Here is a 55,816-nt window from a genome sequence, read left to right as displayed (position 1 = left end):
GAACGAGCGGTTCTCCGCGGCGATGACCGCGTTCCTGACGTGCTGCGGCACCTGGTCCAGGGACACGCTCTTGCGGTTGACCCCCTGCCTGGCCAGCACGGTCTTGCCGTCACGGTAGTAGATCACCGACCCCTGGGCGGTCGCCCTCGGCTGCGTGCTGTCGGGGATCGGCGTCATGGCCCACGCGACCGCGAGGGCGCCGACCGCGGAGAGTGTGAGGACGCCGAAGACGACGAGCGCGATCCTCAGGAGCCTCCTCCTCGGCCTGGCCTTCTGTCCGCCTCTCAGCCCGCCCTTTAGCACGCGTCCCCCCGTCCCGTCGGCGGCCGACCCCCGTCGGCCGCACGGAACCGTAAGGGTAAACGATGCATAACGGTGTCTGAACCCTGCTTGGGATAGTACGGCTAGCCCCTCCCCTGACGCGGGGCATCGGCCACCAAGGGAAGGACCCGGTATGGCACGGGTGTGTCCAAGGCGATCACGGACGAGGTTCTGACCACCCCGCTGACCTCGACGATCAGGTCGATGACCCGCTGCAGGTCGGCGTTGCTCCGCGCCACGACGCGGCAGTGCATGTCGTCGCCGCCGGTGATCGTGTGGACCTCCAGCACCTCGGGGATGGCGGCGAGCTGGTCGGCGACCGGGACGTGCCCGCTGATCTGGCGGATCTGCAGGGTGACGAACGCCGTCACCACGTAGCCGAGGGCCGAGGGGTCGACGTCGGGCCCGAAGCCGGTGATCACCCCCCTGGCCGCCATCCGGTCGAGACGGGCCTGGACCGTTCCCCTGGCCACGCCGAGCCGTCGCGAGCACTCGAGGACGCCCAGCTTGGGTTCGGCCGCGAGCAGGGCGATGAGCCGGGCGTCGAGGTGATCAATCGTCATGTTGTACAGACACTCCGGTCTCGACGGCGGCTGGATGTACAAGTTGTCCACTGATTAACGTAACTCTTGCACAGTCAGCCCACCAAAACCGACAGTATTCGCATGAGCGACATTTTTCCCGTGAACGGCATGGACGCCGTGGTCTTCGCCGTCGGCAACGCCAAGCAGGCGGCCCACTACTACTCCAGCGCCTTCGGCATGCGGCTGGTGGCCTACCGCGGACCGGAGAACGGCAGCCGTGACGAGGTCGCCTATGTCCTCACCTCGGGCAGCGCCAGGTTCGAGTTCCGCGGCGCGGTACGGCCCGGCACCGGTGTGGCCCGCCACGTCGCCGAGCACGGCGACGGCGTCATCGACCTGGCCATCGAGGTCCCCGACGTCGAGGCGGCCTACCAGGGCGCGGTGGCCAGGGGCGCGAAGGGCCTCGTCGAGCCGCACATCGTCGAGGACGACCACGGCAAGGTCGTGCTCGCGGCGATCGCCACCTACGGCGAGACCCGGCACACCCTGGTCGACAGGTCCAACTACAGCGGTCCCTACCTTCCCGGCTACGTCGCGGCCGAGCCGATGGTCCCCGCGCCCGAGGTGAAGAACGGCCGTGTCTTCCAGGCCGTCGACCACTGCGTCGGCAACGTGGAGCTCGGCAAGATGGACGAGTGGGTGGAGTTCTACGGGCGGATCATGGGCTTCACCAACATGGCGGAGTTCATCGGCGACGACATCGCCACCGAGTACTCGGCGCTGATGTCCAAGGTGGTCGCCGACGGCACCCGCAAGGTGAAGTTCCCGCTCAACGAGCCCGCGATCTCCAAGAAGAAGTCGCAGATCGACGAGTATCTGGAGTTCTACGGCGGCCCCGGCGTGCAGCACATCGCGCTGGCGACCAACGACATCCTGACCGCCGTCGACCACATGCGCGCGGCCGGGGTGCAGTTCCTCAACACGCCCGACTCCTACTACGACGACCCCGAGCTGCGCGCCCGCATCGGCCACGTCAGGGCGCCGATCGAGGAGCTGAAGAAGCGCAAGATCCTCGTCGACCGCGACGAGGACGGCTACCTGCTGCAGATCTTCACCAAGCCGGTGCAGGACCGCCCGACGGTGTTCTTCGAGCTCATCGAGCGGCACGGGTCGCTCGGCTTCGGCAAGGGCAACTTCAAGGCGCTCTTCGAGGCGATCGAGCGCGAGCAGGACCTCAGGGGCAACCTGTAACAGCGCTTGGCTTTGAGCTGGCCGGTATGTGGTGATCTACGACTTATGGGATCACCACCACCGGACAGCTCAGGATCTTTTTCCTGGTCCGCCCAGCCGCCGGGGCCCGAGTACGGCACGGGTCCCGGCCCCGAGTACGGCGGCGGGCCGTTCGGTCCGGGGTACGGCGCAGGCCCGCCCGTCAGGCTCGGCGGGCGCTGGCGCCGTCTGTTCGCCGGAATCCTGGACATCGTCATCGTCGGGATCGTCTCCTCGCCGTTCACCTACGAGACGTTCACCACAGTGTGGGACACGAGCAAGGGCGTCCTCGTCCGGGTTCCCGTCCAGCACACCCTGCTGGCGAGCCTGGTCGGCTTCCTGTACTACTGGCTGCTGACCGCCTTCTGGAACGGGCAGACCCTGGGCAAGAAGCTGTTCCGGCTGCGCGTGGTCGACGTCAGCGGGCGCAGGGTCGGCGTCGGGCAGGCGGCGATCCGGGAGCTGGTCGCCTGGGTGTTCTACGCCACCTGCTGCCTTGGCTGGATCAACCTCGCCTTCATCCTGTTCACCAGGCGTAAACAGGCTATTCACGACATGGCCGCGAGGACACTGGTCGTAGATGCCTGATCATCGCAGGTCTCCCCCTCCGCTCGCGTAGTGTGCGACTAAGGCGGCTCGGCACGACCGGGCTCGGGAAGGGGAAGTGCGATCATGGCGTCCGGTCGGCTGGCCATCGCGGCAACCGCGGTGCTCATCGGGACAATCGGCACCGCCGGGTGTTCGGCGTCGAGGGGGGACAGCGGCCCCAGCTCGGTCGTCGCGGCGGGAGGGACCGTCGGCTCCGCGGCGCCCCAACGGCACGGCGGCAAGATCGGCGCGCCGGGGATCGGCGACCCCGACTTCCCCACCGACGGCAACGGCGGCTACGACGTCGGCCACTACCGCCTCGAACTCGACTACGAGCCCGGCCGCAAGCACCTGTCCGGTGTCGCGGGGATCGACGCGAAGGCCACCCAGGACCTGGCCAGGTTCAACCTGGACCTGTCCGGCTTCAAGGTCAGCCAGGTCACCGTGAACGGCACGGCCGCGAGGTTCGAGCGCTCCGGGGACGAGCTCGTCGTGACCCCGGCGAAGACGATCGCCGACAAGGCGGCCTTCACCGTCGAGGTCACCTACGCCGGAGAGCCGAAGCCGGTCAGAAACTCCTCCAACCTCGGCACGTACGGCTTCATCCCCACCTCGGACGGCGCGTTCGTCACCTGCCAGCCCAACGGCGCGAGGACCTGGTTCCCCGGCAACGACCACCCGGCCGACAAGGCCCGCTACGACTTCGAGATCACCGTCCCCGAGGGCGTGACCGCGCTGGCGAACGGCGAGCTCGTCGGGAGCCCGAGCACCTCGGGCGGCAGGACGACCTACACCTGGCGGGAGACCCACCCGATGGCGAGCTACCTCGCCACCGTGACGATGGGCAGGTTCGAGATGCGCGAGGGCAGGACGCCCGCGGGCATCAGGAACGTGGCGGCGGTCGACCCCCGCTACAGCGACTCGCTCAACGAGCTCTACACCCTTTCGGGGAAGATCACCGACTACTGGAGCACGGTGTTCGGCCCCTACCCGTTCTCCTCGACCGGCGGCGTGATCGACGACTTCCCCGCGGGGTACGCCCTGGAGAACCAGACCAAGCCCATGTACGGCGGGTTCGACCCCGGCGACGACATCATCGCCCACGAGCTGGCCCACCAGTGGTTCGGCGACAGCATGAGCATCAGGCGGTGGAAGGACCTGTGGCTCAACGAGGGGTTCGCGACCTACGCCGAGTGGCTCTGGTCGGAGCACAAGGGCAACGCGAGCGCCGAGCGGATCTTCCGCGCCCGCTACTCGGCCGGCGCCGACGCCGCCATCTGGAAGTACGCCCCCGGCCGCGCGAAGCCGGACGACCTGTTCAACGACGCGGTCTACACCCGGGGCGGCATGACGCTGCACGCCCTCAGGCAGCGGATCGGCGACCCGGCCTTCTTCAAGCTGCTGAAGACCTGGAACGCCGAGCACAAGTACGGATATGTCACGACGGAGGAGTTCGTGGCGCTGGCCGAGAAGATCTCCGGCAAGCAGCTCGACAACCTCTTCGACGCCTGGCTGTTCGGCACCAAGAAGCCGACCACCTGGTAACGGTCAGCCGGGCCCCGGACCGGTGACGGTCAACCTGGCAGCGGCCAGGAGCGGTCAGCCCGGCGACGGTCAGCCGCAGACGATCTTGTATCCCTCCCCGCGGAGGGATTCGAGCACCTCGTCGGAGTGGGCGGGGCCCTTGGTCTCCAGCTGGAGCTGGACCTCGGCCTCGCCCAGGTGCATGCCGAGCCGCTCGTGCACGATGTCGAGCACGTTCACGCCGAGCTCGGCCAGCTTGGCCAGCAGGTGCGCCAGCGCCCCCGGGCGGTCGGGCAGCGGCACCCGCAGGGTCAGATAGCGCCCCGCGGCGGCCAGACCCCGCCTGAGGATCTTGGAAAGCAGCAGCGGGTCGATGTTCCCGCCGGAGAGCACGGCGACCACGGGCGGCTCGAACAGGTGCGGGTGAGCCAGGATCGCGGCGACCCCGGCGGCCCCCGCGGGCTCGACGACCTGCTTGGCGCGTTCGAGGCAGAGCAGCAGCGCCCGCGAGATCTCGCTCTCGGTGACCGTGACGACGCTGTCGACCAGATAGTGGATCAGCTCGAAGGACAGGTCCCCCGGACGTCCGACCGCGATGCCGTCGGCCATGGTCGTGGCGGGCGGGACCGTGACCGGCTCCCCGACCGCCAGCGAGGCCGGGTAGGCGGCGGCCCGCTCGGCCTGCACGCCGATGATCCGCACCCCGGGCCTGAGCGACTTGACCGCGAGCGCGACCCCGGCCGCCAGGCCGCCTCCGCCGAGGGAGAGCACGATCGTGCCGACCTCGGGAAACTGCTCCAGGATCTCGAGCCCGATCGTGCCCTGCCCGGCGATGACGTCGGGGTGGTCGAAGGGGTGGACGAAGACCGCCCCGGTCCGCTCCCCGTGCTCGACGGCCGCGGCCAGCGCCGCGTCCACCGTCTGGCCCGCGAAGACCACGTCGGCCCCGTAGGAACGGGTCGCGGCGACCTTGGGCAGCGGCGCCCCCTGCGGCATGTAGACCGTCGAGGAGATCCCGACCAGCCCGGAGCCCAGCGCCACGCCCTGCGCGTGGTTGCCCGCGCTGGCCGCGACCACGCCCCGCGCCCGCTCGGCCTCGCTCAGCCCGGCGATCCTGACGTAGGCCCCGCGCACCTTGAACGACCCCGAACGCTGGAGGTTCTCGCACTTGAGATGGACGGGACCGCCGATGGAGGCCGACAGCACGTGCGAGTGCAGCAGCGGGGTCCGCAGGGCGACGTCGGCCAGCAGCTCACGGGCGGCGACCACGTCGTCGTAGGTCACCTGACGGTCTGACATGCGGGTCATCCTGCCACCTCCGCGCGACGGGAAACGCCACGACCTCCGGCGCGCCAGTCGACGTGATTCACCCGAAGGCGACGTGATTCACCCGAAGGCGTGGAGGGAGCGGTCGAACGGCGTCCCCGCCGTCAGAGCGTCGGTAACGGGTAGCTCACCCACACGCTATAGCTACACACAGTCACCACTCGCTTATTTTGTGTGAGCATCCGTTCCGGCCGAGAGGCGCGCACATGAGGCTCTCGACCGTTCCTTCCACCACAGGAGACGTCCGCATGCGCGGAAAGATCACCGCCATCGCGCTGGCCACCGCCATCGCCTCGGGCGGCACAGCCGCCGTGGCCGCCCCCGCCCAGGCCGTACGGGCACCCCTGGACTGGGTCGCGCTCGGCGACTCCTACACCGCGGGAGTCATCCTCGCCGCCGGACGGGAATACGAGAGGCCGCGTGACGGCTGCGCGCGCACAACGCTCTCCTACCCCCAGGTGATCGAGGCCGAGCTGAACGACCAGGTCGATCTGCGCAATGTGAGCTGTGGAAACGCCACCATCGCCAACGTCGTCAACGATCCGCAGGAGCCGATCGGCCGCCACCTCCCGCCCTTCTCCAACGACCCCGACTACCCCTTCGCCCCGGTGCCTCCCCAGCTGGAGTCGGTGTCCCCCGACACCGACGTGGTCACCGTCGGCGTCGGCGGCAACAGCCTGGGGTTCGGCCAGATCCTCTTCACCTGCATCGAGCTGGGCCTGAACACCGGCGGCCGGGGCACCCCGTGCAAGGATCACTACGGCGACGAGTTGGACGACCGGTTGTCGCAGGTGAGCGCCGAGTACGACGAGATGCTCACCGCGATCAACGCCAGGGCGCGTCACGCCAAGGTCATCACCGTCGGCTACCCCCACATCATTCCCGACGACACCACCAAGTGCATTCCCGGCAGTCTCGTCGGGTTCGGCTCCATCACGCGGGGCGACCTCGACTGGCTGCGCACCAGCGCCCTGGAGCCGCTCAACGCCGTGATCAGGACCCGCACCGCCGAGCACGGCGACGTCTACGTCGACCAGTACACCTCCAGTCGGGGACACAGCGTCTGCGACAAGGCGGGCGGCAACAACTGGGTGGAGGGCATCCTCGACACCTCGGGCCGCTTCGCCCTGGTCCACCCCAACGCCAGGGGCCACGCCAATGTCGCCACCCTCGTCAAGCAGGCCATCCTCGACCTCTAGTGTCGTGATCGCACGCCTTCACCGGGTTCGCGGTGTTCTCCAGGCGCCGGTACGGCACGTGCCGACACGCGCATGTTCGGCACCCTGGAACGGCGCGCGACCCGGTGAACGTTCCCGTCATGGCGTCGGCTCCGTACCGCCCAGGCAGGTCGGCGACACGTCGCGGGCGACGTCCGGTCGACATGAGGACCTCCGGATGTGGTGACACGTCGCGGGCGACGTCCGGTCGCCACGAAAAACCCCCGGATGTGGTGGAGACTCCGCCTGCCCACAGGCGATGCTGACAGCATGCGTCCCTCCCTCTACACCGTCGACCGGCCGGGCCCCGGCACGCTGAGCGCCATGGCCAAACCTCGTGGCGGTGACTGGCTCGACGACGAGATGAACGCCCTGAGGTCCTGTGGCGTCGACGTCCTGGTCTGCGGCCTCACCAAGGTCGAGCTCGACGAATGCGGCCTCGCGGAGGAGGGCGGGGCCGCGAGCGGGGCGGGGCTCCGGTTCGTCGCCGTTCCCATCGTGGACCGGAGCGTCCCCGACGCCGCAACCGTCCTCCCCGTCCTCAGGGACCTGTCGTCGGAGCTGCGGGCGGGCGCGCATGTCGTGACGCACTGCCGCTTCGGCATCGGGCGCGCCTGCCTACTGGCCGCCGCCCTTCTGGTGTTGAACGGCGTCGACCCGGAAACCGCGTGGCGCGGGCTCGAACGGGCTCGCGGTCTGGCCGTTCCCGACACTGTCGAACAGCGGCGGTGGGTCGATCAGCTGATCGCATTCCGACCCCGCTAAAGCCGCCCTTTCCGGAAAAGGATCAATGGCGGTCCACTAATCATTTGAGGCCATACGAATAACGGGCGGGAAACCGGCGTCTCCGAAGAGACCCCGGCCTTTTCCGTCTCCGTCCGATCAACGCCGCCCTGCCGCCACGAACAACGGAACCGCGGCGAAAAGCCTGCCCGCGTCGGCACGGGCGGCCTGTTCCGCCTTCCAGGTCCGCGCCTGCTCGCCGGTGATCGCCCCGGCGGCGTGAGCGATGTCGGCGAGCCTGGAGACCATGGGCAGCATCGCCGCCTGGACGAGGACACCGGCGTGGACCTCGACGGTGACGCCGCCGAAACCGCCGTCCAGGAGCAGGTTGCGGTAGCCACGGGCGGCACGCGGGCTGGGCATCGTGTCGGCACGGGCGTGCACGATGACGCGGGTCAGCTCCGGATCGTCGGAATCGATCAGGAAGGCGTCCCAGTCCTGGCCGAGCAGCACGATCCGCCCGCCGGGGGCCAGCACCCGCCGCGCCTCGGCCAGCGCGGCGGCGGGGTCGGCGAGCTCGTGACAGACCTTGTCGGCCCGGTAGCCGTGCGCCCGGCCGTCCGCCAGGGGCAGAGCGCAGGCGTCGCCCAGGCGGAAGTCCAGGGCGGGCCGGCGACGCCGGGCCACCTCGATCATGCGCTCGTCGGCGTCGACGCCGATCGGCAGCGCCCCCCGCTCGGCCATCTCCTCGACCGCGCGTCCCGCGCCGCAGCCGACGTCCTGCGGCACTGGGAGAGCGTGGGACTGCTGACCCCCGCCCGCGCTGAAGGCGATCGTCGCCGCTACGGACCCGACGACCTCTTCCGCGTCGCGCTCATCCTGCGCGCCAAGGAAGCGGGCTTCGGCCTGGACGCCATCCACGAGATGGTCACCACTCGGGATCCCGAGGTCCGCCGCGAGGTCATGCGCCGTCAGCGCGCCGACCTGGTACGGCGCATCGCCCGGGCCCAGACGTCGCTGACCCTCATCGACGGCGCCCTGAACTGCGACCACCGGGATTTCACCACCTGCCCGCACTTCCAGCAGATGCTGAGAGAGCAGATCGGAGACGACGCGTTCCACACTCCCGAGTGAATCGATCTCGTACTTGCCCAAATGAAGCGGTCGCCCAATGAGACGAAGATCACCTTTCTGTCGTCGACCGTCGCACCCGATCTTCAAAAAGGTGGAAATATCAGCATTTCGTACCGAACCGTGAACACTCGGTGCCGAGACTATGGACGCTGCATGCCAGATTAGGCAATCATCTTCCGGTGAAATCGCTCCCCCTGGCGTCGGGAATTCTCGGCGGCACACTCGCGCTCGGCATCGCGGGCTGGATGATCTGGCAGTTACAGACACCGGACTCGACAGGCCTGGCGCGCGAGCAGGTCGTCGCCGTCGGTCCGAAAACACGCGCAGCCCTGATGGACGCCGTAGACCAGTACCTGGAGACCACGGACCCCAAACGTGAGAAGCCACAGGTCCTGGCCGCGCTGAAGCCCGAGTTGAAGCCCAGGATGTTCTGCCACGAAGACCTCGTCGAGGTCCGTCAGAAGAGCGAGAACCAGCAACTGGTCGGTCTCGGCGCATCGTGCGAGGAGTACGCGCTCGTCGGCAGGAAGCTCCTGGCGAGCAGCCAGTACAAGAACCTGGCGCTGCTCACCGTCGACTCCACCGGCGGGCGCTACCAGGTGGTGGAGATCCAGGAGGCCCTGGAGGGCGACCTCCTGCGTTCGTCGGTGCGGGAGATGTTCTCCGCCGAGGGAGCACCCCGGGCCCTGGAGATCAGCGGCTCCGACTTCGCCGCCCTGAGCGAGGCGAACCGCGTCGAGGGACGCAAGACGTTCGGTCTGCCGCCGAACGCCGAGATCGAGATCTACAAGCCCGGCTGACGCCGTTCCCGCGAACGCTCACGGCCCAGACGACGCTCATCACCGTCGAGCAGGCCCACGCGCCGCACCCGGCCTCAGGACAACCCCCACGAGCCCTGAACCAGGCAAGGCGCACCACCTCGAAACCCGATCCCAAGGAGCACGCGCCCACAGCCGACGTTCGCCCCGTCTGCACTCAGGACACCCCCCACGAGCCCTGACGCAGGTGAGGACGTACAAACCCCGAACCAGCCCGCACCCTCCGAACCGGCTCCCTCCACAAGCCCGCGACGACCAAGGCGGCCGTCAAGGCGACCGCCTTCAGACCCGGCCCCACCCCACCTGTGCTCAGGGCAACCCCCATGTGCCCTGAAGCAGGTGGGGTGCGGGTTCCGTGGAACCCGGCCCGGCCCACCGCCTCGCCGTACCCGGCACGTCCGTGCCCCACAGTCTGTGGGCGCTCATGACACCGGTACGGCGAGCGGTGGGCCGGGCCGGTGAACGCCTCGGAAAACAGCCGCGCAGCCCCAAAACCCGGAGCAGCCTCGAAAGCCGAAGCAGCGTCCAGAGGCCGGACGACCTCGGAGGGCGGGCACGGCACCGGAGGCGAGAGCGGTGCCGGAAGCGAGGAGTCGCGGCACCGGCGGAGAAGTCCCTCCTCGTTCGCACGATCTTGACAGTCTTCGACGCGAGGGCCTGTAATGGCACACGTCGCGTGTCGCCGACCGGGAGGACGGCGGCGGCATGGAGGCACCGTCGCAGGGGGATGATGTCGTGAGTTCACACTTCACAGGCCGCGCCTGACCGCACCGCGCCCGCGCGCCGTCCCCGCGCCCGGCGGTGCCGAGCGTCGCCGTTCCCCGCGAGCTCTTTGTCGAACCTGACGGACCGACGACCGGCTGACGGTCCACCGTTCCCGTGTGCTCGTCGAATCCCGTGGCTCGTCGGGTTTCCCCCTCCGTGACCGGGGTCGGTGCGCGGTGACTTCGCGCTGTCCGCGTCGCAGTCCGTCCGCGTCGCAGTCGTCCACCACCGTAAGCACGCACCTACGACCTCGCCCGCGCCGTGCCACCACGCCCTTTCCGCCTGCCCGTGTCGTCGGCAGGACGAAGGACGCGTTCGCCGTCCGTGAGAGGCGGTCGCCATAGAAAGGATCATGTTTTGCAGGTCACGCACATCCCCGTCACCCCCGAAGAGGCCGCCGCCGCCATGGCGGAGATGCGGACCCTGTTCTCCGCTCCCCCCGCCCTGCCCGCCGACGCCGAGCTCACGCCCGTCCTGCCGCGCACCGGCGGAGTTCCCGGTGTCTGGGTCACCGCGCCTCACCGCTCGGCGGGCGAGGACGTGGGCGAGACCGGTGTGACGATCTACGTCCACGGAGGCGGTTTCGAGCACAGGAACCCGCCCATGGAACAGATCATGGCCTACCGCCTGTCCCAGGCGACGGGTCGCCCCGCCCTGGCGGTGGACTACCGCCTCGCCCCCGACCATCCGTATCCGGCCGCGCTCGACGACGTGGTGGCCGTCTACCGAAGCCTGCTCGACCAGGGCGTGCCCGCCTCACGGGTCATCCTGGCGGGCGAGTCCGCCGGGGCCACGCTGCTGCTGTCCGCGCTGCTCGTGCTCAAGCAGGCGGGCGATCCCCTGCCCGCCGGGGCGATAGCCGTCTCCGGGCAGACCGACTTCACTCTCTCCAGCCCGTCCATCGACGCCAACGACGGCCAGGACTTCGTGAACCGGGCCGTGCTCGAACACGTCAGCAGCCAGTATCTGGCCGGGGCACGCCCCGATCAGGGGCCCCAGTCCCCTCTCCACGGCGAGCTCGACGGGCTGCCGCCGCTGCTCCTCGTGGCGGGCTCGAAAGAGGTGATGCTCGACGACTCACGTCGCTTCGCCGAAGCCGTGTCCGCCGCCGGAGGAGACGTCCGCCTCGACGTCTACGAGGGCATGCCCCACGCCTTCCACGCGACCACGCTCCTGCCCTCCCCGCCCCCTGTCGCCACCACTCTGCTCCGCCGCCTCGTGGAGTGGTCGGGTCTCCTCCCGTGACCGCCCGTCGCCGAGGCCTGCGGCCGCGCGGCCGCAGGCCTCGGCGACGGACGCGTCCCGGGCGCGGATTCCCGTGCAGGCCGTCGACGACCGCTGACCCGCCTGTCTCCACGTCCCGGTCCCGGCCCGCTCGCCCGACAATGCTTCTCCACGGGTCAGGAGGGGGCTTCCAGCCTGGCCCACACGACCTTTCCGCCAGAGGAGAGCCAGCGGTAGCCCCATGCCGCCGCCAGGTCGTCGACGATTCGCAGACCCCGGCCGCACTCGTCGTCGAGTGAGGCCTCGGCGAGTTTCGGCGGGGTACGGCTTGCGTCCCAGACCTCGATCACCACGGCGTCCCCCATCCGGTGGAGCCCGGCGCGCACGCACTGCGGGATTCCGGATATATCGCCTTCCTTTGAAAAAGCGGAAGTGTCGCCGCCCGTCGCGTTGACGGCATTGGTCACCAGCTCGGTCATGACCAGGTTCGCGACGGTTTCCAGCTCTTCCATGCCCCATTTCGCCAGCACGCGTTCCACGAGCCTGCGGGCGAATGACGGCGCGATCGGATGGGCGGCCAAATCCATGCGGTCGGCCTGGTTCAGCGGTTCCGTCGCTCTCACTGCGCCGCCTCCCAGACGCGCCGGAAGGCGTTGACGTCGAGCGCCCGCACCCGCTGGTCCTGTCTCCTTCCCCAGGTGAAGAACCAGCCGGTGGCGTACTTCGCCACCTCGATCCGGAACGCCCCTTTCGCTCTCCGGACCAGTACGACAGGATTTTCCCCCTTCGGCAGGTCGATCGCCGCGCTCAGTCCCGTGGCGTGCAGATCCCACGCCAGCCGTACCAGATGAATGAACCGCTCCTGCTCGTCGCGCATTGCCATAATCCAGCCCTCCGGGCGCCTTGAGCGAACACGGCCAGGGCGTGAAAAATTGCCGTGCCGGTCGTGTGCGACTCGTCGCGACCCAAGTACGGTAAACACTCGGTGTCGCCATCCTCACTAAGAGTCATGGATGTTTTCTCAGATTGCCCCTAAGCTCGGAGTGCCCGTAAGCGGATTCCCACCTCAGAGCAGGCCAGACAATGACAGCCCCCTGGTTTTTCCGGTCTGAATTCCGAATGGATCCGGTGTGAACGCCTTATTGAATGCCCGGTTCTCCCTAATTCATGGAGGTTGCGATGGGCAGTGAGCCCGCTCCCGACCCCGGGTCTCCCCGCGTGCGTTTCGGCATGGAAATGCGCCGCCTGCGCGAGGCGGCGCAGCTGTCCCAGTCCGCCGTGGCCGCCCGCCTCGGGTGCACCCAGACCCAGATCAGCCGCCTGGAGATGGCCACCCGCACCCCGTCGAGGTCGGACGCGGAGAAGCTGGACCAGATCTTCGGCTCGACCGACAAACAGCACTTCGTCGACCTGCACCGCCGCATCCTGGCCCGCCCCGGCGGACCGAAGTGGTTCATGAGCTGGGTCGAGGAGATCGAGCCCAACGCCCTGGTTCTCCGCTCCTGGGATCCCCTTCTGATCCCAGGCCTTCTCCAGACCGAGGCCTACGCCCGGCAGATCTTCAGCCAGGAACCCAGGATCACTCCAGACGAGGTGGAGGAACGGGTACAGGCTCGCATGCGACGCCAGCAGATCCTCGACCAGGAGAATGCACCGTCTCTCCTGGTCCTCATCGACACGGGTGTACTGCGTCGCCCGGTCGGAGAGTCCAAGGTGATGCGAGAACAACTCGACCACCTGCTTGCGGTCGTGTCACGCCCCTCTGTCTCTCTTCAGCTCGTCGCTCCGGAATGCCTGCCCGGAATGCTCGGCGCTTTCATGATCGCCAAACTTCCAAACGGCGACCCGGATATCATCCATGTGGATTCTTCAGCCGAAGGACAAGTCTCCTCCGACCAGAACCTTGTGACCTCCATCTGGAACCGCTATGAAGCCATACGACTCTGGGCCTATCCTGAGCACGCATCCCTCCGCATGATCGAGGAAGTGAAACAGGAATGGACCTGAGTACCGCCGCATGGCGAAAGTCCTCCCTTTCCGGTGGAAACGGCGGGCAGTGCGTCGAGGTCGCCACGAACCTCCCCGGCACGATCGCGGTCCGCGACAGCAAGAACCCCCACGGCCCCAAACTGCTCTTCACCCCCACCGAATGGAACACCTTCGTCGAAGGCATCAAAACCGGCCGGTTCGACCAGCCTTCTTGATCGGCCGGGCCGCCGGGGGCGGGCTCGCGGAGGTTCTCACCGGGCTCGGAAACGCGACCAGGCCGTCCTCGGGAGGTTCCCGACGGCTCGGAGACGTGACCAGACCCTTCGCAGGAGACTCCCGGAGGGTCTCCGGGAGTCTCGGAGGCGGGCCCGCCAGGTGCCGAGGTGCTTGCGGATGAAGGCGGTGAACTCCTCGTCGGGGTGCCACCGTTCCAGCTCGGCCAGCAGGCGCTCGAACTCGGCGACGGCCCCGGGGATGTCGCCGTCGAGGCCCCGGGCCTCGGCGAGGTTGTTGCGCGCGAAGTGCGTGAGCGGGTCGCCCGGGCCACGGGTGCGCAGCAGGAGGTCGAGATGCTGGGTGAAGCCCGCCACCGCCCCTGCGGTGTCGCCCGCCCCCAGCCGCGCCGCCGCCACCCGCTGCAGCGCGTCCGCCAGGTCTTCGTGGTCGGGGCCGGGGAACAACCGCCGCAGGCGCAGGATCCGCTCCCAGGCGGCGACGACCCCGGCCGCGTCGCCCGTCTCGGTCCGCAGCCCGACCAGCCCGAGCATGTCGGGCAGGAACTCCGGGTGGGGTCCGACCAGCTCCTCGCAGTCGTCCAGCGCCCGCTCCAGCTCAGTTGCGGCCCCGGCCAGGTCACCGGCCCCGGCTCGCCAGTCGGCCACCTGCCGACGCAGTCCGATGATCTCCAGCGGGTCAGGGCGCGGTCGCCGCAGCGCCGTCTCCAGCGCCGTCGTGAAGCTCTCCACGGCGCCCGCGGCGTCGCCGACCTGCCCGCTCCAGTGACCGATGTCGCAGTGCGCGATCAGCACGTCAGGATGGTCCGGCCCGAACACCCGGATCCGATTCTCCAGCACTTCCCGCAGGACGACCAGGGCCTGCCCGGGGTCCCCGGACTCGGCCAGATTGTGGGCGTGACTGTGCCAGGTGGTCAGGGTCAGCGGATGGTCCGGGCCGATCACTCTGGCACGGTGGACGGCCACCGTGCGCAGCTCGGCCGCGGCCCCCACGTGGTCACCGCCCTTGCCCCGCCAGGCGGCGATGTTGTTCAGCGTGGTCAGCGTCAGCGGGTGGTCGTCTCCGAACACCTCTCGCTGCCGGGCCAGCACCGGTTCGAGCGCCGCCACCGCGCCCCACGGATCGCCGTTCTCGCCCCGCCAGACGCCGATGCTGGTGCGGGTGCTCAGCGTGATCTCGTGATCGGCGCTCAGTACCCGCTCGGCATCGGGCAGCAGCGCCTCGAAGCCTGCCAGAGCGCCGGGTTTGTCGCCCGCGGCTCCCCTGGCGCGAGCGTGGACGTTGCGCGCCGTCAGGGTCAGCTCGTCGTCGGCGCCGAGCGCCTCGCTCATCCGGACCACCAGAGCGGCCAGTTCCGTGACGGCCAGCCGGTGGTCTCCCGCGGGGCCGAGCCAGGTCGCCAGCCCGAGCCGGGCGCGCAGGGTGTGCCGGTGGTCCGGACCCAGGTGGGCCTCGCCTGACTCCAGCAGGCGCCGCCAGTGGGTGACCGCGTCGGCGGCGTGGCCTGCCATACCGAGGTCCTGCCCCGCCCGGAACAGCATCTCGGGAACACCGGCCACGGTCCACAGCCTCGCTCCCGTGTGTTCCGCCAGCACGGCGGCGTTGGCGCGCAGGGTGCGTCCCAGGGCGGTGGCCTCCGCCGACGCCGGCCAGACGGCCAGCAGCGCCCCGGCCGCCAGCACCGTGACGCCGTCCGATTCGGTCATGGTCTCCCGCACGGCCCGCCCGGTCAGGGCGTGCATCCGCACCACCTCGCCGTCGCGGGTCACCAGTCCCAGTCGGTGCATCACCGACAGGGCCGACGGCACCGGATCGGCCGCCGGGGGCGACTGGGCCGGGTCGGCCAGCCGTACCTCGTCGAGGAAGTCCCAGACGGCTCTGGGATGCCCGGACGGGTCCAGCAGCGCGACCGCCTGGAGCGTCGGCTCCGCGTACCCTCCCAGCCCGCTCTGCCGCGCGGCGTCCAGGCCCAGCAGCAGGGTGACGTCGACCAGGCGGCCGTAGTCCTCGGTGTCGCCCTCCGGCGGCAGCACCTCGCGCAGGCGCAGGCCGCGGTCGCGGAAGCGCCTCAGGTACGCCGCGCACCCGTTCTCCTCGTCGGACAGGTGACCGGCCGCGTGGATCATGTAACCGGCCGCGTGGCCCAGAGCCAGGGGCAGGCCGCCGAGCGCGTCGGCGAGCTCCGCCGCCGCGGGCTCGGTGTACAGGTTCGGGTGGCCCGCCTCGGTGAGGCGCTCGCGGAGGTAGGCGCGGGCCCGCTCGGCGTCGAACACACCCACCTGGACCAGCCGCCGCCCCTTGCCGGTGAGCTTGGCGTCGCGGCGGCGGGTGGTGCCCAGCACCGTTCCCCGGCCCACCTCCGGCCACCAGCACAGCACCTGATCAGGCTCCTGGATGTCGTCGAACACCACCAGCCATGACCGGTCGGTGCCCGCGAGCCAGGTCAGCAGGGCCCGCGCGGCGGTCGCCGCGTCCGTCCCGTCCTCCGCGCCCGGGGCCCGCACCAGGCGGGCCGCCTCCGCCAGCGTCGACACCAGGGCGTCGGCACTGCTCGCGTCGGCCCAGACGATCAGGTCCGTACGGCGTTCGACGGCTCGCCGGACCCACCGCGCGGCCAGCTGGGTCTTGCCGGTGCCGCCAGGGCCGGTCAGGACGAGCGAGCGGACACCCGTCAGCCGGTCGTGCTCCAGGACGGCCCTGTCGTCCTCGGGGCGCGGTTGGAACGCCGAGACCTCCCCCGGCGGCTCACCCGCCACCCTCGGCCACGACAGCGGCGGTGTCAGGTGGATGTGCTGGTCACGCCCCACCTGGTTGACGAATCCGTGGTCACCGGTCCACGCGTTGTTCGACGAGGTCGGCTCGCTCACCGGCCACCGAGGAACTGGTCGCCGTTGACCTGGTTGATCAGCCCGCCCTCCCCGGTGGTGGCCGTGAAGGTGGGCCCCGAGGACACCGGGACGGTCGGCGGTGCAGGAGGCCCGGCGGCTCCGGCCTGGGGCGGCGTGTCCTGTGCCGCCGACACGCCCCGCAGCGCCATGATCGCCGCTGCGCAGGCGATGACGCCCACCACCGCGCTGACCGGTCCCGCGAGCTTGTCCGCCTGGTCGACGCCGACCGCGACGAAGAGCGCCGCCAAGCAGAGCGCGGCCGCGGCCGCCGAAACCCACGCCCACACGCGACGAGTCATAACCGGAGGTTAACTTTCCATCGCATGACGGACCAGCGGATCAGACCAACGCAAGAGGCCTTTTCGCGCTCGTCTCCCACGCCCCGTCTCCCACGCCCCGTCTTCCGCCTCCCGTGTCGCGTCGGACGGATCTCGTCGCCTCGTTCGGCGTCGACGATCCTTTGCCGGTAACCGATAGGTTGCTATCGTTTTTGTCAGAACGGTCAGAGCGGTCAGGAAGGCGAGTCACACAGGGGGTTGCATGAGCGAGTCGACGACGCTGCCGTTGCACATGCGGCGGGCGGGGTTCGATCCCGATCCGGAGCTGGGGGAACTGCGGAAGGATGAGGGCATCAGGCGTTTCAGCACGCACCTGGGCTTCGACGCCTGGCTGGTGACCCGCTACGAGGACGTCCGCGAGGTTCTGGGCGACACCGAACGGTTCAGCAACGCCTGGCAGGGCCGCTTCCAGCTGCCCTGCGCCCCGGCGAAGAGCGAGGAGGAGCTGGCGGCGCTGCGCGCGGGCAACCTGCTCTCCTCCGACCCTCCCGAGCACACCCGGCTGCGCCGCTTCCTGACGCCGGAGTTCACGCTCCGCAGGATGCGCAGGCTGGAGCCCCGGATCACACGCATCGTCGAGGACCACCTGGACGCGATGGAACGGGCCGGGTCCCCGGCCGACCTGGTCTCGTCGTTCGCGCTGCCGATCCCGTCGCTGGTGATCTGCGAGTTGCTCGGCGTGCCGTACACCGACCGGGAGGACTTCCAGCGCAGGAGCAGCCTGCTGCTGGACGTGTCGGCGCCCGTGGAGGAGCGCGTGGCGGCGCAGGACGAGTCACGCGCCTACATGGCCGAGCTGGTCGCCCGCATCCAGGCGGACCCGGGTGAGGACCTGCTCGGCATGCTGGTGCGCGAGCACGGCGGCGACCTGACGGCGAACGAGCTCGTCGGCATCGGCAACCTGCTGCTGATAGCCGGTCACGAGACCACCGCCAACATGCTCGGTCTCGGCACACTGGCCCTGCTGCGCCATCCCGACCAGCTCGAACTGCTCAGGAAGGAGCCCGAGCGCGTCGACGCCGCGGTGGAGGAGCTGCTGCGCTGGCTCAGCGTCGTCCACACGGGCGCCTTCAGGATGACGACCACGGAGGTCGAGATCGCGGGCCAGGTCATCGGGCCCGGCGAGCTGGTGTCGTGCTCCCTGCCCGTCGCCAACCGCGACCCCGCGCTCCTGCGGGATCCCGAGACGCTGGACCTCGCCAGGGGCGCGCACGGCCACGTGGCCTTCGGTCACGGTGTGCACCACTGCCTGGGCGCGCCGCTGGCGCGGATGGAGATGCGCATCGCCTTCCCCGCCCTCCTGCGGCGCTTCCCCGAGCTGCGCCTGGTCGAGTCCGAGGCCCGCTTCCGGTCCTTCAGCGTCGTGTACGGCGTGACCTCCCTGCAGGTCGCCTGGTAACCGTCCGCATGCGGACTGCTAGCGTTCGAGATGTGTCAGAGCAACGACGTCGAGCCGATGCCCTGCGCAACTCGGACAGGATCGTCAGGGCGGCGATCGCGGCTCTCCGGGAGAGCGGCGTCGCCGTCCCCCTGGAGGAGATCGCCCGCCGGGCCGGAGTCGGGATCGCCACCGTCTACCGGCGGTTCGGCGACCGCGACGGCGTGGTCCGGGCCTGCTTCGAGACGTACTTCGCCGAAGAGGTCGAGCCCCTCGCGCTGGCCGCCCGTGAGGCCGCCGACCCTCGTGAGGGGCTCGCCGAGGCGCTGGCCGCCATCGTCGACACGCTGGCCGCCCACCAGGCCCTGCTCACCGCGGCGCGGGAGGCGGGGGCGTTCACGGTCGCGATCGCCGAACGGTTCTCCGAGCCGCTCGGGGACGTGCTGGCCGAGGCCAGGCGGCGCGGGCTGGTCCGCGCCGACCTGCTGGTCCGCGACCTGGCGGCGATCGTGGTGATGGCGCTGGCGACCGTCAACCGGTCAGACCACGAGGGCAGCGACCACCGGCGTTACCTGGCGCTCCTGCTGGCCGGCACCCGCCCTTCGGCCGAGCCGCTCCCCCGCCCCTCGGCCGCCCGCCTCTTCGGCCACGAGGACGACCACCCCTGCGCGGCCGACGGCGCCGCGCAGCCGGAGCGGGAATCGCCCCGGAGCGGCTAGCGCGCTCCATCCGCGTTCACCGGGCCAGGCCGGGCCGGACGGGCCGAGCGGCTCGGCCGAGGGCCGGGGTCAGCCGAGCCGTACGACGACCGTGTGCGAACCGCCCGCCTGGTCGGCCAGCCGTTCGAAGACGAGCGTGAGCCCGGCGCCGGTCGTGGCCCTCGCCAGGAGCGGGTGCCCGCGGAGGACCTCGGCCACCGGACGGTTCCAGGTCACGGTCAGCTCGTCCAGGTCGCGCCGGGGGTCCGACACGGTCAGCGTGGCCACGCCGCCGCCGCCCTCCCTGACGAGGAGGGCGCACGGCGCGGAGGCGGCCAGGTCGCCGACGGCTCCGTCGTTCCAGAAGTTGACGGCGGTGAGGCCCGCCGACGGGACCCGGACGCCCTGCTGGCGGACGGTGTTGGCCAGGACGCGCGCCCAGCCGGGGTCTGCGGCGCGGGCCCTGGTCTGCGCCCGGGTCGCCCCCGGCATGAGGAGGTAGACGTAGTCGGCCGAGACGGGATCGACGCCGTGGTCGAGCCAGATGGTCGCGTAGCCGCGGGTCACCGGGTCGGAGCCGCCGTCGCGCCCCTCGCCGCCGTTGCGTTCGTCACTGGGGGTTCGCGCCTCGCCGCCGACGCGTTTCTCGCACAGCGTGCGCGGGCGGGCGCAGGGCATCACGTAGCCGCCGTGCCCCTCGATGTGCGCCCAACCGGCCTGCTCGTCCACGGTGAGGAGCGCGTCGGTCCTGCGGTTGTCCACGACCGTCTCGACCGGCACGCCGTCCCTGCCGGTGATCCCCGCGCCCAGGCAGACCACCGCGTCGTCGAGGAAGAACCACGACTTGAAGGCCTCCATCGTGCTCTCGAAGCCGTTCAGGTGCTGGCCGACCGTCGCGTACAGGCCGTCGGTCGCACCGCCGACCCAGCGGTCCGGCGGGCAGGTGTCGCCCCATCCGAGACCGGCCCCGTCGGCGAGCCGCCGGGTGGAGACGGTCGTGCCCGGCAGGCGGTAGGGGTCGACCGTGGCCCAGAAGGAGTCGGAGTACTGGTCGCCGTGGCCCTCGGCCCACCAGTAGAGCATTCCCGAGCCGGTGTGCCAGCCGCGCAGGTTCTCGCCGTTGCCGTGCTCGTAGTGGCCGATCCGGTCCGAGGCCATGCTGAGCCCCGCGCACCAGCCGGGCCTGCGGTGGACGGCGCGGGCGCTCATCGCCAGCAGGCGGTGCCCGACGGGTTCGTCGGCCGCGGGGATCGCGTCGTCGTCCAGGATCGCGGTGAGGCGGGCGTGAAAGCCCAGGTCCCCGTTCTCCGCCGCCTTGAGCATGGGCAGGTGGACGCCCCGCCGCGCCCACCCCTTGACCATGCCCCGCCAGCGGGCCTGTTCGGCGGCGGAGGCCGTCTCCCCCAGCAGCAGGATCGCGGAGGCGATCCCGCGCCCTCTGTCGTGGTCGCCGTACGGCTGCCTGCTGATCCCCCTGCCGCTGACGAGGTCCATGCAGAAGCCGTCGTGGACGACCGGCGCGAACGACCTGTCGACCATGTCGTAGACGACCTGCCGGTTCGGGTCGGTGACCTCCCACGGCGAGCCGCGCAGCACCGCGAACATCGTCGCGAGGCCGGACAGCAGCGACGCTCCGTAGGTGCCCTGGTAGGGGACGAACGTGTGCTGGACGAACGAGCCGTCCCGGTAGAACCCGTCGCCCTCGCCGACATAGGGGAAGACCGGGGAGAGCGCGGAGACGGCCAGCGCGGCCTTCGCCGGATCGGACCCGACGACGGCGCGCAGCAGCGTCACCATGCACAGGTCGACCCGATTGGCTCCGGTGCTGGTGCCGCTGTAGTCGTCCAGGTAGCACTCGGGGACGAAGTGGTCCACGGCCTCCAGCAGGGGCCCGGTCCGCCGCTCCGACAGGTGCGGGCCGATCAGCACGGCCGCGTCGAGGAGCTTCTTGGGAACGCCGATCTGCCAGTGCCACCAGTTGCCGACCGGGGCGGCGCCCGCGGCGTACACCCGCCGCCGGTAGTGGTCGACGCCGACGGCGACGGCCTCGGCCAGGTTCGCGTCGCCGGTCAGCCCGGTCCCCGGCAGGGCGTAGGCGCGGGCCATGGTCTGCAGCCGCGCCATGGTGGCGACGAAGGAGGGGAACGCCCGGTCGGGCCAGAGCGACGTGTCGGCGGGCGCCATGGTGTCCCGGTATCCGGCCGCCGTCCTGCCCAGCCTCGCCAGCCGGGTCCGGTACGGCTCCGCCGCCGCGTCGAACCCCGCCCCCGCCGTCACGTCCCGCCAGTTGCGGCGCAGCAGGGCGAAGGAGTCGTCCCCCACGTGCGCGAGCCGGTCCCCCGCCCGCGCGCTCCCGCCCCACGCGTGCGCGGCACGGGCGACCGTGATCAGTGCTCCGGCCGCGGCGACACCGCTGAGCTGGAGAAATAATCGCCTGGAATATCCGCCCACACATAGATTATTAGCGAAAATCATGATCACTCCGGCGAAGGGCCGCGACGAATTCGCGTCCCCGCCCCGGCCGGGGGCGACGGCGGCCCGCCATCGGCCGCCCGCGACCTGGCCCGGTGGTGTCCGGGCGGGTCAGGGGCGCAGCGCCGCAGTCTCACGTCCGTGCACGATCAACGCGTACAGGACGATCACGTCGATGGCGATGACAATCAGGGACCACCACGGGTTGGCCGCGATCCACGCCATCTGCGTGACGGCGTTGATGGCGACGAGGATGATGGCCACCACCCGCGCCCACTCCTGGCCGATGGTCACGGCCGTGCCGACGATCACGAGCACGATGCCGAATATCAGGTGGATCCAGCCCCACCCGGTGAGGTCGAACACCAGCAGCCGGTTGCGGACCTGGACGAAGAGGTCGTCGTTGAGGATCGCGTACAGACCCGAGATCAGGTTGAACACGCCCACCACGATCATTACTATGCCTGCGAACCAGATCCAGCCGACCCAGCCCGTCACCCGTGTCTCCTGTGCCATACCGCTTTGCTCCCCGTCGGCGATCGGAACATCACCGGAGCCGGTGAAGCCTCGCCCAACACGCTGCGCACACGGGGACGACCCGTGGGCGTGTCTTTGCGATCCGCCTCCGCCGTTGACCGTACGCCTCCGTCGTTCCCGCCCCGCGCCGGACGACGCCGGGTGCCAGGATGGCGGGCATGACCGAAGTACATGTCGTTCACACCGCCGATCTCGACGCCGCCGTCCTCAAGGCCGCGCGGGCGCTTCTCGACGAGGTCTTCGAGGGTGACCTGAGCGACGACGACTGGGAACACGCGCTGGGCGGAATGCACGCCCTGCTGTGGGAGGGGGCCGAGCTGGTCGGGCACGCGTCGGTGGTCCAGCGGCGGTTGCTGCACGGCGGCCGGGCGCTGCGAGCCGGTTACGTCGAGGGCGTCGGGGTCCGCGCGGACCTGCGGCGGCGCGGGTACGGCGCGGCCATGATGGAAGCGCTTGAGCGGGTGATCCGCGACGCGTACGACCTGGGCGCGCTGAGCGCCTCCGACCAGGCCGTGGACTTCTACGCGACACGCGGCTGGAAGCAGTGGCGGGGGACGACGTGGGCCTTCACCCCCGCCGGCGTCACGCGCACCGAGGAGGAGGACGAAGGCGTCCACGTCCTTCCCCTGGCGGTCCCCCTGGATCTGTCCGGCGAGCTGACCTGCGACTGGCGTGACGGTGACGTCTGGTGACCCTCCCCTGAACCCGCTGCCCCCGCCGAACCGGTAGGGGCACACCCCTCCCTCGACAGGTCCTGGCCTCGTCACACCCAACACCGACAATAAAAATTGTCTTGACAAAATAAGTCGTCAGGAAGAGGATTGCGGCAACGCAGGCAAGAGCGAGCGGGAACGCGAAGGAGCGCAACGATGACCACGACGCACGGATACGCGCCGGTGAACGGGCTTGAGATGTACTACGAGGTTCACGGGACCGGCGCGCCGCTGGTCCTGATCCACGGCTCCTTCTCCGGAATCGGCACCTCCTTCGGCCGGCTGCTCCCCCACCTCGCGAAGAACCGCCAGGTGATCGCCGTCGAGCTCCAGGGACACGGCCGCACGGCCGACATCGACCGCCCGCTGACCATCCCGCACCTGGCCGACGACGTGGCGGCCCTGCTGCGCCACCTCGACGTCGGCCAGGCCGACGTCCTCGGCTACAGCCTCGGCGCGGGGATCACCCTGGAGCTCGCCCGGCGGCACCCGGAGCTGACGCGCAAGCTCGTGCTCGTCTCACTCGCCCACGCCGAGAGCGGCTTCAACCCGGGCCTGCTGGAGGGGATGAGCGCCCTGGAGCCCGCGCACCTGGAGGGCTCCCCGTTCCACCAGGAGTACCTCGACACCGCGCCCAACCCGCAGGACTTCCCCACGCTCGTCGCCAAGGTGAAGCGGATGACCGAGGAGAACCCCTACTGGTCCGCCGAGGCCGTCCGCTCCGTCCAGACCCCCGTCCTGACCGTGATCGGCGACTCGGACATCGTCCGCCCCGAGCACGCGGCGGAGATGTTCCGGCTGTTCGGCGGCGGCGTGGCGGGCGACGTCGCGGGCCTGCCGAACTCCCGGCTCGCGGTGCTCCCCGGCACCACCCACGTCACGGTCGTGCACCGCGCCGACCTGCTGGCCCCGATGGTCGAGGAGTTCCTCGACGCCCCCGTCACACAGAACGACTGACGGCGAAAGCCGTACACCCGGCCAGGGCGAGCCACCCGCCTGCCCCCGGCCGAGCGTCTTCTCCGTGCCACACCGCTCGACCACGACTTTCGGGCAACCTCGTCACCGCCCGCCGCTCGGGCAGGGGTATCCGGGGGCGTGCCGGTTGGGGCAGCAGACCATCGCGATGTGAACGTAGCGTTCACCACGCAGATAGAACCCCCAGCAGACGTCGACACCGCCGTTCAGGTCATATGTCGCGTTTCCCAGACGAGCGTCTTCACCGATCCTCGTCTCCTGGTCGGGCAGGTGAAACGACGGCATGACCTCCGCGTACCGTGTCGCCAACCACTCCAGCGCCGCCTCCGCCCCGGCGAAGGTCTGCTCGATTCGGGTACGCGGCTTCAGCAGCCAGTCGCAGAGCCGGAAAGGCGGGAGCGGCGATCCGATGAACGGAGCCGGGTCCGACGGGGCGAGAGGAGGGCGGCGCACTCCGTCCGCCCGTTCAAGCTGCGCCGTCCCCCCGTTCCATTGGTATGCGTGGTAGTGCACCGTTCCCCCTGACGGTAGACGACCTCCACCCGAAGGCACGGGCGGAGGTCGCGGAAGTGGTCGCTAGAAGAGCCCGCCGACCTGCGCGGCCAACCAGCGCAGTTCCGTTCCGGTGAACCTCAGCGTCCCCGCCGCCGGGTTCTTGGAGTCACGTACCGCGAATGCCGCGTCCTCGCCGGGAATCGCCGCGATCTCGACACAGTTGTCCATTTCTTCGTCGCCCTGGTTACCGCCGCAGGGCCGTAGGAAGCTCGCGCCGGTCAGATCGATGTCGTACAGGTTGACAGTCATGATCGCACCTCCATGTCAGGGAATGAATGCGAAGGGTGACGACCTGACGGTACGGAGCAACTCACGTTCGCAGCAAGGAACTTTCTCGCAGTTGCTTGAAGTGCCAAAAGGATCGGATCGATGGAGAAAATCCAGGGATCTCAGCCTGCGAGGTCTTCCATAGCTCTCACAATGATCTTTCGAGCTTCCACCCCGTAACAGGCAACCCTGGCAAACCAGGAGAACATGCGCGCGTGCTGCTCGACTTCCTCGGGAAGAGTAAGGGTCAGCTCAGCGGAGAAGGTCTCGGCGACGACCGCCCGCTCATCCATGATCCAGAAGCCGGTCAGCGGAGTGTGCGGCAACAAGGCCCTCATGGGAACGATTCCGAGCCGAACCCTGGGCAACATGGCGAGCGTCGTCAGCCGGTCAAGCTGACCCAACATCACGTCGGGAGGCGCCATGCCGAGGCGCAGCGCGGCCTCCAACACAACGAAATGAAACGACTTCGCAGGACTGTAGAGAATCTCCTGGCGACGCAGACGAGTGGCGATCCCGTCTTCGACGTCATCGGGGATCCCGTAGAAGGCGATCGACTGGGACAGCCGTTGCCGAGCGTATTCGCTGGTCTGGAGCAGGCCAGGAACCACGCACGGCTCGAACACCCGGAAGCGTTCGGTCTCGGCCTCCATCTCCAGCCAGCTCTGTTGCCTGGCCCTGGTGCCGTGTCGCAGCTGCCGTCGCCACTCGCTGTACAGGGTCTGCATGGATCGCAGTGAGGCGATCATGTCGGCTGCTTCATCTGGGACGCCGGTGGCCTCACACCACAGCCGCAGATCCTCCTCTGACGGGGTCTGACGACCGTTCTCCAGCTTACTGATCTTCGATGGCTGCCAGCCGTGTCGCGCAGACAGCTCTCGGCCGGTCAGACCAGCACCGAGCCGCAGCTCCTTGAGCCGTGCGCCCATCATCTGACGGACACGAACGATGTCACGCACCGGAGTTCAGGAACTCCTCACGGGACACCGAGTGCTCCCACGCGAGATCACGCCATTCGCCGTGTTGCCCGACAGTCGCCGGGTCAGTGACGATCTCGGCCCCTCGCAGCACGTCGTCGACGCTGAAGTGCACGAACGCCAGCCGCCGGTTGTCGAAAAGCCACCAGTCATAGTGCGGCAGGCCCAGGCGATCGGCCTCCTGCCGGTCGAGATAACGGATGTGGTCGCCGGCCGCGTTGTTGTGCTCCGCCACAGCCAGGCCGAACCGGGTGTAATCCGTGAAGGGGTGCGACACCACGCGAACACGACGGATCGTTCGGCCGTGTGCGTTGTGATCTCGCACGAGGTCGAGCCAGAACCGAAGCCACTCCATGTCATCCGGCTCACCGGCGAGGAAACGGCGCAAGGGAGCGCTTTCGTTCTTCGCCTCGCGGTACCGGTCACGTGTTTCCAGACGGAACGCGGACGTCGTGAAGGTGGCGAACAGTCGCTCGAAGTCGTCGCCGGTCAGAAGACCCATGAGATCACCCTAGGAACTTGAACAGCTCCCTGGGAACCTCCACGAACGCCTCGCCGTCCAGGATGTCGTGGGCCTCCGCGAGCGTTCCGGGATCGGTGATCTGCATCCCTTGGATGACCAGAGTGCCGCGCTCTGTCTCATAGATCGTCGGGCATCCACCACTGGATGACGTGCTGCCGACGAATCGCATCTTCATGTGCTCTCCTGTGAAGAAAATTTCGCCGCGTTTCCTCCTTGAGAGTGGACAACTCAGGGAACACCGTCAAGCTTTTTCTCACATACAGCGACTTCACTGTTTCCCACAGTCATCGAACTCGTACGGCAAAGCACCCCAGAGAGGACGAAAAGCTCTGGAGAGGGCAGGAAATGGCTAGTGGGGCCAGTAGCGGTCGGCGGCGAGGATGAGGGCGGCGGCGCCCACCAGGCCGGCGTCCTGGCCCAGGGAGGCGGGGACGACCCGGGCGCGCCGGGCGAACTCCATCCGGGTGTGCTCGCGGAGCGTGGTCTCCAGGGGGTCGAACAGCAGGCGGCCCGCCTGGGAGAGGCCGCCGCCGACGGTGACGATGTCGAGGTCGCAGAGGTTGACGGCGGCGGCGACGGCCAGGCCGAGAGCTCGTCCCGCCCTGTTCATGGCCGCCAGGGCGATCTCGTCGCCCGCGTCCGCGTCCAGCGCGAGCTGCCGTCCGCTGGCCACCGCCGCCTCCACATAGGAGACCTGGTGGGAAGCCCCGCCTGCGGCCTGCTGGGAAACCCCGCCTGTGGCCCGGTGGGAAACCCCGCCGGTGAGAGCGCCCGGCGTCCAGCCCTGCCCGACCGCCCACGCGGCCAGCGCGGGGCCCCGCGCGACGGCCTCCAGACAGCCCCTGGCCCCGCACCCGCACACCGGGCCTCCGGGCTCGACGACGATGTGCCCGACGTGTCCCGCGTTGCCGCTGCCGCCGTCGATCAGCCGGTCGCCCAGGACGAGCCCGCCGCCGACGCCGGTTGAGACGACCATGCCGAGCATGTTGGCGCTGCCCCGTCCCGCGCCCCGCCAGTGCTCGGCGACGGCCACGCAGACGGCGTCGTTGTGGACGCGCACCGGCACGCCGGGAAAGAGCTCCGCGAGCCTGGCCCTGAGCGGGAAGCCGCGCCAGCCGGGCATGTTCAGCGGCGAGACGACGCCTTCCGGCCAGGTCATCGGGCCGCCGCACCCCACTCCCACGCCTTCGACCGGGAGGCGTTCCGGCGGGGGGCTGCCAGGGCCGGGATCCGAGAGGCGTGACTCGCCAGGGCCGGGGGCCGGGAGGGGGGAGCCGCCGCTCGCGTCCTCGGCTTGGAGGGCCTCCGGACGGGAGACGCCGGTCGGCGGAGAGTCGGTCAGCAGGGAGTCGATCAGGTCGACGAGCGTCTTCCACAGGGTCTCCGCGTCGCCGCCCTGGGGGGTCGCCACCCGCCGGGCCCTGTCGACCTCTCCTCTGGCGTTCACCAGGGCGACGGCGAACTTCGTCCCGCCGATGTCGACGGCAAGCACCGATCCGGACATCTAGCGATCATACGGTCTGTCGGCAGACGGACGGGTGGAGAAGACCAGGACGGAGGCGGTGAAACCGTGGACGTGGTTGTGTCCGCCGACGGGGCCGACCTCCCCCGCCGCGAAGAACCCGGCCACGCCGATCGGGCCGAGCGTGTCCCTGACCGCGACCGCGTCGTGGTCGGCGCTGCCGAACATGGCCGAGCCCCTGCCGTTGCAGGAGAACAGCAGCGCGCCGTCTCCCCCGCCGAACTCCTCCCGGTGCGCGTCGAGCAGCTCGTAGAGGTCCTCGTCCGCGGTGGCGGCGTCACGCACCTGGAAGCGCACCGTGCGGCCGATCTCGACGACGTCGCCGATGGCCACGGCCTCCCGTTCGGGGTCGATGCCGAGCACTCCCCTGATGAGGAAGTCGCCGCGTTCGTGCCGTTCGGCGTACTCGTCCATCGCGAGGCCTATCTGCAGCCCGGAGGCGACCAGTTCCCGCTCGTCCTCGTCCAGCGCGCTGACGACCTCCTCCAGCCTGGCCAGCGCGGGCTGGCCCGCGAGCTCCAGGAGGAGGTTCTCCTCGACGCCGGTGACGGTCATCGTCGGGCCGATCGGACGGCAGCCCTGGCTGACGACGGCCCTGACGTTGATGGGGCCGCCGAGCAGCACTCCGACGGCGCCCTCCGTGTAGACCTCCCCGTCGGCGAACAGCCGTACCGCGCCCCTGCCCTGGAGCGCGTTGGCCAGGCCGCCGATCAGCGGCAGGTCGCCCAGCACCTCGTCGGAACGCTCGACGAAGCCGTCGGTGGGGAAGCTGTAGGGGTCGGCGAACAGGATGGCCGCGTGGTCGTCCGCCTGGGGTTCTGGGAGACCGACCACGACGAAACGGTCATCGGCCCGCAGGGTGTCCAGCGCGAAGGTCCTCAGTCTGGCCCCGTCGAGGGTGGCGGCCCACGCGCTCACCGAGGGCGTGACCTCGACTCCCCGCCCGTCCCCGATCACCCCGGTCGCGCTGCAGCCGATCACCGACGCTCCGGGGACCATGCCCATGACGCGCAGTCCGGCGCGGGAGACGTCGTCGGGATCGTCACCGCAGATGAAGAAACAGACCAGGTTAGGGGGTCCGGTCAGGCCGGAGAGGGCCTGACGCACCGCGGTCTCCGCAGCCGCGACCAGGTCGGATCCCACGGCGAGACCATCGGCGAAGCAGCTCGTCAACAGTGCCACTCGTCTCACCTCCCCTTCTTGTCCGAAGCCTTGCCTTGCAGCGATTCTCCCCACTGTGAGGACAAGCACGCGCCCCGACCGTCACACGATGCCCAAGATCCGAAACCGGGATAAGAGTCCCGGTTTCGGCTTCGGGGACGTAGGCTCAATCTCGTGCCTCAAATGCCAGAGCCACGTACTCTGCGCGAACTTCGCGCGAGCGGCCATATCCACCGTACGGTAAAGGCCGAGATCCGTGAGAACCTCCTGGCCCGCCTGCGGGCAGGAGAGCCGCGGTTCCCCGGCATCGTAGGCTTCGACGACACCGTTCTGCCCCATCTGGAAAGAGCTCTGCTCGCCGGGCACGACCTGGTCCTGCTGGGCGAGCGCGGCCAGGGCAAGACCCGCCTCATCCGCACCGTGACCGGGCTGCTGGACGAGTGGACGCCGGTCGTCGACGGCTGCGAGATCAACGACCACCCCTACGAGCCCTCGTGCGCCCGCTGCCGCCGCCTGGCCGGCGAGGCGGGCGAGGAGCTGCCGGTCTCCTGGCGGCACCGCGACGAGCGGTACGGCGAGAAGCTCGCCACGCCCGACACCTCCGTCGGCGACCTGATCGGCGACGTCGACCCCATCAAGATCGCTGAAGGGCGCACGCTCGGCGACCCGGAGACCGTCCACTACGGACTGGTCCCCAGGAGCAACCGGGGCGTCTTCTCGGTCAACGAGCTGCCCGACCTGGCGGAGCGGATCCAGGTCTCGCTGCTCAACGTGCTGGAGGAGCGCGACATCCAGGTCAGGGGATACAACCTGCGCCTTCCTCTGGACATCCTGCTGATCGCCAGCGCGAACCCCGAGGACTACACCAACAGGGGCCGGATCATCACCCCGCTGAAGGACCGCTTCGGCGCCGAGATCCGCACCCACTATCCCCTGTCGATCGAGACGGAGCTCCGGCTCATCCGCCAGGAGGCCGCGCTCGACCATGTGGGCGCCGACCTGCCCGACCACCTGGTCGAGGTGATCGCGCGCTTCACCCGCCTGGTCCGCGAGTCCACCGCCGTCGACGCGCGCTCCGGGGTCTCGGCCCGGTTCTCCATCGCCGCCGCCGAGACCGCCGCCGCCTCCGCCGTACGGCGTGCGGCCCTGACCGGCGAGGAGCACGCGGTGACCCGGGTCGCCGACCTGCCGGACATCGTCCACACCCTGCGCGGCAAGGTGGAGTTCGAGGTCAGCGAGGAGGGCAGGGAGACCGAGGTCCTCGCCCACCTGCTCCGCAGGGCCGTGGCGGAGACGTTCCGCGGCACCCTGGGCGGCGTGGACCTGGCTCCGCTGCTGGAGAGGTTCTCCGAGGGCGTCCAGGTCGAGTCGGGCGCCCTGGTGCCCGCCGGTGAGCTGCTGCGCAGGATCGGGCCCGTGCCCGGCCTCGCCAAGATCATGTCGAGGCTCGGCATCGGCGACGAGTCCCCGGGGCACGCCGCCGCGGCGCTGGAGTTCGCCCTTGAGGGGCTCTACCTCCTGCGCCGCCTGTCCAAGGACGAGGTGGACGGCGCGACCGTCTACCGCACCTGAGATCCCGGCGGGTCTCGGGTCGATTTCCTCCCCCGGGCCGGGTCCGGGGGAGCGCTGGAGGGGTGTTCGATGAGCTACCGCTATGGCGAGTACCGGGACGGGCCCGACCCGCTCGCCCCGCCGTACGACGTGCGCTCCGCGCTCGACCAGATGGGCGACGCCGTCCTGTCCGGCGCGAACCCCGACCACGCCCTGCGGGACCTGCTCAAGCAGGGCCTGCCGGGGGCGGGAGACCGGCGGGGCCTCGACGACCTGCTCCGCGAGGTACGGCGGCGCAGGCGCGAGCTGCGCGAGCGCGGGCGGCTCGACGGGACGCTGGAGCGGGCCAGGGCCCTGCTGGACAAGGCGATCGGCCAGGAGCGGGCCGAGCTGTTCCCCGACCCGTCCGACGACGCCCGGCTGCGCGAGGCGGAGCTTGAGGGGCTGTCCTCGGACACGGCGAGCGCGATCCAGGAGCTCAGCGACTACCAGTGGCGCTCGGCCGCCGCGCGGCGGACCTTCGAGGAGCTGCGTGACCTGCTGCGCAGGGAGGTGCTCGACAGCCAGTTCCGCGGCATGCGGGAGGCGCTGGCCAACCCCGACCCGGCCGCGATGGAGCGGGTCAGGCAGATGATGTCCGAGCTGAACGACATGCTCGACCGGGACGCGCGTGGCGAGCACACCCAGGCGGACTTCGACGACTTCATGTCGAGATATGGCGACATGTTCCCCGAGGCACCGAGGAACCTGGAGGAGCTGGTCGACATCCTCGCCCGCAGGGCCGCCGCCACCCAGCGCCTGATGGCCTCGTTGACCCCCCGCCAGCGCGAGGAGCTCAACCAGCTGATCAACCAGACGCTGGACCAGGCCGGGCTGGGCGAGCAGATGCGCCGCCTGGGCGACTCCCTCTACGCCCGCCGTCCCGACCTGGCCTGGAACACCCCGGAACGGCTCACCGGCGAGGATCCCATGGGGATGGGCGACGCGGTGACCGCGCTCGAGGAGCTCGCCGATCTGACCCAGCTCGAGGCCGCGCTCCGCCAGGACTACCCCGGCGCCCGCCTCGACGACGTCGACGAGGCCGCGATCCGCCGCGCCCTCGGCCGCTCGGCCGTCGACGACCTGGAGGCGCTCAAGCAGATCGAGCGCGAGCTGGAGCAGCAGGGCTACCTGCGCCGCCAGCGCGGCAAGCTGGAGCTCACCCCGAAGGCGGTGCGCCGCCTCGGCGAGACCGCGCTGCGCCGCGTCTTCGCCTCCCTGGACTCGGGCCGCAGGGGCGACCACGACCAGGTGGACGCGGGCGCGGCCGGGGAGCTCACCGGTTCCTCCAGGCCCTGGCGGTTCGGCGACGAGCAGCCCATCGACGTGGTCCGCACGGTGGTCAACGGTGTGCGGCGCGGCGGGACCGCGGGAAGGGTGACGCTGTCGGTCGACGACTTCGAGGTCGCGGAGACCGAACGGCGCACAGCCGCGGCGATGTGCCTGCTGGTCGACCTGTCCTACTCGATGGCCCTGCGCGGCACCTGGGCCGCGGCCAAGCAGACCGCGATGGCCCTGCAGGCGCTGGTCTCCTCGAAGTTCCCCCAGGACTCGGTGCAGATCATCGGCTTCTCCAACTACGCCCGCATCCTGCAGCCCGACGAGCTCGCCGGGCTCGAGTGGGACATGGTCCAGGGCACGAACCTGCACCACGCCCTGCTGATCGCGGGCCGCCACCTGGACCGCCATCCCGACTTCGAGCCGGTCGTGCTCGTGGTCACCGACGGCGAGCCGACCGCCCACCTGCGGCGCAACGGCTCCGCGGCCTTCGAGTGGCCGCCGACGAGCGAGACCCTTGAGTTGACGCTGGCCGAAGTGGACAAGATGACCCGGCGCAGGGCGACGCTCAACGTGTTCATGCTCGCCGAGGACGAGCGTCTGAAGGAGTTCGTGAACGAGGTCGCCCGGCGCAACGGCGGCCGGGTCTTCTCCTCCAGCGCCGACCGCCTGGGCGAGTACGTCGTCAGCGACTTCCTGCGGACCCGCAGGTCACGCTGAACCGGCCGGGACCGCGCCCGGGAGGCGCCCTCGCGCGTCACGGGCTCGAGCGGCCCTGAGGCGTCCGTGCGGGGGTTCAGACGTCCGCGTAGGCGAGGTAGCCGTTGAGCGCGAGGTCGAACCCGTCGCGGTAGTGACGGTAGGAGCGGTAGCAGGGCCGCCAGGCGGTGCTGTTGCCGACGCCGGCGAGGGCGTCGGCGACCGCGGCGGGGACCCGGTCGGGGCTGGGCAGCAGGCCGCCGCCGAGATAGCGGGAGTCGGCGAGGACGGTGCAGCGGTCATGGTCGCCGGACACGTAGCGGCCACGACGCCAGCCGCTCTCCTCGTCCCACACCAGAGCGTCTCCGCCGGTCAGCAGGATCGTGGCGGCACGCGGGTCACAGGGGCCCTCCCACCAGTCGGTGACCTCGGCGCCCATCGCCTGGACGACACGGCTCACGTAGAAGGCCGGCTGCCGCCGCCATTCCTCGGTGTACGGCTCGACATGTTTCACACCCACAGCGGGCACTCCCTTGTGCCGTCGTGCACGACTTGGTTCAATGCTCGCCCGGCACGACCGCGACCTCACCGCCGACGGCCTCGTCACACGGAAACGAGCCCGTCAGTGATCCTACTCACTTCAATGGGGTGCTTAGAGCAGAAATAAGAAGATCTACCATCGCACATCACCATAAATGCGCGTTATCCAAATCGTGATGTTCCAGCGCCAACTTCTGCCCCGAAGGTTCCATCTCTACTACACGACGGCGTTCGCCGTCACACGGAGCCGAATGTGAGGAAGGCCGATGTTCGCGCTGGTCCTGGGAGTGCTGCTGCTCATCGGATGCACCTGTTTCGAGGTGTGCGCCGTCTCCAGCGGCCGCGACCGGCAGGACGCCTTCACCGCCGAATGAACGGCCGACGTTTCCCGATGGGGACGAGCGGACGGCGGGCGTCGCCCCGCCTTCGCGGGCAGGCCGAGCACGGAAATGAGCGGCGGGCATTCACGATGAACGGCCTGCTCCACCTGCCCCGGTGAGGTCTCTCTCCGGCCGCCGACCGGCGGGCACGCTCGCTCGGGGCGAACGCGCACCCCGGCCACGACGACCGCCTGCCTCGTCCCACCCGCCCCCACACCGGACGAACGCCGCCTCCCCCGGGGTTCGGGGACGAGCCGCTCAGCGCCAGTGCCACTGGACGTCGGCCGTGGACCTCTGCTCGGCGAGCCATTCGGCGAAGGCGACGCGCCCCGCCGCCGCGACGACGCGCGGGTCGTCCTCCCGTGCCGGGATCCGGTGCAGCACCTGGCCGATCAACCGGTCCGTGGCCACCAGAGCGCCCGGCTCGGCCAGTCGGAGCGGCCGCGGCAGGTCCCGGTTGTACGCGGTACGACGGAAGACGCCTACCTCTCCCCCGGCGAGCACGGCCCTGACGGGGAAGTCCTTGGCCGGGCCGTCCACCAGGGCGACGAGGTCGCGCTGATCGTCGCTCTCCACCCAGACGGCTCGGACCGTGGCGAAGTCGGCGCGATGGGCCGCCAGGTGGCGCGCGGCGAGCTCCGCGGCCTTCCGGTCGCGGAAACGACGGACGCGGACCGCGGTCTCGATGTTCCCCTGGAACATCTCAAGGGTCACGCCCCGCGCCGCCAGGTAGGCCAGCGTCGCCTCCTCGTCCAGCAGACCGCGACCGCGCCGGAAGGAGTCCGCCGCCGCCTGCGCCTCCTCCGCGTCGACCGGCTCGTCGTCGTCCGCGACGGCGTTCCGCAGGAGGCAGTGATCGAGCAGCTGCTCGTATCCGGTCGGTTCGTGGAGCGCGCGCAGGGTGGCGAGCCCGTCCGGCAGGCTCAACGAACGCCCGTTCACGGTGGCCACCATGTCCGCGGCCCAGTGCGTGGAGTGGTCGACCGCCCACGGCACTCCGTCAGAGGGCTGCACGGTCAGGGCGACGGTGCCGCCCTCCGGATGGTCGAGCAGCAGGTCGTAGTCGACGACCGGGCTGGCCGGACGGTGTTCCACCACGAGCTGGGGCGTCGACCCGGGGTGCTCATCGGCCCAGGCCGCGAACGCGCTCCTCGCCTCCGGCACACAGTCCCGGCGGCGCGGCAGCCGCCGCAACAGCTCGACGGCCGAGCCGAGAGGAAGAGATTCGGTCATGACGCTCCTTCGTCCGCGGTGAGCCATTCGGCGATCGCCTCGGCGATGTGCAGGCCGGTGAGCTCCTCGATCCAGCCCCACTGCCCGTTCGGGTTGATCTCCAGGAAGACGTACCGGCCGTCCGGAGTGACGATGAAGTCGAGCGCCCCGTAGTTCAGGCCGAACGAACGGACCAGCTCCAGGCAGCGGGCCTGTTCCGCCACGGGCATGTCATGCGTCGCGTACCTGACCGTCTGGTCGTCGTAGTGCCGCCAGTCCTGGCTGGTCGTCCGGCTCGCCTGGGAGTCGATCTCGGCGGCGAACACGCGGTCGCCGACCACCGTCACCCGCAGCTCGACCGCCTTGTCGACGTTCGGCTGCAGGATCATCGGTTCGTACCGCAGGCGTTGACGTCCCGCCAGGTGACGCCGGTGGATCGGCGAGGTGAACAGGCCGTGGTCCTCACCGTCGAGCTGGAAGCCGTACGGCAGGGCCGTCTTGCCGATGAGCCGGCCCCGCGCCCGTTCCCAGGCGGGCACCAGCTCCGCGGGATCGTTGGTCACCGTCGTCTCCGGCACGACGAAGCCGAGATCCGCCGCCCTCGCCAGGTTGACCAGCTTGTTGTCGGCCAGCTGGACCGCCCCTCTCGGTCCGGGAAGCCGCCGCGCCCGCAGCGACTCGATCATGCCCATGACGAAGTCACCGCACGTCCACGCGGCGTGTTGACGGTGGGTCGGGTCGGTCACCTCGCTCGGGATGACCGGTTTCCCCGGACGGCGCTCCCAGACCGCCGTCACCTCGCCCAGGTCGTGGAGATCGTCGTCGACGCGCAGCAGCTTCCTGCGGCCGTCGGCGGAGAAGTGGACGGTCGCCGTCGAGTTCGCGGGGAACGTCGCCGGATCCCACCAGAGCACGGCGACGCCGCGCCGCTCCAGGTAGGGGAGCACATAACGGACGGTGTCGTCGCCCGGCTCACTGAGAATCAGAATCATGAAGGTCTCCGGGCGGGCGGCGGGGAGCCACCGGGCAGCCCCCCGCCGCCGCCAGCGCTCAACCCGGTCAGGGCGCGATGAAGTCCGGCTTGTTCACGTCGCCGCTGCCTGCCACGATGCGGCACTTCCACACCGTGGGCTCGCTCATGGGCCCGCGCTCCATGCCGCCGACGACGACCTCCAGCTCCGCGTCCGACACCTCGGCCAGCTCGCCGGAGAGAGCACCCAGACTGATGTTGATCTTCTGGCTCCGCACTGTTCTTCCTTTCCGTGCCGCCTCGCGGCACGACGTCGATACGGATCTTCAGTGCGAGAAGCTAGAAGCCGACGTTTGCGAACGACATGGAGGCGTCCTTGGAGGCGCCTTGGAATCGGCGCGGCCGCGGGAAGACGTCACCCGGCGGCAAGGCCCACGCGCGCCGTACCCGGTTGAGATCACCGAGGGCTAATGTCTGGCTCATGACAGAACTGCTGCTCTGGCTGCACATCGGTTTCGCGATCTTCACCCTCGGGCCGATCACCGCGGCGACCATGTCCACGCCGAGGTTCATCCGCGCCAAGGACGTCAACGTCCTGCGCTACCTGCACAAGACCACCAGGATCTACGGCGTCGCCGCCCTCGGCGTGTTCCTGTTCGGCCTGCTGCTGGGGCGCGAGTTCCTCGGCAAGCCCTACCTGTCGATCTCCATGACGCTCTTCGTCGTCGCGGCGGTGCTGCTGGTCATCGTGGACCGCGACCAGGCCACCGCCATCCGGGTCCTGGCCGCCGAGGCCCCGACCGACGACGCCAAGACGCAGAGGGGCAGGATCGCCGCGCTCTCCGGCGTGGTCGCCCTGATCTGGCTGGTCATCCTGGTGCTCATGATCTGGGGCGGCTAGACCTGGCCGGGCCCGCCCCGGACGGTCCAGGACGGTTCCGGACCCCGTCCGGGCGACCCCTGACAGCCCGCCCCGCCTTCAGGCCCCGGCCACGGGCGGCGGACCAGGGACGGCGAACCCCGTCGCCGTCCCTGTCAGCCGTCCGGTCGCGGGAGGGGAGAGAGGGGTCTCAGCCCAGCGCGCGGGTGAGGTCGGCGAGCAGGTCGTCGATCGACTCGATGCCGACCGACAGGCGCACCAGGTCGGCGGGGACCTCGAGCGGCGAACCGGCCGCGGAGGCGTGAGTCATCCGCCCCGGGTGCTCGATCAGGGACTCCACCCCGCCGAGGGACTCCCCGAGGGTGAACAGCTTGGCCCGGTTGCAGATCTCGACCGCCTCAGCCTCTCCCCCCGCGGCCCGGAAGGACACCATGCCTCCGAAACGCCTCATCTGCTTGGCCGCGACCTCGTGCCCCGGGTGCTCCGGCAGACCCGGGTAGAGCACCGAGCTCACCTTGGGGTGGGAGAGCAGCAGGCCGGCCACCCGCTCGGCGTTGTCGCAGTGCCGCTCCATCCGCACCGCGAGCGTCTTGAGCCCGCGCAGCGCCAGCCACGCGTCGAACGGCCCGGCGACCGCGCCCATGGCGTTCTGGTTGAAGGCGAGCCGGTCGCCCAGGTCCGCGTCCGCCGTGACGAGCGCCCCGCCGACCACGTCCGAGTGACCGCCCACGTACTTCGTGGTCGAGTGCACGACGATGTCCGCGCCCAGCGCCAGCGGCTGCTGGAGGTACGGCGAGGCGAAGGTGTTGTCCACGACCAGCAGCGCGCCGTTGTCGTGGGCGAGCTCCGCCAGGGCCGGGATGTCGGCGATGCCGAGCAGCGGGTTCGTCGGCGTCTCCACCCAGACGATCCTGGTCTTCGGCGTCATGGACGACGCGACCGCGTCCAGGTTGCCGAGCGGCACCGGGTCGTAGTGCAGCCCCCACGGCTGGTGCACCTTGGCGAACAACCGGTAGGTGCCGCCGTAGGCGTCGTTCGGGATGATGACGTGGTCGCTCGGCTTGCAGACCGTGCGGAGCACCGCGTCCTCCGCCGCCAGACCGGAGGCGAAGGCCAGACCGCGCACACCGCCCTCGACGGCGGCGATGGCCTCCTCGAAGGCGGTCCTGGTCGGGTTGGCCGAACGGCTGTACTCGTACCCTGAACGCAGCCCGCCGACGCCGTCCTGCTTGTACGTGGACACCGCATAGATCGGCGGAACAACGGCCCCGGTATGCGGATCGGGTTCCTGACCTGCGTGAATGGCCAGCGTTTCGAATCCTTCAGTCATAGGGCCAGCCTATTGCGCCGTGTTTATCGCGACGCCTGCGGCGTCGCGGGCTGTTCTCAGGCGGCCTGCCGGGTGCGAGGCTCGGTGTGGCGGCGCGGCAGCCGTACGATCTCTCCGTCGGCCCCGACGGGCGGGGCCTGGATGTGGCGGCCGCTGCCGCCCTCGGCGTGTTCCCCGTTGATGCGTGACAGCAGGACCGGGTCCGCCAGCACCAGAGACAGCGCGACGACGAGCCCGACGATCAGCAGCACAACCCCGATGACGGTCATTTTCCTCTCCCCCTTCGACGTCTCAAGCATCGGCGAGGGACGCCGGGGCCCGCCTCCGCTGAAGGGCCGGTTCGAGGACGGTCCGCTCGGCCGAACGGCTGATGCCGCACATGGCCGAGAGGCCTAGGCTCAATGGCCGTGGGGGAACATCGCATCGTCTACTGGATCCAACGGCTCAGCGAGCTGGCGCTCATCGGCTGGCTCGTGCTGCTGCTCCTGGTCGACGTGATGGTGACCGTCGCGAACCACAACCCGGCGATGTGGCTGAACCCCGTGTGCGGCGTCGTCGGCGTCCTGGCCGTGCTGTGGCGCCGCACCCGCAGGATCAGCGGGTTCGCCGTCCTGCTGGGGGTGTCGTTCGCCTCCTCCCTCGTCATCGGGGTCATCGGCACCGCGGGAACGCCCGCCCTGGCGGAGACCGGGTCACTGCTGATCCTGACCGTCAGCGGCCTGCGCGGGATCGAGCCGATCAGACGGGCCGCGCTGTTCTCGGTGGCGTCGATGATCACGCTGGAGAGCTCGGCGGGCCGGCTGCACGAGGACGACGCCTCCCTGGCCATCGGATTCCTCGTCTTCGTCGCCTGGTCCGTCGCCGCCTCGGTCGGCGCCTACCTGCGCTTCCAGCTGGAGCGCCGCAAGGAGGCGGTGAACTCGGTACGGCGGGCCGAACGCCTCGAACTCGCCAGGGAGCTGCACGACCTGGTCGCCCACCACATCACCGGGATCGTCGTCCAGGCACAGGCGGCCAAGGTCGTCGCGGAGCAGAAACCCGAGGCCGTCGTCCCCGCGCTCGACGCGATCGCCGGGGCTGGAGCGGACGCGCTGACCTCGATGCGCCGCCTGGTCAGCGTGCTGCGCGCCCAGGACGAGGCGGCCCGCTCCCCCGGCACGACGCTCATGGACATGCGCACGATGGTCGAACGCTTCTCCGCGGGCGGCCCCCAGGTCGTCTTCGACATCGGCCAGGGCATCACCGACGACACCCTGGCCCCCGAGGTGATGACCACCCTTCACCGGGTCCTGCAGGAGTCTCTCACCAACGTGCGCAGGCACGCCCCCGGCACGGGATGGGTCGAGGCCGACCTCCGGCTGAGCGACGGCCACGATCGGGAGGCCAGGCCGGGCAGAGACCAGGGCTCCAGACGGGACCAGCGCCCCCCGGGGGCGGCGACGCGCCGGGTGTGGCTGCGCGTGCGCAACTACGGCTCGGCGGTCGACGCCAGGATCTCCCGCCTGGGGGGCGGGTTCGGCCTGGTGGGCATGGCCGAGCGCGTCGAGGCTCTCGGCGGCCGACTCACCGCGGGCCACACCCCCGAAGGCGCCTGGGAAGTGCTCGCCGAGTTCCCCGTCTGACCCCGCCCAAGCTGCCGAAACAGCCCCGCGAGCCCCCTCGCCCCCGCCGGTGTCCGGACCCGCCCACATGCCTGCCGGTGTCGGGACTGGTTGTCGGCTTGGGCGCGTCGGTGTCTGGACTGAGGCCCGGCTTGGGCGCGTCGGTGTCTGGACTGAGGAACGCAGGAGCGAAGCGACGGAGTGACGAGGGAAGACACCGACCCGGGAGCGCCCAAGCCCGCGACGCGCAGCGTCGCAGTGAGACAGCAGGAGCGCAGCGACGGAGTGACGAGGGAAAGACACCGACTCGGGGGCGCCCAGGCCCGCGACGCGCAGCGTCGCAGTGAGACAGCAGGAGCGTAGCGACGGAGTGACGAGGGAAGACGCCGACCCGAAAGCGCCCAAGCCCGCGACGCCGAAGGCGTCGCAATCAACTCAGTGGTTCACCAGGAAGGCCAGCAGGTCCTGACGGGTGACCAGGCCGACGGGCTTGCCGTCGTCCAGGACGACCGCGGCGTCGGCCTTCTCCAGTGCCTCGATCGCGATGGAGACCGGTTCGCCCGCGCCGATCATGGGCAGCGGCTGGGACATGTGCTCGGCCAGCGGGTCGGTCGGCCGTACCTTGCCGCGGTAGAGGGCTTCGAGCAGGTCGCGTTCCACGATCGAGCCGACCACCTCGGCCGCCATTACCGGAGGTTCCTCTTTCATCACCGGCAGCTGCGAGACGCCGTATTCACGCATGATGGAGATGGCGGTGTCCACAGACTCGTGGGGGTGGGTGTGCACGAACTCGGGCAGCCCGGAGCCCTTCCGGACAAGCACGTCCCTGACCAGACCCTCGTCCGAGGAGGTGGTCAGGAAGCCGTAGTCGGCCATCCACTCATCGTTGAAGATCTTCGACAGGTAGCCCCTGCCGCCGTCGGGCAGCAGCACCACGACCACGTCCTCGGGGCCCGCCTGCCTGGCCACCCGCAGCGCCGCCACCGTCGCCATGCCGCAGGAGCCGCCGACCAGGAGCGCCTCCTCACGGGCCAGGCGGCGGGTCATGCCGAAGGAGTCCTTGTCGGAGACCGCGATGATCTCGTCGCAGACCGTGGTGTCGTAGGTGGCGGGCCAGATGTCCTCTCCGACGCCTTCGACGAGGTACGGCCTGCCGGTGCCGCCGGAGTAGACCGAGCCCTCCGGGTCGGCCCCGATGACCTTCACCCTGCCGTCGGAGATCTCCTTCAGGTAGCGGCCCGCGCCGCTGATCGTGCCGCCCGTGCCGACGCCCGCCACGAAGTGGGTGATCCGGCCCTCGGTCTGCTCCCAGATCTCCGGGCCCGTCGAGTGGTAGTGGCTGTCGGGGTTGTTGGGATTGGAGTACTGGTCGGGCTTCCAGGCGTTCGGCGTCTCCCTGGCCAGCCGGTCGGAGACGGAGTAGTAGGAGTTCGGGTGGTCGGGGGAGACCGCCGTCGGGCAGACCACGACTTCGGCCCCGTAGGCGCGCAGCACCGCGATCTTGTCCTGCGCCACCTTGTCCGGCACGACGAACAGGCACCGGTAGCCGCGCTGCTGCGCCACGATGGCCAGTCCGACGCCGGTGTTGCCCGACGTGGGCTCCACGATCACACCGCCGGGGACCAGCGCCCCCGACTGCTCCGCCGCGTCGATCATGCGCACCGCGATCCGGTCCTTCACCGAGCCGCCCGGGTTGAAGTACTCCACCTTGGCGAGCACCTGGGCGGGCACTCCGGCGGTCACCTTGTTCAGCCGTACAAGCGGGGTGTTTCCCATCAGCTCGACCAGCGAGTCATGCACGCGCATCGCGACGATCACCTCAAAATACCGAAGCCTTGTCGGCTTGTTGTGTTGAACGCCGCGGCCCTCAGGGGTTGGGTGGGACTCGGCTGGTTTTCAAGGCAACGCTACCCGTCGCGCTGTACCGAAGGGGCAACGCCGTGAGCTGGACACCGGGGGCGGCGCGGGCCGCCCGGCGCATCGCGACCGCCGCAGCCCTGGGGGGAGGAGGGCTGACCGCCCTCGGCGCGGTCACATACGGACTGCTGCTCGGTGAGGCCCTGCTGGCGCGTCGCATCGTGGGCCGCCCGCACGGCATGGAGGGGCCGCCGTCCGACGGGGTCTACGGCGACTTCGACGGCGAGCCGGTCCGGCTGGTCATGCTGGGCGACTCGACCTCGGTGGGACTGGGCACCTCCGAGGCGGCCCAGACGCCGGGAGTGTTGATCGCCAAGGGGCTGGCCGTCATCGCGGAGCGTCCCGTGCGCCTGACCGTGGTCGGCAGGTCGGGGGCCGTCTCCGCCGAGCTCGGAGAGCAGGCGGACCGGGCGCTCGAGGCCGATCCCGAGATCGCGATCGTCTTCGTGGGGGCGAACGACGTCACCACGCAGACGATGCCGACGCACGCCGTACGGCATCTGCAGAAGACGGTGCGGCGGCTGCGGGAGGCCGGGGCCGAGGTGGTCGTCGGCACCTGTCCCGATCTGGGGACCGTCAGGCCGATCGCGCAGCCGCTGCGCTGGGTGACCAGGCGTTGGAGCCGCCAGCTCGCCGCGGCGCAGACGGTGGCCGTGGTCGAGGCGGGCGGCCGTACCGTCGCCTTCGCCGATCTGCTGGGCGCTGAATTCGATGCAAACCCGGGCGAAATGTTCGGACCGGATCGTTTCCATCCATCTGTCCAAGGTTATCTACAGGTTGCTTATGCGGTGCTACCTTCTGTATGCACCGCACTTGGACTGTGGCCAGAGCCGCCTTCCGAGCGCAGTGAGTCGATCTACCTCGCGGCGGCCAAGGCCGCGGAGGAACCCGGCGCCGAAGTCTCCGCAACCCGCGTCGCCGGCCGAGCAACCGGACCCCACGGACGGTGGGCGACACTGCTCCGTCGGAGGCCTGGGGTGCTGCCTCACGACGCCTGAACACGGTTACCCTCCGCGTCGGGGCCGTGACGCCTCGCCCCCATTGGAGTGCAATGCCCGTGATCCGGCCTCACGCGAAAGCGGCTGCGGTCCTCGCCGGAGTCCTCGCTCTGGCTGGCTGCTCCGGCAGTGAAGCGGCCACCCCGGCCCATCCCACCTGGCACAACGGCGAGGTGAACGCGGTAAGCCGCACCACCTCCGCCGCAGGTGTCGCCACGACGACCTCCATGCGGCCGGACGGCACGCTGGAGACGGTGGCCGTCGACCTGGTCACGGGCAGGAAGCTGTGGGCTCACCCCGCGACCATGGCGGGGCGCCTGCCGGGAATGGGCGTGTCGGCTCCGGCGATCGTCGCGACCGGCACGGGACAGGCCGTGGCCGTCGCCGTCGACCCCGCCCGCGAGGGCAAGGGGAACGCCACGCTCGTCGGCCGCGACGCGAGAACCGGGGCCCAGAAGTGGACCCGCCCACTGCACTCGACCTTCGGCCCCCAGAGATGCGGGACGTTCGTGTGCGTCCCCGAGCACACGGCGCTCGCCAAGGCCAGGCTCGTCGTGCTGGACCCGCAGAGCGGCAGGCTGCTGTGGAAGCTCCCCGGAATCGCGGAGGTCGAGTGGTCCGACTCCTCCCGCGCCGTGCTCCTGCGCATGGCCAGGCACCCCGTCCTCGAGGCCTACGACCTGAAGTCCGGCAGGCGCGTCTGGCAGCTCCCCGTCGAGCAGGCGCTCGGCCCCGGGGTCGACCTGTCAGGAGGCTGGTCGTTCGGCGCGACGGCCGACAACCTCGTCGGCTACCTCGCCCCCTACACCAACCCCGCGACGAAGAAGGTCTCCGCCTTCGGCCTGTTCTCCGTCAGGCTCTCCGACGGCGCGGTCAACTGGATCCGGCCCTCGGTGGTGCGCGTCTATCCCAGCGGCAGCCCCGGTCTCGCCCCGGTGGTGCGCCCCGTCGACCAGCAGGGCCAGTACGGCGGCTTCGCCCGGCTCGACGCGCAGAGCGGGCGCGTCCTCGGCCAGATCCCCGCGGCCCAGGTCCCCGGCTCCGGCTGGTGGCTGGCCTTCCCCCCCCAGATGGAGAAACTCGGCTTTCTCAAACACGACAAGCCGGGCAACGCCTTCGACCTGGCCACCGGGCGAAGCACCGAGATCAAGGATCAGCGCGGCTGGTCCTTCTGCGTCACCGACCCCAAGCCGCTCGCGCTCAGAAGCCAGATCCCGGGGTTCTACTCGGTGGCCTCGCTGTGCGAGTTCGACCTGGCCAGCGGCAGGAAGACGGCGGGCGCCAAAGCGCCCCCCGCCTGGTTCACCGGCAGCCAGGACGGCTGGCGGTTGTGGCGCGACGAGGCGGGCGGGCTGCACGGGATCAGGGACGGCGCCGGGACCTCTCCCGGCATGTACGGCTGACCTCCGGACCCGTACGGCCGACCTCCCGGCACGTACGGGTCCGGCCGCCGCCCGGCCCGCGCGGTCCCCGTTCCAAGGCCTCGGGGAGATCCAGGGCCCTCCCGAAGACCGGGCACTTTTCGCAGGGCGGGCGTCGAGCGGACGTCTCAGGGGCGAAGAGTCCTTCTGAGCGGGAGTTCCCACAGGGCCCCACACCTCTCCCGTACAAAGTTCTGTTCTGAGGTGCCCCGGTCGAGTGCGCCTTTCCGCCGAGGGATAGCCTCCGCAGGAGGAGCGCCCCACCAACCCAGGAGAGCCACATGCCCGAGGCAGTCATCGTCGCGACCGCGCGCTCACCCATCGGACGCGCCTACAAGGGGGCGCTCAAGGACATCCGGCCCGACGACCTGACCGCCCAGATCGTCAGGGCGGCCCTGGCCAAGGTGCCCGAGCTCGACCCGGCGACCGTCGACGACCTGATGCTGGGCTGCGGTCTTCCCGGCGGCGAGCAGGGGTACAACATGGGCCGCGTGGTCGCCACGCTGCTCGGGCTGGACGGCGTGCCCGGTGCCACCGTCACCCGCTACTGCTCCTCCTCCCTGCAGACCACCCGGATGGCCCTGCACGCCATCAGGGCGGGAGAGGGCGACGTCTTCGTCTCGGCGGGCGTCGAGTGCGTCTCGCGGTTCGCGAAGGGCAACTCCGACTCGCTCCCCGACACGAAGAACGAGCTGTTCGAGGAGGCCAAGGGCCGTACGGCCAGGGCCGCCGAGGGCGGCGGCGGGGTCTGGCACGACCCGCGTGAGGACGGCGTGCTGCCCGACGTCTACATCGCCATGGGGCAGACCGCGGAGAACGTCGCGGGGTTGAAGGGCGTCTCCCGCCAGGAACAGGACGAGTTCGGCGTCCGGTCCCAGAACCTGGCGGAGAAGGCGATCGCCAACGGCTTCTGGGAGAAGGACATCACCCCGGTGACCCTGCCCGACGGGACCGTGGTCAGCAAGGACGACGGCCCTCGCGCGGGAACGACCTACGAGGCGGTCTCCCAGCTCAAGCCGGTCTTCCGCCCCGACGGGACGATCACGGCGGGCAACTGCTGCCCGTTGAACGACGGCGCCGCCGCGGTGATCGTGATGAGCGACACCAGGGCCGCCGAGCTGGGCATCACCCCGCTGGCCCGGGTCGTCTCCACCGGCGTGACCGGCCTGTCTCCCGAGATCATGGGCCTGGGGCCGGTCGAGGCCTCCAGGCAGGCCCTGGCCCGGGCGGGCATGTCCGTCGGCGACGTGGACCTCGTCGAGATCAACGAGGCCTTCGCCGCCCAGGTCATCCCCTCCTACCGTGACCTCGGCGTCGATCTCGACCGCCTCAACGTCAACGGCGGCGCCATCGCGATCGGCCACCCGTTCGGCATGACCGGCGCCAGGATCACGTCCACGCTGATCAACAGCCTCCGCTTCCACGACAGGACGATCGGCCTGGAGACCATGTGCGTGGGCGGCGGCCAGGGCATGGCCATGGTCCTGGAGCGTCTCAGCTAGGGCCTGTTCAGCCGTGGACGTCGGGGCCGGCGCGGGTGATGTCGATCCTCAGGATCACCCGCCGGTCCCGCTCCATCGCCGCCCGGTAGTCGTCCCAGTCGGGGTGCTCTCCGGAGATGTCACGGTAGTAGCTCACCAGCCCCTCCATCGCCTCCGGCAGCGAGACGACCTCCGTGTCGCCCTCGATCTGGATCCAGGGACCGAAGAAGGCGTCCGTCGTCACGCAGAGCGTCGCCCTGGGATCCCTGCGGAGGTTCCTGACCTTCGCGGCGGTCTCCCTGCTGCTGATGATCGCGCGCCCCTCGGCGTCCAGTCCCACCGTCACCGGGGACATCTGCGGCCGTCCGTCGGCGTGCCGGGTGAGCAGGACCGCGCGGTGGTTGTCGCGGATGAAGTCACGTGCCTTGTCGAGATCCATGATCCCATCATGGCCGCACACGTGAAAGCCCGCACCACCGGCGGGAGGTGCGGGCTTGCGAAGACGGATGACTTACAGGTGGCGGCTGCGGCGGTAACGCTCGTGCTCTCGCACGATGGCGGCGGCGTAGCCGTGGGACAGCCCGTGCTCGTCGGCGAGCCAGTTGGCTCGCTCTTCACAGCGTAGGAAAGACGGGCCGTTGTCGATGGCTTGGAACCACTCTGGGAGTGCGCGTCCGGTGATGTCCGGGACCCTTGCGATCAGCTTGCTCTGCGTCTCCAGTGAGTGGTTCAACGACATGGGCACCTCCACGGATAGGGCTCCTTTGCTTGACAGTGCCTTACGAACTCCCAGATAGCAAGCCCCCGCGACCTGGTCATCCATCATTCTTCGTCGCCCGACCGTCACTTTCCGTTCATTTTTGAGACGCATGGCGGCCCGTCCCACACCCGTCCTCGCCCTGCTCACGCCCGCCGAACGCCCTGTCGTACGGCCTGCCGCGGAGCCGTACGGCCGGTGGCGGAGGGCGTACGGCGAGTGGCGGAGAACCGTCGCGCGGCCGACGGCGGCAGGGCGTGGCGCGGTCAGCGGTAGCAGAGCGTGGTGCGGTCGGCGACGACCGAAAGAGAAAAACCCCCGCCGGAGACGCCCGGCGGGGGTTTCGCGCACTGCCTGCGGCCTCTTCCGGCCGCCGCCTCACCGGCGACCCCGAGGGCCGTCGGCGAGGCGAACCTAGTCGCTGCTCGAGAAGTAGCTCAGGAAGCGCAGGATCTCGAGGTAGATCCAGACCAGGGTGACCGTCAGGCCGAAGGCCATCAGCCAGGAGTACTTCGCCGGGGCTCCGGCCCGCACGCCCTGCTCGACCGAGTCGAAGTCGAGGAGCAGGAAGAAGCAGCCGACCAGGATCGCCGCGACGCTGAAGACGTACGCCAGCAGACCGCCGGAGCGGATGCCGATGCCGTCGGCGATGAAGAAGGTCGCCACCCAGTTGACGAGCATGAGACCCATCAGACCGATGCCCGCCGCGACGACGAACCTGGTGAACTTCGGCGTGACGCGGACGATACGCAGCGCGTAGACCGTCAGCGTCGCGGCGAAGGCGAGCGCCGTGCCGACCACCGCCTGGAAGACGATGCCGTTGTACAGGTTGTTGTACAGGTGGCTGATCACACCGATGGCCACGCCGTAGGCGACCGAGTAGCCGAGGATCAGCGCCGGGTTCGTGCTCTGCTTGAACGAGATGACCAACGCGAGCACCAGGCCGGCCAGCGCGCCGACGATCAGCGCGCCCGACCCCAGGTTGAGCGCCCAGGCCAGGGCCGCGGAGACGACCAACGTGCCCAAGGTGATGAAACCACGCACGACCACGTCGTCAATGGTCATCGTCCGCTGCGCGGGAGGCGCATAGGACGGTGTGTCGTACATTCCCTGGAGCTGCTCAGGGGTCGGTGTTCCCCAGGCCTGCTGTTGACCTCGGGACTGTCGGCTGAATACGGGGTTCTTACTTTCCATCGCTGCCTCCACGCTGCGACCTACGCGATCAGCGTATTAGATCGGTTGTCACACGGCCGTGTCGTGTTGATATCCGTTTGCGCTTCAAGCGGCCGTACGGCTACCGCCGAAGGTTCCAACGAACGGCCGCCGCCCCCGGTTCCCTGCCTTCACAGCGGCACCACGACCCGCTGGTCGAAAAGGCGCTGGGACGTCTCGACTTCGGCGAGGTTGCGCCGAGCCCACTCGCAGATGCCGGTCACCGTGACGAGCAACTCCCGCCCGATCCCGGTGAGCACGTATTCAACCCTGGGCGGCGAGGTCGGATAGACGTTGCGCTCGACGATGCCGTCACGCTCGAGAGCGCGCAGGGTCTGGGTCAGCATGCGCTGGTTGATCCCCTCCACCCGCGCCTTGAGCCTGGAGAACCGCTGCGCCTCGTCTCCGAGCGCGGCGATCACCAGAAGGGACCACTTGTCTCCGATGTGCCCGATGACCTGCCGGGCGACCCCGTTGGCCCGCAGCACCTCGTCCAGGTTTCCCTCATCACCCATGGTTACTATTCTATACCTAGGTCCTGAGAAATCCCAATAGCAGGGGAACGGGCCCGTGAATCACGAGGTGACGAAGATGAACGGTTCGCGAGTGGCATCGGTCATGCGAAAACCCATTTAGCGAGACCGCCCGCCGCCGTTCGGCGACAGTTGCGGACAACCCGTCGGCACAGAACGGCCCGCGCCACCTTTTCGCTGGTCACGGGCCGAAATGCGCAGATCACTATGAGTGCCCCCGGAGGGACTCGAACCCTCACTCGAACCCTTTTAAGGGGTTTGCCTCTGCCATTGGGCTACGGGGACGCCGCAATCATACGTAACTGACCACTCATCCGAGGAGCACAACTTCGTATCAGGCGTCACACAAACCGTGCGGCGACGTTTCGATCTTCGAGACGGCTCTGCCGTACGGAATCGGGCGTCTTACGCACTGCTCGTCACCCAGAACGATCTCATAGCGACCCGCGGCCCGGGAGGGGAGGCCGGTGTTTTCCCGCCGGCTTTTCGAAACGCGAAGAGGCCCCGGGGATCCGGGGCCTCTCTGGGCGATTTCAGGGGAACGCGAACCTCAGGTCGTGGCCGCCTTGTGGAACTCCTTGCGCGGCGCCTCGATCTCGCCGAGCGAGACGGTCTCACGCTTGAAGAACAGCGCGAGGGTCCAGTCCATCATCACGCGGACCTTGCGGTTGACGGTGGGCACCCGCGACAGGTGGTAGGTACGGTGCATGAACCACGCGGGCAGGCCGCGGAGCTTGACGCCGTAGACGTTGGCGACGCCCTTGTGGAGACCGAGGCCCGCGACCGACCCGACGTACTTGTGCCGGTAGTCGACCAGCGGCCTGCCGTGGAGCTGGCGGGTGATGTTGTCGGCGAGCACCTTGGCCTGCCGGACGGCGTGCTGGGCGTTCGGTGCACAGTACTGGCCCGGATTGGTGACGTCGGGCACCCCGGCGACGTCTCCCGCGGAGAAGGCGTCCTCGACCCCGGCCACGGTCAGACGGGTGGTCGTCTTGATCCGGCCGCGCTCGTCCAGCGGCAGGTCGCCGGCGTTGACGACCGGGCTGGGCTTGACCCCGGCGGTCCAGACGATGGTGGCCGACTCGAACTCCTGGCCGTCGGAGAGCTTCACCAGGCCGCCCTCGCAGGACTCGAGGCGGGTGTTCATCTTGACCTCGATGCCGCGCTCACGGAGCTGCTCGGCGGTCCACTTGCCCATCTCGGGGCCGACCTCGGGCAGGATCCGGTCGGTCGCCTCGACGAGGACCCACCGCATGTCCTTGCGGGAGATGTTGCGGTAGTAACGGGCCGCGTCGACGGCCATGTCCTCCAGCTCGGCGAGCGCCTCGACGCCCGCGAAGCCGCCGCCGACCACGACGAAGGTCAGCGCCCTGTTGCGCAGGGCCTCGTCGTCGTCGGTCTCGGCCCGGTCGAGGAGCTCAAGCACCCGGTTGCGCAGCGCGATCGCCTCGCCGACCGTCTTGAAGCCGATCGCCGCGTCGGCGAGGCCGGGGATGGGCAGCGTGCGGGAGACCGAGCCCGCGGCCATGACCAGGATGTCGTAGTCGATGTCGTGCGGAGTGCCGACGTTCGGCTCGAAGGCGACGGACTTGGCGGCGTGGTTGACCTTGGAGACCTTGCCGTTGAGGATCGTCGCCTTCGACAGCACCCTGCGGAGCGGGACGACCACGTGCCGGGGCGAGAGGTTTCCCGCCGCCGCCTCGGGAAGGAACGGCTGGTAGGTCATGTGGGATTCGGGAGTGAGAACGGTGATCTTGACACTGCCGTCACGCAGTTCCTTGCGGAGGGTGTGCTGCAGACGCAGCACGGTGTAGAGCCCGACGTAGCCCCCGCCGACGACCACGATGTGCTTGGAGTTGGGGTTCACTTCGACGCCATCCTTAGGTCCGAGGCCTTGTGAAAGCTTTCACAAGCATACGTGCCCCAAAAAGACAGCACCAGGCACCCCCCATGTAATTTGCGTCATACTTCCTGGAATCGGTAGATCTCACCCATCTTCCCGAGCGAAGTTCTGTCGATATTCTCTTTGTGATCGAGTTCACAAGCGCCGCAGCGCGTTCGCCCTGGTGAAGAGGGTGTCGAGCATCTCGGCGGTGACCCGCCCGGTGAAGGTGTTCTGCTGGCTCGGGTGGTAGCACCCGAGAAGATGCGCCGGAGTTCCGCCGCGGGAGATCTCGACCTCGGCTCCGTGTCCGAAGGGCGGCCTCGGGCGCGGCAGGGCGTACCCGGCCTGCCGCAGCGCGGGCCAGACCGCCTGCCAGGCGAAGCCGCCCAGCGCGACGATCACGCGCACGCTGTCGGCGACCAGCTCCACCTCCCTGGCCAGCCACGGCAGGCAGTTGGTCCGTTCGGACGGCTCGGGCTTGTTCGCGGGCGGGGCACACCGTACGGCCGCCAGCATCCGGGCGCCGACGAGGCGCTGTCCGTCCCCCGCGTGGACGCTGGTCTCCTGCACGGCCAGGCCGGTGCGGTGGAGAGAGGCGAACAGCCAGTCCCCGCTGCGGTCACCGGTGAAGATCCGCCCCGTGCGGTTGCCGCCGTGCGCGGCCGGGGCCAGCCCGACGATGAGGACCTCGGGCCTGTCCTCCCCCCATCCCGCGATGGGCCGTCCCCAGTAGGTCTCCCCGGCGAACGCCCTCCGCTTGACCGTCGCCACCTCCTCGCGCCACTCGACCAGCCTCGGGCAGGCCCGGCAGACGGACTGCCTGGCCGTGAGCTCGCCGAGCGTGCCGCTCGTCTCCGCGAGCTCTTCGACCTCGGCGGGGTCATGGGCGACGGGGGTGTCGGGCCTGGCCGGATCGCCAGGCCAGCCGGATCCAGGAGGAACGAAGGTCATGCCCCCGATCGTGCCATCACCTCACCTGGTCCTGGACGGGGACGGGGACGGGGAGGCGGACGCGGAGGAAGACGGAGAAGGCGATCCGGAAGCGGAGGGGGACCCGGACGGGGACACGGACGGGGACGTGCCAGGTGATGGCTGCTGTGCCGGCGGCTCGACCGGAGGGACAGCCGGAGGCGCGGTGGGCGCAACGCCGTCGGGGACGTTCAGGCCGGACGGCAGGCACTCGTCTCCGTCGAGGGAGTACACGCTGACCAGCGGCAGCGGGAACTCGTTCGTCCTGGGAGGCTCACCGAAGCAGACCGGCTTGATCCGGTAGTCGGACGCCTCGAGGTCGAGGGTGATCGGCCTTCCCTCCTGGTCGTAGAGACGCACGCCCTCCAGCAGCCTGCCGTCCTTGGAGTAGGGGAAGATGTTGTGGACGTCCCCGCCCAGTGATCCCGAGGGGACCATCTCAACCCTCTGCGTCACCGGGGCGTCGCGCGCGCTCTCGTAGAACAGGTCGTCCCGGCGGGGGTTCCAGTCTCCCGCCGTGAACACGACCACCATGGCGACGATCGCGACCAGCGCGTTGATCGCCGCGATCCCGGCCCTCACCGCGCGAGGGGGTCTGCCCTCGCGAGCCGTACGGCCCAGCCAGACGGAGACGACCACGAACGCCGCCACGACGACCCACTCGGCGGGGCTCCCCGGCAGGATGTGCCGGGTCCCGCTCAGGGCCGACAGCAGCAACGCGAGCACGTAGCCGCGCAGGACCCACCAGGCGGGCCGCAGCTCGGGCGCGAACTCCTCCGCGTGGCGGTAGACGGGCAGCCGCGACAGCACGTCGCGTGACGCCGCCAGGCGCGTCCGCAGGCTCCGCCCCTTCTTGCCCATGGCGACCGTCCTGTCCCCGTAGGCGGCCCGCAGCTCGGCCGCGTACGCCTCCGGCGGCCCCAGCCGTTCCTCCAGCGGCGCGTCCGACTCGGCCGCCACCTCCGCGAGATGGTCGTCCAGGTCCTCCAGGAGCTCCTCCCTGTCCCGCGCGGGCAGGTCGGCCAGAGCGTCTCGTACGGCTTGCGCGTAGCGGTCGGGGGTGATCACGCGCGACCCTCCTTGAGGAGATCGTCCATGGTGGCGGAGAAGGCGGCCCAGGTCCTGGCCGAGGAGGCGAGCTGGGCCCTGCCGGTGTCGTTGAGCCCGTAGTACTTGCGATGGGGGCCCTCGTCCGAGGCGACCACGTACGAGGTGAGGGCTCCCGCCCTGAACAGGCGGCGCAGCGTTCCGTAGACCGAGGCGTCGCCCACCTCGGTGAGACCGGCCTCGCGCAGCCTGCGCACGACGTCGTAGCCGTAGCTGTCGCGTTCGGCGAGCACGGCCAGCACGGCGAGGTCGAGCACGCCCTTGAGCAGTTGACTACCGTCCACGCATCGCAGAGTAGTACGCATTACACAGTAGTGACAATACGAAGATCCCATGTCGCGAACCCCCGGAGGCGCCGGGGCCCGCACCGCGAACCCGGGAGCCGCCGACCTCCCTTGCCGTGGACCGGCCCGCTCGCCACGGACCGGCTGACTCGTCACGAACCGGCTGACTCGTCACGAACCGGCTGACTCGTCACGGACCGGTCGGCGCGAAACCCGGCGGCGCGGAAACCTGCTGGAAACAAGGGGTACGAAAAGGCGGCGCCCGCTGGAAGCGGACGCCGCCGATGTGGTTCCGGTGGAACCCGCGTCAGACGCGGACCCCGGTCCTCCTGGCCGTACTAGGCGGGGCAGGAGGCGCTGTAGGACGCCGACTCGAAGGCGCCGCCGCCGATCGTCAGCTTGGCGGTGCCGCCGCTGGTGCCGTTCGACTCCTTGGTGAAGGAGACGGTCTTGGTGCCGGCCCCGGCGAAGTCGAGCTCACCGGAGTCGACGACGACGTTGTTGACGGTCCAGGCGTACTTGACCTTGACCGGGCCGGTGGCGGAGATGTTGCCGCTGCCGGCGACGGTGGACGTCGGGCAGTTGACGGCGGTCTGCTTGGCCGAGACGCTGCCGCCCACGATCCAGGTCTTGATCGTGGGAACGGACTGGCAGGTGACCTTGCCCTCGACGGTGCCGGTGGTGGAACCGTTGTAGAGCTCGATCGCGCGCTTGCTGGTCCCGGACGCCGAGGCGGTCCAGGAGTCGGTCACGGTGCGGCTCTGGTAGCCACGGCCGTCGAAGGAGACGTCCTGCCAGCCACCGGCGACGCCGTCACGGATCCAGCGGTACTTGACGGTGCCGTGGCCGTGGGACACGGCGATCGTGCCGGTGAAGTTACGGGTGACCGGGCAGGTGCCGGTGTAGGAGTCCGGAGCGCTGACGGACGCGGTGACCTTCGGCGTCTCGTCCTTGCACCGGATCCTGAAACCGACGCGGTTCGAGGAGTTCTGGACCGGGTCCACGATCTCCAGGACCGCCCAGCCGCTCAGGTTGTGACGCGGCCTGATCACGTGGACGACCTTGCGGGAGCTCTCGACGCGGACGGAGTCACGGTCGACGACGTCGCCGTTGACCACCCAGCGGTAGTGCACCCAGGTCGGGCTGGAGGCGGTGATCTTGCCGATCAGGGCAGCCTCGCAGTTGCCCTCGTCGACCCAGGCCCGAGCGCCGACGCCGACCTGGATGACCTGCTTGCCGTCACCCTCGTCCTGGCCGCCGCCACAGGAGACGCTGAAGCGACCCTTGCCGGAGGTCGCGGCGCGCGGCGCCAGGACCTGAAGGGCCTGCCAGCCCTTCACGTCGCCCTTGAAGGTGGACGACTCCTTGACGGTGACGCTCTTGGCGCCCTTGCCGCGCAGGACAAGGGTCTTGACCTTGCTCTTGGAGCCGTCGCCGCGCAGCCAGCGGTAGGCGACGGTGGTCCTGCTCGCGACCGTCTTCACCTTGACGGTCGAGGAGAAGGTCACCTTGGCGGGACAGCGGCCCTCGTAGTTGGCGGGGGACGCCTTGGGGGTGCCGACCGAAACCGCGGGCTTCGGCTTGGCGACGGCCGAGGCGGCCGTCTGGGTGGATCCGCTCGCCGCCGCCGCTGCCGGCGAGGCCGCGAGGCCGATCGCCATCGTCGCCAGCATGGCCGTGCCGGCTCCCACCGCGGCTAGCCTGCGTGCTAGTCCGGACTTCATGAGGGGATGCTCCGTTTCGTTAGGAAGCGAATGCGCTCCGGAGACGGTTGCCGCCCCGACACCAGCTGTGCCGGGCCCCACGGCAAAGCCTCGCTAAAGCCCCTTCACCTAACCATGAACGGAACGATCTCTCAATACCCCATCAACAAGACAAATGTCCAGATCTCATTAAAGTTTAGATGCCGACCAGGCGATTCCATCCAAAATGTCGTGTTCACTGACGATCACCTCGGTGAAACCGTACCGGCGCAGGATCCGGTCCAGAATGAGAGCCCCCGCGCCGATGACGTCGACCCTTCCCGGATGCATCACTCCGATCGCGGCGCGCTCGTCGTGAGTCATCTCCAGAAGACGGCGAGAAATGTCATGCGCCCGATTTGCCGGAATTCGCGAGTGGTGGATTTTCACCGGGTCATATTCGGGCAGCTCAAGCGCTATTCCCGCGACGGTTGTGACAGATCCCGCGAGTCCGACCAACGTCAGCGCACGCTCCACGGGCACCTTCTCCGAGACCCGGTCGAGCGCGTCGTCGATGTCGGCGACAATCGCCTCGACCACCTCGGGCGAAGGCGGGGCGGCCGAGCCCCGCAGGTGCCGCTCGGTCAGCCTGACGCAGCCGATGTCCACCGACAGCGCCGCCTCGACGTGCGTCGAGCCGATCACGAACTCGGTCGAGCCGCCGCCGATGTCGAACACGAGGTAGGGCGGCCTGGTGCCGTCAGGGGTCGGCAGGCCCGTCTCCGGCGAGAGCCGCACCAGGTCGCGGGTGGCCCCGGCGAAGGACAGCTCGGCCTCCTCGGCGCCGGTGATCACCTCGGGCTCGACCCCGAAGATCCGCCGCACACCGTCCACGAAGTCCTGGCGGTTGGCGGCGTCCCTGGTCGCGCTGGTGGCCACCACTCGCACCGCGGAGGCGCCGTGCCGCTCGATCAGCTCGGCGTAGCCGCGCATCGCGGTGAACGTGCGCTCCAGCGCCTCGGGGGCCAGCCTGCCCGTCCTGTCGACGCCCTGGCCCAGCCTGACGATCTCCATCCGCCGTTCGACGTCGGTCAGGGTGTCGGCGTGAACGTCCGCGATGAGCAGGCGGACGGAGTTGGTGCCACAGTCGATCGCGGCGACACGGGTCACGTGCTCTCCTCTTGGGTGGTAGTGCTCGGCTTCACCGCGGAACCTGGCCTGCCCAGGTCCGTCTCCCCGTCGTGTCCGGCGACCCCGTCTCCGGAGGCGCCGCCCTCGACCACGACGTTCTCAGCCACGGCGCCCTCGGCCACGGCGTTTTCGACCACGGCGTTCTCGGGCACGGCGCCCTCGGCCACGGCGTTCTCGGGCTCCGGCGAGCAGCACGGCCCGCCCGCCCACCACTCGCCGAGCGCGTCGAGGGCCTCGCGGCCGAACGGGTTGGTTCCCGGCGCCGCGAGCTCGTGCCCGACCAGGGCGTGCAGGCACTTCACCCTGGAGGGCATGCCCCCTGTGCTCTGCATGTCTCTGGGCAGCGGCTCAAGCCCCTCCTCCGCCGCGGCCTTGTCACGACGCGCGACATAGTCGTCGTGAGCCGCCTGGTAGGCCCGCGCCAGGTCGGGATCCTCCGCCAGCCTGGCCTGCATGGCCCGCATCATCCCGGAGGTCTCCAGCCTGCCGATGGCCGAGGCGGCCTTCGGGCAGGTCAGGTAGAACAGCGTCGGGAACGGCGAGCCGTCCGGCAGCCTGGGCGCGGTCTCCACCACGTCGGGCAGGCCGCACGGGCAGCGGTGCGCCACCGCCCGCAGCCCTCTCGGCGTCCGGCCGAGCTGCCGCTCGACCGCCGCCACATCGTGGTCGTCGACCATCCGTGACACCCCCTGAAAGACGACATCCAGGTTATCGGGGTCATCTGCCGGTCTCGGCCACCTTCGCGGCCTTCCCCGGCTCGGCCACCTTCGCGCCGTTGCCGGTGTCGGCGGCCTCGACCGACTCCCAGAGCGTCTGGTACCACGGCGGCCTGGCGGCCTGCTTCTCCGCGGGCGCGCCCTTGCTCTGGGCCGGGCGCTCCCTCATGACGACGTAACACTTCTGCCCGGGATCGCAGTAGAAGAGCCGCTCCCTGCCGATCCGCTTGATGTAGCCGGGATCGAGGCGCTGACGGTAGCGGTCCTCCTCCTTCTTGATCTCGGCGAGTTCCCTGGCCTTCTGCTGTTCGAGCTGGGCGATGTCGCGACGCTGGGCGACATAGACCCTGATCGGGTAGGCGAGGCTCATGGCGATCGCGCACACCACGACCGCGAGGACCGCGGCCCGTCCCGTCAGCTGCGGCTGTTTCGCCATGCGCGCCTCCCCGTCCGTGCTCCTGACCCGTCGCGTCCGCGGGGGCTCCCGGCATCCGGGTGACATGCCCATGCATCCCGGCCGCAT

General features: G+C 69.8%; 56 protein-coding genes, 1 tRNA gene and 1 pseudogene (1 of these 58 running past the window's edge). 21 read left to right on the top strand and 37 right to left on the bottom strand.

Annotation, left to right across the window (positions count from 1 at the left end):
- Together PKF00_RS24745 and PKF00_RS24740 are read right to left on the bottom strand one after the other, a co-directional pair.
- A protein-coding gene (locus PKF00_RS24745; protein WP_271220020.1) for a transglycosylase domain-containing protein crosses the window boundary here: on the bottom strand, positions 1–303 show its start. Its footprint begins 1,893 nt before the window's first position; the window shows 303 of its 2,196 coding nt (coding positions 1–303); it begins with the start codon at positions 301–303; its stop codon lies beyond the left edge, outside the window.
- A 101-nt stretch (positions 304–404) separates the two neighbouring features.
- Positions 405–884 (bottom strand): Lrp/AsnC family transcriptional regulator, encoded by a 480-nt coding sequence (locus PKF00_RS24740; RefSeq protein ID WP_271220019.1) that lies wholly within the window; start codon positions 882–884, stop codon positions 405–407.
- A 102-nt stretch (positions 885–986) separates the two neighbouring features.
- On the opposite strand from PKF00_RS24740, the gene hppD reads away from it, so the two are divergent.
- From hppD to PKF00_RS24725, 3 genes are all read left to right on the top strand, one after another.
- Positions 987–2,096 carry a 4-hydroxyphenylpyruvate dioxygenase gene (gene hppD / locus PKF00_RS24735; protein ID WP_271220018.1) on the top strand — a complete coding sequence of 370 codons (1,110 nt, stop codon included), beginning with the start codon at positions 987–989 and terminating at the stop codon, positions 2,094–2,096.
- Positions 2,097–2,141: 45 nt separating this feature from the next.
- On the top strand, positions 2,142–2,702 hold the full coding sequence (locus tag PKF00_RS24730; protein ID WP_271220017.1) for an RDD family protein: 561 nt from the start codon (positions 2,142–2,144) through the stop codon (positions 2,700–2,702).
- A gap of 84 nt (positions 2,703–2,786) precedes the next feature.
- Entirely contained in the window at positions 2,787–4,247 is a 1,461-nt protein-coding gene (locus tag PKF00_RS24725; RefSeq protein ID WP_271220016.1) for a M1 family metallopeptidase, read from the top strand.
- A 69-nt stretch (positions 4,248–4,316) separates the two neighbouring features.
- Here the strand turns inward: PKF00_RS24725 and ilvA are convergent, their stop codons facing one another.
- Positions 4,317–5,534, bottom strand: a complete 1,218-nt coding sequence (gene ilvA, locus PKF00_RS24720; RefSeq protein WP_271220015.1) for a threonine ammonia-lyase — start codon at positions 5,532–5,534, stop codon at positions 4,317–4,319.
- Positions 5,535–5,800: 266 nt separating this feature from the next.
- On the opposite strand from ilvA, the gene PKF00_RS24715 reads away from it, so the two are divergent.
- Positions 5,801–6,751 carry an SGNH/GDSL hydrolase family protein gene (locus PKF00_RS24715; protein WP_271220014.1) on the top strand — a complete coding sequence of 317 codons (951 nt, stop codon included), beginning with the start codon at positions 5,801–5,803 and terminating at the stop codon, positions 6,749–6,751.
- A 288-nt stretch (positions 6,752–7,039) separates the two neighbouring features.
- Entirely contained in the window at positions 7,040–7,534 is a 495-nt protein-coding gene (locus tag PKF00_RS24710) for a phosphatase domain-containing putative toxin (RefSeq protein ID WP_271220013.1), read from the top strand.
- Between the two features lie 117 nt (positions 7,535–7,651).
- Here PKF00_RS24710 and PKF00_RS24705 read toward each other — a convergent pair whose 3' ends face one another.
- On the bottom strand, positions 7,652–8,281 hold the full coding sequence (locus PKF00_RS24705; protein WP_271220012.1) for a methyltransferase domain-containing protein: 630 nt from the start codon (positions 8,279–8,281) through the stop codon (positions 7,652–7,654).
- A 9-nt stretch (positions 8,282–8,290) separates the two neighbouring features.
- On the opposite strand from PKF00_RS24705, the gene PKF00_RS24700 reads away from it, so the two are divergent.
- The 3 genes from PKF00_RS24700 to PKF00_RS24690 all read left to right on the top strand — a co-directional run bounded on the left by PKF00_RS24700 (position 8,291) and on the right by PKF00_RS24690 (position 11,454).
- On the top strand, positions 8,291–8,626 hold the full coding sequence (locus PKF00_RS24700; RefSeq protein WP_271220011.1) for a MerR family transcriptional regulator: 336 nt from the start codon (positions 8,291–8,293) through the stop codon (positions 8,624–8,626).
- Between the two features lie 179 nt (positions 8,627–8,805).
- A complete protein-coding gene (locus PKF00_RS24695; RefSeq protein WP_271220010.1) occupies positions 8,806–9,426 on the top strand; it encodes a hypothetical protein in 621 nt (206 codons plus the stop codon).
- A 1,140-nt stretch (positions 9,427–10,566) separates the two neighbouring features.
- Positions 10,567–11,454 (top strand): alpha/beta hydrolase, encoded by an 888-nt coding sequence (locus PKF00_RS24690; protein WP_271220009.1) that lies wholly within the window; start codon positions 10,567–10,569, stop codon positions 11,452–11,454.
- Between the two features lie 155 nt (positions 11,455–11,609).
- On the opposite strand, the gene PKF00_RS24685 is transcribed toward PKF00_RS24690, so the two are convergent.
- On the bottom strand, positions 11,610–12,020 hold the full coding sequence (locus PKF00_RS24685) for an ATP-binding protein (protein ID WP_271220008.1): 411 nt from the start codon (positions 12,018–12,020) through the stop codon (positions 11,610–11,612).
- 32 nt (positions 12,021–12,052) lie between these two features.
- Complete coding sequence (locus PKF00_RS24680) at positions 12,053–12,310, bottom strand: hypothetical protein (protein ID WP_271220007.1); 258 nt, start codon at positions 12,308–12,310, stop codon at positions 12,053–12,055.
- Between the two features lie 302 nt (positions 12,311–12,612).
- Here PKF00_RS24680 and PKF00_RS24675 point away from each other — a divergent pair, with 302 nt between their 5' ends.
- Together PKF00_RS24675 and PKF00_RS24670 are read left to right on the top strand one after the other, a co-directional pair.
- On the top strand, positions 12,613–13,440 hold the full coding sequence (locus PKF00_RS24675; RefSeq protein ID WP_271220006.1) for a helix-turn-helix domain-containing protein: 828 nt from the start codon (positions 12,613–12,615) through the stop codon (positions 13,438–13,440).
- Positions 13,431–13,637: a DUF397 domain-containing protein gene (locus tag PKF00_RS24670; RefSeq protein WP_271220005.1), complete on the top strand. Its 207-nt coding sequence runs from the start codon at positions 13,431–13,433 to the stop codon at positions 13,635–13,637. Before PKF00_RS24675 ends, PKF00_RS24670 begins: the two co-directional genes overlap by 10 nt.
- Before the next feature lie 36 nt (positions 13,638–13,673).
- Here PKF00_RS24670 and PKF00_RS24665 read toward each other — a convergent pair whose 3' ends face one another.
- Positions 13,674–16,523, bottom strand: coding sequence for a tetratricopeptide repeat protein (locus PKF00_RS24665; RefSeq protein WP_271220004.1), 2,850 nt, complete (start codon positions 16,521–16,523; stop codon positions 13,674–13,676).
- Positions 16,520–16,843, bottom strand: a complete 324-nt coding sequence (locus tag PKF00_RS24660; protein WP_271220003.1) for a hypothetical protein — start codon at positions 16,841–16,843, stop codon at positions 16,520–16,522. The genes PKF00_RS24665 and PKF00_RS24660 overlap by 4 nt, the downstream gene beginning before the upstream one ends.
- 241 nt (positions 16,844–17,084) lie before the next feature.
- Here PKF00_RS24660 and PKF00_RS24655 point away from each other — a divergent pair, with 241 nt between their 5' ends.
- Together PKF00_RS24655 and PKF00_RS24650 are read left to right on the top strand one after the other, a co-directional pair.
- On the top strand, positions 17,085–18,281 hold the full coding sequence (locus tag PKF00_RS24655; protein ID WP_271220002.1) for a cytochrome P450: 1,197 nt from the start codon (positions 17,085–17,087) through the stop codon (positions 18,279–18,281).
- A 32-nt stretch (positions 18,282–18,313) separates the two neighbouring features.
- On the top strand, positions 18,314–18,979 hold the full coding sequence (locus tag PKF00_RS24650) for a TetR/AcrR family transcriptional regulator (RefSeq protein ID WP_271220001.1): 666 nt from the start codon (positions 18,314–18,316) through the stop codon (positions 18,977–18,979).
- A 69-nt stretch (positions 18,980–19,048) separates the two neighbouring features.
- Here PKF00_RS24650 and PKF00_RS24645 read toward each other — a convergent pair whose 3' ends face one another.
- Together PKF00_RS24645 and PKF00_RS24640 are read right to left on the bottom strand one after the other, a co-directional pair.
- Positions 19,049–21,409: a polysaccharide lyase 8 family protein gene (locus PKF00_RS24645; RefSeq protein WP_271220000.1), complete on the bottom strand. Its 2,361-nt coding sequence runs from the start codon at positions 21,407–21,409 to the stop codon at positions 19,049–19,051.
- Between the two features lie 132 nt (positions 21,410–21,541).
- Positions 21,542–21,946: a DUF7144 family membrane protein gene (locus PKF00_RS24640; RefSeq protein WP_271219999.1), complete on the bottom strand. Its 405-nt coding sequence runs from the start codon at positions 21,944–21,946 to the stop codon at positions 21,542–21,544.
- Positions 21,947–22,125: 179 nt separating this feature from the next.
- On the opposite strand from PKF00_RS24640, the gene PKF00_RS24635 reads away from it, so the two are divergent.
- Together PKF00_RS24635 and PKF00_RS24630 are read left to right on the top strand one after the other, a co-directional pair.
- Positions 22,126–22,659 (top strand): GNAT family N-acetyltransferase, encoded by a 534-nt coding sequence (locus PKF00_RS24635; protein WP_271219998.1) that lies wholly within the window; start codon positions 22,126–22,128, stop codon positions 22,657–22,659.
- A 177-nt stretch (positions 22,660–22,836) separates the two neighbouring features.
- Entirely contained in the window at positions 22,837–23,637 is an 801-nt protein-coding gene (locus tag PKF00_RS24630; RefSeq protein WP_271219997.1) for an alpha/beta fold hydrolase, read from the top strand.
- A 102-nt stretch (positions 23,638–23,739) separates the two neighbouring features.
- On the opposite strand, the gene PKF00_RS24625 is transcribed toward PKF00_RS24630, so the two are convergent.
- From PKF00_RS24625 to PKF00_RS24595, 7 genes are all read right to left on the bottom strand, one after another.
- A complete protein-coding gene (locus tag PKF00_RS24625) occupies positions 23,740–24,168 on the bottom strand; it encodes a hypothetical protein (RefSeq protein WP_271219996.1) in 429 nt (142 codons plus the stop codon).
- 63 nt (positions 24,169–24,231) lie between these two features.
- A complete protein-coding gene (locus PKF00_RS24620; RefSeq protein ID WP_271219995.1) occupies positions 24,232–24,459 on the bottom strand; it encodes a DUF397 domain-containing protein in 228 nt (75 codons plus the stop codon).
- A 140-nt stretch (positions 24,460–24,599) separates the two neighbouring features.
- A complete protein-coding gene (locus PKF00_RS24615) occupies positions 24,600–25,436 on the bottom strand; it encodes a helix-turn-helix domain-containing protein (RefSeq protein WP_271219994.1) in 837 nt (278 codons plus the stop codon).
- Positions 25,429–25,956, bottom strand: a complete 528-nt coding sequence (locus PKF00_RS24610) for a DUF6879 family protein (RefSeq protein ID WP_271219993.1) — start codon at positions 25,954–25,956, stop codon at positions 25,429–25,431. The genes PKF00_RS24615 and PKF00_RS24610 overlap by 8 nt, the downstream gene beginning before the upstream one ends.
- Before the next feature lie 4 nt (positions 25,957–25,960).
- Entirely contained in the window at positions 25,961–26,152 is a 192-nt protein-coding gene (locus tag PKF00_RS24605; RefSeq protein WP_271219992.1) for a hypothetical protein, read from the bottom strand.
- Between the two features lie 174 nt (positions 26,153–26,326).
- Positions 26,327–27,481: an ROK family protein gene (locus PKF00_RS24600; protein WP_271219991.1), complete on the bottom strand. Its 1,155-nt coding sequence runs from the start codon at positions 27,479–27,481 to the stop codon at positions 26,327–26,329.
- Entirely contained in the window at positions 27,482–28,681 is a 1,200-nt protein-coding gene (locus PKF00_RS24595) for an FIST signal transduction protein (protein WP_271219990.1), read from the bottom strand.
- Between the two features lie 162 nt (positions 28,682–28,843).
- Between PKF00_RS24595 and PKF00_RS24590 the strand changes: the two genes are divergently transcribed.
- Both PKF00_RS24590 and PKF00_RS24585 read left to right on the top strand, forming a co-directional pair.
- Complete coding sequence (locus PKF00_RS24590) at positions 28,844–30,232, top strand: sigma 54-interacting transcriptional regulator (RefSeq protein ID WP_271219989.1); 1,389 nt, start codon at positions 28,844–28,846, stop codon at positions 30,230–30,232.
- 69 nt (positions 30,233–30,301) lie between these two features.
- Entirely contained in the window at positions 30,302–32,248 is a 1,947-nt protein-coding gene (locus PKF00_RS24585) for a vWA domain-containing protein (RefSeq protein ID WP_271219988.1), read from the top strand.
- Between the two features lie 76 nt (positions 32,249–32,324).
- Here the strand turns inward: PKF00_RS24585 and PKF00_RS24580 are convergent, their stop codons facing one another.
- From PKF00_RS24580 to PKF00_RS24565, 4 genes are all read right to left on the bottom strand, one after another.
- A complete protein-coding gene (locus PKF00_RS24580) occupies positions 32,325–32,747 on the bottom strand; it encodes a DUF6292 family protein (RefSeq protein ID WP_271219987.1) in 423 nt (140 codons plus the stop codon).
- 658 nt (positions 32,748–33,405) lie between these two features.
- A complete protein-coding gene (locus PKF00_RS24575; RefSeq protein ID WP_271219986.1) occupies positions 33,406–34,380 on the bottom strand; it encodes a TIGR04500 family putative peptide maturation system protein in 975 nt (324 codons plus the stop codon).
- Positions 34,377–35,351 carry an MvdC/MvdD family ATP grasp protein gene (locus tag PKF00_RS24570; protein ID WP_271219985.1) on the bottom strand — a complete coding sequence of 325 codons (975 nt, stop codon included), beginning with the start codon at positions 35,349–35,351 and terminating at the stop codon, positions 34,377–34,379. Before PKF00_RS24570 ends, PKF00_RS24575 begins: the two co-directional genes overlap by 4 nt.
- A 67-nt stretch (positions 35,352–35,418) precedes the next feature.
- Positions 35,419–35,607 (bottom strand): hypothetical protein, encoded by a 189-nt coding sequence (locus PKF00_RS24565; RefSeq protein ID WP_271219984.1) that lies wholly within the window; start codon positions 35,605–35,607, stop codon positions 35,419–35,421.
- Between the two features lie 203 nt (positions 35,608–35,810).
- Between PKF00_RS24565 and PKF00_RS24560 the strand changes: the two genes are divergently transcribed.
- Positions 35,811–36,230, top strand: coding sequence for a hypothetical protein (locus PKF00_RS24560; protein WP_271219983.1), 420 nt, complete (start codon positions 35,811–35,813; stop codon positions 36,228–36,230).
- Between the two features lie 169 nt (positions 36,231–36,399).
- On the opposite strand, the gene PKF00_RS24555 is transcribed toward PKF00_RS24560, so the two are convergent.
- Complete coding sequence (locus PKF00_RS24555; protein ID WP_271219982.1) at positions 36,400–37,539, bottom strand: cystathionine gamma-synthase; 1,140 nt, start codon at positions 37,537–37,539, stop codon at positions 36,400–36,402.
- Positions 37,540–37,595: 56 nt separating this feature from the next.
- Positions 37,596–37,808 (bottom strand): hypothetical protein, encoded by a 213-nt coding sequence (locus tag PKF00_RS24550; RefSeq protein WP_271219981.1) that lies wholly within the window; start codon positions 37,806–37,808, stop codon positions 37,596–37,598.
- Between the two features lie 132 nt (positions 37,809–37,940).
- Here PKF00_RS24550 and PKF00_RS24545 point away from each other — a divergent pair, with 132 nt between their 5' ends.
- Positions 37,941–39,161, top strand: coding sequence for a sensor histidine kinase (locus PKF00_RS24545; RefSeq protein ID WP_271219980.1), 1,221 nt, complete (start codon positions 37,941–37,943; stop codon positions 39,159–39,161).
- A 414-nt stretch (positions 39,162–39,575) separates the two neighbouring features.
- Here PKF00_RS24545 and PKF00_RS24540 read toward each other — a convergent pair whose 3' ends face one another.
- Positions 39,576–40,946, bottom strand: a complete 1,371-nt coding sequence (locus PKF00_RS24540; RefSeq protein ID WP_271219979.1) for a cystathionine beta-synthase — start codon at positions 40,944–40,946, stop codon at positions 39,576–39,578.
- 134 nt (positions 40,947–41,080) lie between these two features.
- On the opposite strand from PKF00_RS24540, the gene PKF00_RS24535 reads away from it, so the two are divergent.
- The 3 genes from PKF00_RS24535 to PKF00_RS24525 all read left to right on the top strand — a co-directional run bounded on the left by PKF00_RS24535 (position 41,081) and on the right by PKF00_RS24525 (position 44,978).
- Positions 41,081–42,055, top strand: coding sequence for an SGNH/GDSL hydrolase family protein (locus PKF00_RS24535; protein ID WP_271219978.1), 975 nt, complete (start codon positions 41,081–41,083; stop codon positions 42,053–42,055).
- Between the two features lie 173 nt (positions 42,056–42,228).
- A complete protein-coding gene (locus PKF00_RS24530) occupies positions 42,229–43,458 on the top strand; it encodes a PQQ-binding-like beta-propeller repeat protein (protein ID WP_271219977.1) in 1,230 nt (409 codons plus the stop codon).
- A 299-nt stretch (positions 43,459–43,757) separates the two neighbouring features.
- Positions 43,758–44,978: an acetyl-CoA C-acetyltransferase gene (locus tag PKF00_RS24525; protein WP_271219976.1), complete on the top strand. Its 1,221-nt coding sequence runs from the start codon at positions 43,758–43,760 to the stop codon at positions 44,976–44,978.
- Positions 44,979–44,985: 7 nt separating this feature from the next.
- On the opposite strand, the gene PKF00_RS24520 is transcribed toward PKF00_RS24525, so the two are convergent.
- The 13 genes and pseudogenes from PKF00_RS24520 to PKF00_RS24460 form a co-directional block, all read right to left on the bottom strand.
- Entirely contained in the window at positions 44,986–45,396 is a 411-nt protein-coding gene (locus PKF00_RS24520; protein WP_271219975.1) for a PPOX class F420-dependent oxidoreductase, read from the bottom strand.
- 72 nt (positions 45,397–45,468) lie between these two features.
- Positions 45,469–45,696, bottom strand: a complete 228-nt coding sequence (locus PKF00_RS24515) for a DUF4287 domain-containing protein (RefSeq protein ID WP_271220132.1) — start codon at positions 45,694–45,696, stop codon at positions 45,469–45,471.
- Between the two features lie 432 nt (positions 45,697–46,128).
- On the bottom strand, positions 46,129–46,908 hold the full coding sequence (locus PKF00_RS24510) for a Bax inhibitor-1/YccA family protein (protein ID WP_271219974.1): 780 nt from the start codon (positions 46,906–46,908) through the stop codon (positions 46,129–46,131).
- Between the two features lie 149 nt (positions 46,909–47,057).
- Positions 47,058–47,441: a winged helix-turn-helix transcriptional regulator gene (locus tag PKF00_RS24505; protein WP_271219973.1), complete on the bottom strand. Its 384-nt coding sequence runs from the start codon at positions 47,439–47,441 to the stop codon at positions 47,058–47,060.
- Between the two features lie 230 nt (positions 47,442–47,671).
- Positions 47,672–47,744: transfer RNA gene (locus PKF00_RS24500), tRNA-Leu, on the bottom strand.
- A 265-nt stretch (positions 47,745–48,009) separates the two neighbouring features.
- Positions 48,010–49,326: an NAD(P)/FAD-dependent oxidoreductase gene (locus PKF00_RS24495; protein ID WP_271219972.1), complete on the bottom strand. Its 1,317-nt coding sequence runs from the start codon at positions 49,324–49,326 to the stop codon at positions 48,010–48,012.
- Between the two features lie 171 nt (positions 49,327–49,497).
- The gene (locus PKF00_RS24490; protein WP_271219971.1) at positions 49,498–50,295 is read right to left on the bottom strand and encodes a uracil-DNA glycosylase; all 798 of its coding nucleotides are present in this window, start codon (positions 50,293–50,295) and stop codon (positions 49,498–49,500) included.
- 21 nt (positions 50,296–50,316) lie between these two features.
- The gene (locus PKF00_RS24485) at positions 50,317–51,381 is read right to left on the bottom strand and encodes an HAAS signaling domain-containing protein (RefSeq protein WP_271219970.1); all 1,065 of its coding nucleotides are present in this window, start codon (positions 51,379–51,381) and stop codon (positions 50,317–50,319) included.
- Positions 51,378–51,704 carry a PadR family transcriptional regulator gene (locus PKF00_RS24480; protein ID WP_271219969.1) on the bottom strand — a complete coding sequence of 109 codons (327 nt, stop codon included), beginning with the start codon at positions 51,702–51,704 and terminating at the stop codon, positions 51,378–51,380. The genes PKF00_RS24485 and PKF00_RS24480 overlap by 4 nt, the downstream gene beginning before the upstream one ends.
- A gap of 338 nt (positions 51,705–52,042) precedes the next feature.
- Positions 52,043–53,428 carry a hypothetical protein gene (locus PKF00_RS24475; protein ID WP_271219968.1) on the bottom strand — a complete coding sequence of 462 codons (1,386 nt, stop codon included), beginning with the start codon at positions 53,426–53,428 and terminating at the stop codon, positions 52,043–52,045.
- Positions 53,429–53,596: 168 nt separating this feature from the next.
- On the bottom strand, positions 53,597–54,556 hold the full coding sequence (locus PKF00_RS24470; RefSeq protein ID WP_271219967.1) for a Ppx/GppA phosphatase family protein: 960 nt from the start codon (positions 54,554–54,556) through the stop codon (positions 53,597–53,599).
- A 188-nt stretch (positions 54,557–54,744) separates the two neighbouring features.
- Positions 54,745–55,254, bottom strand: a pseudogene (locus PKF00_RS24465) (DUF501 domain-containing protein); the annotation flags it as partial.
- 40 nt (positions 55,255–55,294) lie between these two features.
- A complete protein-coding gene (locus PKF00_RS24460; protein WP_271219966.1) occupies positions 55,295–55,729 on the bottom strand; it encodes a septum formation initiator family protein in 435 nt (144 codons plus the stop codon).
- Between the last annotated feature and the right edge of the window lie 87 nt (positions 55,730–55,816).

The organism is Streptosporangium carneum (genome assembly GCF_027922005.1).
Lineage (GTDB): Bacteria > Actinomycetota > Actinomycetes > Streptosporangiales > Streptosporangiaceae > Streptosporangium > Streptosporangium carneum.
Note: the sequence above shows the minus strand (reverse complement) of the source record. Positions and strands in the feature narration are given on the sequence as shown.

Bases quoted from the DNA above. Each gene is read 5' to 3' on its own strand.
- PKF00_RS24740 (WP_271220019.1), bottom strand. From the start codon at position 884: ATGACGATTGATCACCTCGACGCCCGGCTCATCGCCCTGCTCGCGGCC.
- hppD (WP_271220018.1), top strand. From the start codon at position 987: ATGAGCGACATTTTTCCCGTGAACGGCATGGACGCCGTGGTCTTCGCC.
- PKF00_RS24730 (WP_271220017.1), top strand. From the start codon at position 2,142: ATGGGATCACCACCACCGGACAGCTCAGGATCTTTTTCCTGGTCCGCC.
- PKF00_RS24725 (WP_271220016.1), top strand. From the start codon at position 2,787: ATGGCGTCCGGTCGGCTGGCCATCGCGGCAACCGCGGTGCTCATCGGG.
- ilvA (WP_271220015.1), bottom strand. From the start codon at position 5,534: ATGACCCGCATGTCAGACCGTCAGGTGACCTACGACGACGTGGTCGCC.
- PKF00_RS24715 (WP_271220014.1), top strand. From the start codon at position 5,801: ATGCGCGGAAAGATCACCGCCATCGCGCTGGCCACCGCCATCGCCTCG.
- PKF00_RS24710 (WP_271220013.1), top strand. From the start codon at position 7,040: ATGCGTCCCTCCCTCTACACCGTCGACCGGCCGGGCCCCGGCACGCTG.
- PKF00_RS24685 (WP_271220008.1), bottom strand. From the start codon at position 12,020: ATGGATTTGGCCGCCCATCCGATCGCGCCGTCATTCGCCCGCAGGCTC.
- PKF00_RS24680 (WP_271220007.1), bottom strand. From the start codon at position 12,310: ATGCGCGACGAGCAGGAGCGGTTCATTCATCTGGTACGGCTGGCGTGG.
- PKF00_RS24675 (WP_271220006.1), top strand. From the start codon at position 12,613: ATGGGCAGTGAGCCCGCTCCCGACCCCGGGTCTCCCCGCGTGCGTTTC.
- PKF00_RS24670 (WP_271220005.1), top strand. From the start codon at position 13,431: ATGGACCTGAGTACCGCCGCATGGCGAAAGTCCTCCCTTTCCGGTGGA.
- PKF00_RS24660 (WP_271220003.1), bottom strand. From the start codon at position 16,843: ATGACTCGTCGCGTGTGGGCGTGGGTTTCGGCGGCCGCGGCCGCGCTC.
- PKF00_RS24655 (WP_271220002.1), top strand. From the start codon at position 17,085: ATGAGCGAGTCGACGACGCTGCCGTTGCACATGCGGCGGGCGGGGTTC.
- PKF00_RS24640 (WP_271219999.1), bottom strand. From the start codon at position 21,946: ATGGCACAGGAGACACGGGTGACGGGCTGGGTCGGCTGGATCTGGTTC.
- PKF00_RS24635 (WP_271219998.1), top strand. From the start codon at position 22,126: ATGACCGAAGTACATGTCGTTCACACCGCCGATCTCGACGCCGCCGTC.
- PKF00_RS24630 (WP_271219997.1), top strand. From the start codon at position 22,837: ATGACCACGACGCACGGATACGCGCCGGTGAACGGGCTTGAGATGTAC.
- PKF00_RS24620 (WP_271219995.1), bottom strand. From the start codon at position 24,459: ATGACTGTCAACCTGTACGACATCGATCTGACCGGCGCGAGCTTCCTA.
- PKF00_RS24610 (WP_271219993.1), bottom strand. From the start codon at position 25,956: ATGGGTCTTCTGACCGGCGACGACTTCGAGCGACTGTTCGCCACCTTC.
- PKF00_RS24605 (WP_271219992.1), bottom strand. From the start codon at position 26,152: ATGAAGATGCGATTCGTCGGCAGCACGTCATCCAGTGGTGGATGCCCG.
- PKF00_RS24600 (WP_271219991.1), bottom strand. From the start codon at position 27,481: ATGTCCGGATCGGTGCTTGCCGTCGACATCGGCGGGACGAAGTTCGCC.
- PKF00_RS24590 (WP_271219989.1), top strand. From the start codon at position 28,844: ATGCCAGAGCCACGTACTCTGCGCGAACTTCGCGCGAGCGGCCATATC.
- PKF00_RS24585 (WP_271219988.1), top strand. From the start codon at position 30,302: ATGAGCTACCGCTATGGCGAGTACCGGGACGGGCCCGACCCGCTCGCC.
- PKF00_RS24575 (WP_271219986.1), bottom strand. From the start codon at position 34,380: ATGACCGAATCTCTTCCTCTCGGCTCGGCCGTCGAGCTGTTGCGGCGG.
- PKF00_RS24570 (WP_271219985.1), bottom strand. From the start codon at position 35,351: ATGATTCTGATTCTCAGTGAGCCGGGCGACGACACCGTCCGTTATGTG.
- PKF00_RS24560 (WP_271219983.1), top strand. From the start codon at position 35,811: ATGACAGAACTGCTGCTCTGGCTGCACATCGGTTTCGCGATCTTCACC.
- PKF00_RS24555 (WP_271219982.1), bottom strand. From the start codon at position 37,539: ATGACTGAAGGATTCGAAACGCTGGCCATTCACGCAGGTCAGGAACCC.
- PKF00_RS24550 (WP_271219981.1), bottom strand. From the start codon at position 37,808: ATGACCGTCATCGGGGTTGTGCTGCTGATCGTCGGGCTCGTCGTCGCG.
- PKF00_RS24545 (WP_271219980.1), top strand. From the start codon at position 37,941: ATGGCCGTGGGGGAACATCGCATCGTCTACTGGATCCAACGGCTCAGC.
- PKF00_RS24540 (WP_271219979.1), bottom strand. From the start codon at position 40,946: ATGCGCGTGCATGACTCGCTGGTCGAGCTGATGGGAAACACCCCGCTT.
- PKF00_RS24525 (WP_271219976.1), top strand. From the start codon at position 43,758: ATGCCCGAGGCAGTCATCGTCGCGACCGCGCGCTCACCCATCGGACGC.
- PKF00_RS24520 (WP_271219975.1), bottom strand. From the start codon at position 45,396: ATGGATCTCGACAAGGCACGTGACTTCATCCGCGACAACCACCGCGCG.
- PKF00_RS24515 (WP_271220132.1), bottom strand. From the start codon at position 45,696: ATGTCGTTGAACCACTCACTGGAGACGCAGAGCAAGCTGATCGCAAGG.
- PKF00_RS24510 (WP_271219974.1), bottom strand. From the start codon at position 46,908: ATGGAAAGTAAGAACCCCGTATTCAGCCGACAGTCCCGAGGTCAACAG.
- PKF00_RS24505 (WP_271219973.1), bottom strand. From the start codon at position 47,441: ATGGGTGATGAGGGAAACCTGGACGAGGTGCTGCGGGCCAACGGGGTC.
- PKF00_RS24490 (WP_271219971.1), bottom strand. From the start codon at position 50,295: ATGACCTTCGTTCCTCCTGGATCCGGCTGGCCTGGCGATCCGGCCAGG.
- PKF00_RS24475 (WP_271219968.1), bottom strand. From the start codon at position 53,428: ATGAAGTCCGGACTAGCACGCAGGCTAGCCGCGGTGGGAGCCGGCACG.
- PKF00_RS24460 (WP_271219966.1), bottom strand. From the start codon at position 55,729: ATGGCGAAACAGCCGCAGCTGACGGGACGGGCCGCGGTCCTCGCGGTC.